56 protein-coding genes, 1 tRNA gene and 3 pseudogenes (1 of these 60 running past the window's edge) are annotated in these 54,255 nt (G+C 70.3%); 34 read left to right on the top strand and 26 right to left on the bottom strand.

The genetic code is table 11. The features are described from left to right. Positions 1 to 197: the final stretch of a MerR family transcriptional regulator gene (locus tag ACGFNH_RS25015; RefSeq protein ID WP_393657250.1), read on the top strand. 538 nt of this gene lie to the left of the window's left edge; the window shows 197 of its 735 coding nt (coding positions 539–735); the start codon falls outside the window, past its left edge; its stop codon occupies positions 195 to 197. A 285-nt stretch (positions 198 to 482) separates the two neighbouring features. Here the strand turns inward: ACGFNH_RS25015 and ACGFNH_RS25010 are convergent. Then, positions 483 to 608: pseudogene (locus ACGFNH_RS25010) on the bottom strand (SMP-30/gluconolactonase/LRE family protein); the annotation flags it as partial. Between ACGFNH_RS25010 and ACGFNH_RS25005 the strand changes: the two are divergent. Next, a pseudogene (locus tag ACGFNH_RS25005) lies at positions 607 to 714 on the top strand (Lrp/AsnC family transcriptional regulator); the annotation flags it as partial. The pseudogenes ACGFNH_RS25010 and ACGFNH_RS25005 sit on opposite strands and share 2 nt — an antisense overlap. Before the next feature lie 136 nt (positions 715 to 850). On the opposite strand, the gene ACGFNH_RS25000 reads toward ACGFNH_RS25005, so the two are convergent. From ACGFNH_RS25000 to ACGFNH_RS24980, 5 genes are all read right to left on the bottom strand, one after another. After that, on the bottom strand, positions 851 to 2,368 hold the full coding sequence (locus tag ACGFNH_RS25000; RefSeq protein ID WP_393657248.1) for an SDR family oxidoreductase: 1,518 nt from the start codon (positions 2,366 to 2,368) through the stop codon (positions 851 to 853). Between the two features lie 248 nt (positions 2,369 to 2,616). Next, positions 2,617 to 2,931 carry a hypothetical protein gene (locus ACGFNH_RS24995; RefSeq protein ID WP_393657246.1) on the bottom strand — a complete coding sequence of 105 codons (315 nt, stop codon included), beginning with the start codon at positions 2,929 to 2,931 and terminating at the stop codon, positions 2,617 to 2,619. 190 nt (positions 2,932 to 3,121) lie between these two features. Continuing rightward, on the bottom strand, positions 3,122 to 3,490 hold the full coding sequence (locus ACGFNH_RS24990) for a molybdenum ABC transporter substrate-binding protein (RefSeq protein ID WP_393657244.1): 369 nt from the start codon (positions 3,488 to 3,490) through the stop codon (positions 3,122 to 3,124). A gap of 136 nt (positions 3,491 to 3,626) precedes the next feature. Beyond that, positions 3,627 to 4,436: an adenylate/guanylate cyclase gene (locus tag ACGFNH_RS24985; RefSeq protein ID WP_393657242.1), complete on the bottom strand. Its 810-nt coding sequence runs from the start codon at positions 4,434 to 4,436 to the stop codon at positions 3,627 to 3,629. Positions 4,437 to 4,531: 95 nt separating this feature from the next. Beyond that, positions 4,532 to 5,212, bottom strand: coding sequence for a hypothetical protein (locus ACGFNH_RS24980; protein ID WP_393657240.1), 681 nt, complete (start codon positions 5,210 to 5,212; stop codon positions 4,532 to 4,534). Positions 5,213 to 5,325: 113 nt separating this feature from the next. On the opposite strand from ACGFNH_RS24980, the gene ACGFNH_RS24975 reads away from it, so the two are divergent. Then, on the top strand, positions 5,326 to 6,009 hold the full coding sequence (locus tag ACGFNH_RS24975; protein ID WP_393657239.1) for a Crp/Fnr family transcriptional regulator: 684 nt from the start codon (positions 5,326 to 5,328) through the stop codon (positions 6,007 to 6,009). 51 nt (positions 6,010 to 6,060) lie between these two features. Here ACGFNH_RS24975 and ACGFNH_RS24970 read toward each other — a convergent pair whose 3' ends face one another. Then, entirely contained in the window at positions 6,061 to 6,396 is a 336-nt protein-coding gene (locus ACGFNH_RS24970) for a hypothetical protein (RefSeq protein WP_393657237.1), read from the bottom strand. Next, a complete protein-coding gene (gene ctaD, locus ACGFNH_RS24965) occupies positions 6,393 to 8,075 on the bottom strand; it encodes a cytochrome c oxidase subunit I (protein WP_393657235.1) in 1,683 nt (560 codons plus the stop codon). Before ctaD ends, ACGFNH_RS24970 begins: the two co-directional genes overlap by 4 nt. A 96-nt stretch (positions 8,076 to 8,171) precedes the next feature. Here ctaD and ACGFNH_RS24960 point away from each other — a divergent pair, with 96 nt between their 5' ends. Both ACGFNH_RS24960 and ACGFNH_RS24955 read left to right on the top strand, forming a co-directional pair. Further along, positions 8,172 to 8,741, top strand: a complete 570-nt coding sequence (locus tag ACGFNH_RS24960) for an RNA polymerase sigma factor (protein WP_393657233.1) — start codon at positions 8,172 to 8,174, stop codon at positions 8,739 to 8,741. After that, complete coding sequence (locus tag ACGFNH_RS24955) at positions 8,738 to 9,706, top strand: CU044_5270 family protein (RefSeq protein ID WP_393657231.1); 969 nt, start codon at positions 8,738 to 8,740, stop codon at positions 9,704 to 9,706. Before ACGFNH_RS24960 ends, ACGFNH_RS24955 begins: the two co-directional genes overlap by 4 nt. A 40-nt stretch (positions 9,707 to 9,746) precedes the next feature. Here the strand turns inward: ACGFNH_RS24955 and ACGFNH_RS24950 are convergent, their stop codons facing one another. Continuing rightward, entirely contained in the window at positions 9,747 to 10,394 is a 648-nt protein-coding gene (locus ACGFNH_RS24950; RefSeq protein WP_393657229.1) for a dihydrofolate reductase family protein, read from the bottom strand. A 347-nt stretch (positions 10,395 to 10,741) separates the two neighbouring features. Here ACGFNH_RS24950 and ACGFNH_RS24945 point away from each other — a divergent pair, with 347 nt between their 5' ends. The 3 genes from ACGFNH_RS24945 (at position 10,742) to ACGFNH_RS24935 (ending at position 13,570) form a co-directional block, all read left to right on the top strand. Further along, positions 10,742 to 12,280, top strand: a complete 1,539-nt coding sequence (locus ACGFNH_RS24945) for a M28 family metallopeptidase (RefSeq protein WP_393657576.1) — start codon at positions 10,742 to 10,744, stop codon at positions 12,278 to 12,280. A 232-nt stretch (positions 12,281 to 12,512) separates the two neighbouring features. Beyond that, positions 12,513 to 12,809: a type II toxin-antitoxin system VapB family antitoxin gene (locus ACGFNH_RS24940; RefSeq protein WP_003986294.1), complete on the top strand. Its 297-nt coding sequence runs from the start codon at positions 12,513 to 12,515 to the stop codon at positions 12,807 to 12,809. Positions 12,810 to 12,937: 128 nt separating this feature from the next. Then, positions 12,938 to 13,570 carry a LytR C-terminal domain-containing protein gene (locus tag ACGFNH_RS24935; protein ID WP_393657227.1) on the top strand — a complete coding sequence of 211 codons (633 nt, stop codon included), beginning with the start codon at positions 12,938 to 12,940 and terminating at the stop codon, positions 13,568 to 13,570. 209 nt (positions 13,571 to 13,779) lie between these two features. On the opposite strand, the gene upp is transcribed toward ACGFNH_RS24935, so the two are convergent. Then, entirely contained in the window at positions 13,780 to 14,415 is a 636-nt protein-coding gene (upp, locus tag ACGFNH_RS24930) for a uracil phosphoribosyltransferase (protein WP_393657226.1), read from the bottom strand. Between the two features lie 173 nt (positions 14,416 to 14,588). Between upp and ACGFNH_RS24925 the strand changes: the two genes are divergently transcribed. From ACGFNH_RS24925 to ACGFNH_RS24885, 9 genes are all read left to right on the top strand, one after another. Beyond that, positions 14,589 to 14,786 (top strand): hypothetical protein, encoded by a 198-nt coding sequence (locus ACGFNH_RS24925; protein ID WP_393657224.1) that lies wholly within the window; start codon positions 14,589 to 14,591, stop codon positions 14,784 to 14,786. 173 nt (positions 14,787 to 14,959) lie between these two features. Then, complete coding sequence (locus tag ACGFNH_RS24920; RefSeq protein ID WP_393657574.1) at positions 14,960 to 15,481, top strand: hypothetical protein; 522 nt, start codon at positions 14,960 to 14,962, stop codon at positions 15,479 to 15,481. Between the two features lie 77 nt (positions 15,482 to 15,558). Next, complete coding sequence (gene tadA, locus ACGFNH_RS24915) at positions 15,559 to 16,086, top strand: tRNA adenosine(34) deaminase TadA (protein ID WP_393657222.1); 528 nt, start codon at positions 15,559 to 15,561, stop codon at positions 16,084 to 16,086. Positions 16,087 to 16,096: 10 nt separating this feature from the next. Then, a tRNA-Ser gene (locus tag ACGFNH_RS24910) sits at positions 16,097 to 16,183 on the top strand. Between the two features lie 257 nt (positions 16,184 to 16,440). After that, positions 16,441 to 16,605, top strand: coding sequence for a hypothetical protein (locus ACGFNH_RS24905; protein WP_393657220.1), 165 nt, complete (start codon positions 16,441 to 16,443; stop codon positions 16,603 to 16,605). Positions 16,606 to 16,636: 31 nt separating this feature from the next. Further along, entirely contained in the window at positions 16,637 to 16,930 is a 294-nt protein-coding gene (locus ACGFNH_RS24900) for a Dabb family protein (RefSeq protein WP_393657218.1), read from the top strand. A gap of 186 nt (positions 16,931 to 17,116) precedes the next feature. Next, the gene (locus ACGFNH_RS24895) at positions 17,117 to 17,953 is read left to right on the top strand and encodes an RNA polymerase sigma factor SigF (RefSeq protein ID WP_393657217.1); all 837 of its coding nucleotides are present in this window, start codon (positions 17,117 to 17,119) and stop codon (positions 17,951 to 17,953) included. Between the two features lie 177 nt (positions 17,954 to 18,130). Further along, positions 18,131 to 18,961: an RNA polymerase sigma factor SigF gene (locus ACGFNH_RS24890; RefSeq protein WP_393657215.1), complete on the top strand. Its 831-nt coding sequence runs from the start codon at positions 18,131 to 18,133 to the stop codon at positions 18,959 to 18,961. Between the two features lie 71 nt (positions 18,962 to 19,032). After that, positions 19,033 to 19,929, top strand: a complete 897-nt coding sequence (locus tag ACGFNH_RS24885) for a hypothetical protein (RefSeq protein WP_393657213.1) — start codon at positions 19,033 to 19,035, stop codon at positions 19,927 to 19,929. A 130-nt stretch (positions 19,930 to 20,059) separates the two neighbouring features. Here the strand turns inward: ACGFNH_RS24885 and ACGFNH_RS24880 are convergent, their stop codons facing one another. Next, the gene (locus tag ACGFNH_RS24880; RefSeq protein ID WP_393657211.1) at positions 20,060 to 20,251 is read right to left on the bottom strand and encodes a hypothetical protein; all 192 of its coding nucleotides are present in this window, start codon (positions 20,249 to 20,251) and stop codon (positions 20,060 to 20,062) included. Positions 20,252 to 20,398: 147 nt separating this feature from the next. Between ACGFNH_RS24880 and ACGFNH_RS24875 the strand changes: the two genes are divergently transcribed. From ACGFNH_RS24875 to ACGFNH_RS24860, 4 genes are all read left to right on the top strand, one after another. Beyond that, positions 20,399 to 20,848 (top strand): MarR family winged helix-turn-helix transcriptional regulator, encoded by a 450-nt coding sequence (locus ACGFNH_RS24875; RefSeq protein ID WP_393657210.1) that lies wholly within the window; start codon positions 20,399 to 20,401, stop codon positions 20,846 to 20,848. Between the two features lie 145 nt (positions 20,849 to 20,993). Continuing rightward, positions 20,994 to 23,621, top strand: a complete 2,628-nt coding sequence (locus ACGFNH_RS24870; protein ID WP_393657208.1) for an MFS transporter — start codon at positions 20,994 to 20,996, stop codon at positions 23,619 to 23,621. A 149-nt stretch (positions 23,622 to 23,770) separates the two neighbouring features. After that, positions 23,771 to 24,619, top strand: coding sequence for a YceI family protein (locus ACGFNH_RS24865; RefSeq protein WP_393657206.1), 849 nt, complete (start codon positions 23,771 to 23,773; stop codon positions 24,617 to 24,619). A gap of 41 nt (positions 24,620 to 24,660) precedes the next feature. After that, positions 24,661 to 25,131 (top strand): PPOX class F420-dependent oxidoreductase, encoded by a 471-nt coding sequence (locus ACGFNH_RS24860; RefSeq protein ID WP_393657205.1) that lies wholly within the window; start codon positions 24,661 to 24,663, stop codon positions 25,129 to 25,131. Positions 25,132 to 25,325: 194 nt separating this feature from the next. Here ACGFNH_RS24860 and ACGFNH_RS24855 read toward each other — a convergent pair whose 3' ends face one another. Beyond that, positions 25,326 to 26,111: a TetR/AcrR family transcriptional regulator gene (locus ACGFNH_RS24855; protein WP_393657203.1), complete on the bottom strand. Its 786-nt coding sequence runs from the start codon at positions 26,109 to 26,111 to the stop codon at positions 25,326 to 25,328. A 69-nt stretch (positions 26,112 to 26,180) separates the two neighbouring features. Continuing rightward, positions 26,181 to 27,695 (bottom strand): MFS transporter, encoded by a 1,515-nt coding sequence (locus tag ACGFNH_RS24850; RefSeq protein ID WP_393657201.1) that lies wholly within the window; start codon positions 27,693 to 27,695, stop codon positions 26,181 to 26,183. Positions 27,696 to 27,826: 131 nt separating this feature from the next. On the opposite strand from ACGFNH_RS24850, the gene ACGFNH_RS24845 reads away from it, so the two are divergent. Next, positions 27,827 to 28,702 carry an endonuclease/exonuclease/phosphatase family protein gene (locus ACGFNH_RS24845; RefSeq protein WP_393657199.1) on the top strand — a complete coding sequence of 292 codons (876 nt, stop codon included), beginning with the start codon at positions 27,827 to 27,829 and terminating at the stop codon, positions 28,700 to 28,702. 105 nt (positions 28,703 to 28,807) lie between these two features. Here ACGFNH_RS24845 and ACGFNH_RS24840 read toward each other — a convergent pair whose 3' ends face one another. The 6 genes and pseudogenes from ACGFNH_RS24840 to ACGFNH_RS24815 form a co-directional block, all read right to left on the bottom strand. Continuing rightward, positions 28,808 to 31,126 (bottom strand): ArnT family glycosyltransferase, encoded by a 2,319-nt coding sequence (locus ACGFNH_RS24840; RefSeq protein ID WP_393657197.1) that lies wholly within the window; start codon positions 31,124 to 31,126, stop codon positions 28,808 to 28,810. Next, positions 31,123 to 32,823 carry a glycosyltransferase gene (locus ACGFNH_RS24835; RefSeq protein ID WP_393657195.1) on the bottom strand — a complete coding sequence of 567 codons (1,701 nt, stop codon included), beginning with the start codon at positions 32,821 to 32,823 and terminating at the stop codon, positions 31,123 to 31,125. The genes ACGFNH_RS24840 and ACGFNH_RS24835 overlap by 4 nt, the downstream gene beginning before the upstream one ends. 123 nt (positions 32,824 to 32,946) lie before the next feature. After that, positions 32,947 to 34,452 carry a sensor histidine kinase gene (locus tag ACGFNH_RS24830; RefSeq protein ID WP_393657572.1) on the bottom strand — a complete coding sequence of 502 codons (1,506 nt, stop codon included), beginning with the start codon at positions 34,450 to 34,452 and terminating at the stop codon, positions 32,947 to 32,949. Between the two features lie 221 nt (positions 34,453 to 34,673). Continuing rightward, positions 34,674 to 35,411, bottom strand: a complete 738-nt coding sequence (locus tag ACGFNH_RS24825) for a response regulator transcription factor (RefSeq protein WP_393657193.1) — start codon at positions 35,409 to 35,411, stop codon at positions 34,674 to 34,676. A gap of 219 nt (positions 35,412 to 35,630) precedes the next feature. Next, positions 35,631 to 36,569 carry a DUF2797 domain-containing protein gene (locus tag ACGFNH_RS24820; RefSeq protein WP_393657191.1) on the bottom strand — a complete coding sequence of 313 codons (939 nt, stop codon included), beginning with the start codon at positions 36,567 to 36,569 and terminating at the stop codon, positions 35,631 to 35,633. A 240-nt stretch (positions 36,570 to 36,809) separates the two neighbouring features. Beyond that, positions 36,810 to 36,974, bottom strand: a pseudogene (locus ACGFNH_RS24815) (DUF4291 family protein); the annotation flags it as partial. 271 nt (positions 36,975 to 37,245) lie between these two features. Here ACGFNH_RS24815 and ACGFNH_RS24810 point away from each other — a divergent pair. Then, entirely contained in the window at positions 37,246 to 37,800 is a 555-nt protein-coding gene (locus ACGFNH_RS24810; RefSeq protein WP_393657189.1) for a GNAT family N-acetyltransferase, read from the top strand. Positions 37,801 to 37,899: 99 nt separating this feature from the next. Here the strand turns inward: ACGFNH_RS24810 and ACGFNH_RS24805 are convergent, their stop codons facing one another. The 4 genes from ACGFNH_RS24805 to ACGFNH_RS24790 form a co-directional block, all read right to left on the bottom strand. Continuing rightward, positions 37,900 to 38,313 carry an SSI family serine proteinase inhibitor gene (locus ACGFNH_RS24805; protein ID WP_393657187.1) on the bottom strand — a complete coding sequence of 138 codons (414 nt, stop codon included), beginning with the start codon at positions 38,311 to 38,313 and terminating at the stop codon, positions 37,900 to 37,902. Positions 38,314 to 38,530: 217 nt separating this feature from the next. Beyond that, on the bottom strand, positions 38,531 to 39,124 hold the full coding sequence (locus ACGFNH_RS24800) for an HAAS signaling domain-containing protein (RefSeq protein ID WP_393657185.1): 594 nt from the start codon (positions 39,122 to 39,124) through the stop codon (positions 38,531 to 38,533). Beyond that, complete coding sequence (locus ACGFNH_RS24795; protein WP_393657184.1) at positions 39,121 to 39,513, bottom strand: PadR family transcriptional regulator; 393 nt, start codon at positions 39,511 to 39,513, stop codon at positions 39,121 to 39,123. The genes ACGFNH_RS24800 and ACGFNH_RS24795 overlap by 4 nt, the downstream gene beginning before the upstream one ends. A 633-nt stretch (positions 39,514 to 40,146) precedes the next feature. After that, positions 40,147 to 40,617, bottom strand: coding sequence for an ArsI/CadI family heavy metal resistance metalloenzyme (locus ACGFNH_RS24790; protein ID WP_393657182.1), 471 nt, complete (start codon positions 40,615 to 40,617; stop codon positions 40,147 to 40,149). 79 nt (positions 40,618 to 40,696) lie between these two features. On the opposite strand from ACGFNH_RS24790, the gene ACGFNH_RS24785 reads away from it, so the two are divergent. The 3 genes from ACGFNH_RS24785 (at position 40,697) to ACGFNH_RS24775 (ending at position 43,963) form a co-directional block, all read left to right on the top strand. Next, entirely contained in the window at positions 40,697 to 41,143 is a 447-nt protein-coding gene (locus ACGFNH_RS24785; protein WP_393657180.1) for an ArsR/SmtB family transcription factor, read from the top strand. Then, a complete protein-coding gene (locus ACGFNH_RS24780) occupies positions 41,136 to 41,558 on the top strand; it encodes an arsenate reductase ArsC (protein ID WP_393657178.1) in 423 nt (140 codons plus the stop codon). Before ACGFNH_RS24785 ends, ACGFNH_RS24780 begins: the two co-directional genes overlap by 8 nt. Before the next feature lie 908 nt (positions 41,559 to 42,466). Beyond that, a complete protein-coding gene (locus ACGFNH_RS24775) occupies positions 42,467 to 43,963 on the top strand; it encodes an FAD-binding oxidoreductase (protein WP_393657176.1) in 1,497 nt (498 codons plus the stop codon). Positions 43,964 to 44,415: 452 nt separating this feature from the next. Here ACGFNH_RS24775 and ACGFNH_RS24770 read toward each other — a convergent pair whose 3' ends face one another. Then, positions 44,416 to 45,180 carry a class I SAM-dependent methyltransferase gene (locus ACGFNH_RS24770; protein ID WP_393657174.1) on the bottom strand — a complete coding sequence of 255 codons (765 nt, stop codon included), beginning with the start codon at positions 45,178 to 45,180 and terminating at the stop codon, positions 44,416 to 44,418. Then, positions 45,177 to 46,649, bottom strand: coding sequence for an asparagine synthase-related protein (locus ACGFNH_RS24765; protein ID WP_393657172.1), 1,473 nt, complete (start codon positions 46,647 to 46,649; stop codon positions 45,177 to 45,179). The genes ACGFNH_RS24770 and ACGFNH_RS24765 overlap by 4 nt, the downstream gene beginning before the upstream one ends. 856 nt (positions 46,650 to 47,505) lie before the next feature. Here ACGFNH_RS24765 and ACGFNH_RS24760 point away from each other — a divergent pair. Both ACGFNH_RS24760 and ACGFNH_RS24755 read left to right on the top strand, forming a co-directional pair. Continuing rightward, entirely contained in the window at positions 47,506 to 48,846 is a 1,341-nt protein-coding gene (locus tag ACGFNH_RS24760; RefSeq protein WP_393657170.1) for a tetratricopeptide repeat protein, read from the top strand. Between the two features lie 79 nt (positions 48,847 to 48,925). Then, a complete protein-coding gene (locus tag ACGFNH_RS24755; RefSeq protein WP_393657168.1) occupies positions 48,926 to 49,276 on the top strand; it encodes a tyrosine-type recombinase/integrase in 351 nt (116 codons plus the stop codon). A 736-nt stretch (positions 49,277 to 50,012) separates the two neighbouring features. Here ACGFNH_RS24755 and ACGFNH_RS24750 read toward each other — a convergent pair. Then, complete coding sequence (locus tag ACGFNH_RS24750; protein WP_393657166.1) at positions 50,013 to 50,750, bottom strand: GntR family transcriptional regulator; 738 nt, start codon at positions 50,748 to 50,750, stop codon at positions 50,013 to 50,015. A 208-nt stretch (positions 50,751 to 50,958) separates the two neighbouring features. Between ACGFNH_RS24750 and ACGFNH_RS24745 the strand changes: the two genes are divergently transcribed. From ACGFNH_RS24745 to ACGFNH_RS24720, 6 genes are all read left to right on the top strand, one after another. Beyond that, positions 50,959 to 51,288: a hypothetical protein gene (locus ACGFNH_RS24745; protein ID WP_393657164.1), complete on the top strand. Its 330-nt coding sequence runs from the start codon at positions 50,959 to 50,961 to the stop codon at positions 51,286 to 51,288. Positions 51,289 to 51,290: 2 nt separating this feature from the next. Further along, positions 51,291 to 52,637 (top strand): FtsK/SpoIIIE domain-containing protein, encoded by a 1,347-nt coding sequence (locus ACGFNH_RS24740; RefSeq protein WP_393657162.1) that lies wholly within the window; start codon positions 51,291 to 51,293, stop codon positions 52,635 to 52,637. A 120-nt stretch (positions 52,638 to 52,757) separates the two neighbouring features. After that, positions 52,758 to 52,940: a hypothetical protein gene (locus tag ACGFNH_RS24735; RefSeq protein WP_393657591.1), complete on the top strand. Its 183-nt coding sequence runs from the start codon at positions 52,758 to 52,760 to the stop codon at positions 52,938 to 52,940. A gap of 75 nt (positions 52,941 to 53,015) precedes the next feature. After that, positions 53,016 to 53,726 (top strand): DUF2637 domain-containing protein, encoded by a 711-nt coding sequence (locus tag ACGFNH_RS24730; RefSeq protein WP_393657161.1) that lies wholly within the window; start codon positions 53,016 to 53,018, stop codon positions 53,724 to 53,726. Between the two features lie 11 nt (positions 53,727 to 53,737). Beyond that, entirely contained in the window at positions 53,738 to 53,926 is a 189-nt protein-coding gene (locus tag ACGFNH_RS24725; RefSeq protein WP_393657159.1) for a mobile element transfer protein, read from the top strand. A gap of 21 nt (positions 53,927 to 53,947) precedes the next feature. Beyond that, positions 53,948 to 54,220, top strand: coding sequence for a hypothetical protein (locus tag ACGFNH_RS24720; protein ID WP_393657157.1), 273 nt, complete (start codon positions 53,948 to 53,950; stop codon positions 54,218 to 54,220). Positions 54,221 to 54,255: the final 35 nt, after the last annotated feature.

Here is a 54,255-nt window from a genome sequence, read left to right as displayed (position 1 = left end):
GGATCCCCGACGGCCTGCGGCTGACCCTTCCCGCTGAACGGGCCGGGGAGATCGCCGCGTTGGCCGCCGCGGAGCAGGAATGCTGCCCGTTCCTCGACATCCGCCTCCACCTGGACGGCCGGGCACTGCACCTTGAGGTACGCGCCCCTGCCGACGGCGCCGCCCTGCTCGGCGAGCTGTTCGGTCCAACTGCCTGACCGCGGGCGGTCCGTGAGGCTGGCGGCATGTGCCCCAGCCGCACGCCGCCCAGCCGCAGACGCGCGTCGCCCAGCCCCGGCCTCACGCCGCTCAGTCCTCGGCCCCCAGCCCCGGGCTCTCGGGCTCTCGGGCTCTCGGGCTCTCGCCCCCAGGGGACGCGGCCGACCGCACCCGTCGAGCGGGGAGCGAGGAAAGTAGCGGAGGCGCCGCGGACAGGGGCCGCACTGAGCCGCACGCGGTGAAGCGGCATGAACGGCGCCACACGCAACACAGCCGCGCAGGCGTCAGCCGGGTCGGCCCGGGGGGCGTACGCGAGGGGCTCCCGTCACCGACATCACCAGGGAGTAGAGCGTCGTCGTCGCCGTGATGAACAGGCGGTTGTTCTTCGGGCCGCCGAAAGCGATGTTGGTCCTGCGGCGCCTGTACGCCATCGACGGTGTCAGCGGTACGCAGGCGACGGTCGCGCTGGAGACGTTCTTCGAGCGGCCCGTCTCACCGCACGCCGAAGGCAGTTGAGCGGGTGGGCCCTGCACGGGCGATCCGGGTGAGCCGGGTGAGCCGGGTGAGCCGGTGAGCGGTAGATCCGGTAGATCCGGTGAGCAGGCAACCGGGTTGAGCCCGTGAGCCATTCGGCGGGTGTGCCGGTGAACGCTCAGTCCGCGGCACCCACCGTCGTCTCCGCTGCCGTCGTCTCCGCCGCCGTCGCGATGTTGCGGGCCATCCCGCCGAACACCGCCGCGTGGAAAGGGGATACACCCCACCAGTACGCATGTCCCGCCAGGCCGTGCGGGTGGAACAGGGCCCGCTGCCGGTAGACCGATCCGCCGTCGCCCCGCTCTTCGACGCTCATCTCCAGCCACGCCAGCCCCGGAAGCCGCATCTCCGCCCTCAGCCTCAGCAGCCGGCCGCGCTCGATCTCCTCCACCCGCCAGAAGTCGAGACAGTCCCCGACCCGCAACCGCATGGCGTCGCGGCGGCCGCGGCGCAGGCCGACGCCACCCACCATGGTGTCGAGCCAGCCCCGCACCGACCAGGCCAGCGGTGAGGAGTACCAGCCGTTCTCGCCGCCGATCCCCTCCACCACCCGCCACAGCGCCTCGGGCGGCGCGTCGACGGCGCGCTCGCGACGGTCCGCGTAGAGGGATCCGCCGGACCAGGCCGGGTCCGTCGACAGCGGGTCGCTCGGCGCACGGGGAGCGGTGGCGGACGACCAGCGCGTGGCCACATCCGCGTCGCGAACGCGCTGGAGGGCCAGTTCGATCGACCGGCTCAGACCCAGGTATCCCTCGGGCGGGGTCGGCGCGTACGTCTCGATGTCCCGCTCGGTGCGCACCACTTCGTGCCGCAGCGACTCGACCAGGGGACGGGCGGTGGAGTTGGGCACCGGGGTGACCAGGCCCACCCAGAGGCTGGACAGCCGCGGCGTGAGGACCTGGACGGGGAGGATGAGCCGCCGGGGCAGACCGGCGAGTGCGGCGTAGCGCTGCATCATCTCCCGGTAGGTGACGACGTCCGGGCCGCCGATGTCGAACGTGCGGTTCACCGTCCGCGGCAGGCGCGCGGACGCGACGAGCAGGCGCAGCACGTCGCGGATGGCGATCGGCTGCGTGCGGGTGCCCACCCAGCTCGGGGTGACCATGACCGGCAGCCGTTCGGTCAGATAGCGCAGCATCTCGAACGATGCCGAGCCGGAGCCGATGATCACCGCTGCTCTGAGCACGGCGGTCGGCACCCCGGAGTCCAGGAGGATGCGCCCCACCTCGGCACGGGACCTCAAGTGCGGGGACAGCTCCCGTTCGGGCACCCCGGACGGGGTCAGTCCGCCGAGGTAGACGATCCGCCGTACCCCCGCGGCCCGCGCCTGCTCGCCGAAGATCCGCGCCGCGCGCCGGTCGGTCTCCTCGAAGTCCGATCCGGTGCCGAGGGCGTGCACCAGGTAGTACGCGACATCGACGCCCTCCATCGCGGTGCGCACGGATTCCTCGTCCGTCACGTCGCCGCGTACGGCCTCCGCCTCGCCTGCCCAGGGGTGGTCGCGCAGCTTGACGGGCGAACGGGCCAGGCAGCGTACGGTGTGGCCCGCGGCCAGCAGTTCCGGCACCAGCCTGCCGCCGATGTAGCCGGTGGCGCCGGTGACCAGGCAGCGCAGCGGCCGGTCGTCGTCCGTCATGCCGGTCCCTTCCGACGCCGGTCGTCCCATGTCCATGGCTCCGCGTACCCCGCGCACCCCGCGCATCCCGCCCCGCGCACCTCGGCGTACCGCGGCCTTCCGCTACGGCCATGCTTGGACCTGTGCGGGGGCGGCGCAACCGCGGACATGCCGTACGCCAGGGGCACGGCCGTACGTGGACGGGGCACGGCATACGGCGGAGGGCCCCGCTCGCATGTGCCGGGGCCCTCCGCGCGGGTTCGGTCCGCTCAGTCGTCCCGCGACGCCAGATCCCGCTGACGGGACTCGGCGGTGCCCGGTCCGGAGACGGAGGGCTCGTCCCGGAGGAATCTGGAAACGATCAGATACAGCACCGCGCCGAACGGAATGAGGAAGATGACGACCGGGAACTCCCAGGTGCCGCTGGTCTGGTTGGCGACGTAGATGCCGTAGCCGACGAAGAGGATGCCGCCAAGGACCGACCAGGCGCGGTCCTTGAGCGAGAGGTCCGGGAAGGCGGTGCCGCAGAGGATGAGCACAATTCCCGAGATGACGGAGAAGACCTCGTAGACACTCCAGTTCATGGGATACCTCCAGTGGTGATGGCCGCGATGAGCGGTGCGGGTGAGTGGTACGGGTGGTGGTACGGGTGAGTGGTCCGGGTGAGTGGTGCCGACGGAATGCCTGCCGATGCCGGAACGGGCGGAAGCCGGAATGAACGGAAGCCGCAACGCCGGTTCCCGCGGTGCGCGGACGGTGGATGAGCCGGGTCGTCTACTGCCCGGCGCCGAAGCCGATGCCGAGGGGGTGACCGCAGAGGGCGGCCACCTGCTCGGTCGCGTCGGTGAGTTCGGCGTCGCTCGTGGAATCCGCTGCGGCGATGTCGTGCAGACGGCCCGCGTCCTGCGAGAGATCGGCCGTCCCCTCGTAGTGCTCGGCCAAGTCCCCCAGATCGTCGGCCTTGTGGAACAGCGGGTTGCCGATGACGCCGTTGCCCTGAAGGAGTTGCTGCCCGAGTTCCTCGAACCCCTGGCACACCTCCGCCTTGGACGAAGGACCGGCGACCTTCTCACAGCCGACCGCGGCGAACATCAGACCTCCGGCCGCTGCGGCCGCGATGAGTACCCCATGTCGTCGAGCCACGGAACGTGCTCCTTCCCCCTGAATCGATCATGAGAAGTGCGCTGCTGCGGTGCCCGGAACGCGACGGCGTCCGGGCCGGTACGCACCGCACTCGGCCCCCGGTGCGCGGGCCGCGCAGTCCGGGCCGCGCACCGTGTCAGGAGCGCCTCCACCGGGGCTTTCGCCGCCCCCGCCCCGTGTCCCCCACGGCGATGTCCCGCCCCGCGATCATGCTGTCGCGCTCGATCAGGAGATCGCCGCCCGCCCGGAGGGAGACACCACCGGCCGACGGATCGGCCGTACGGTCACGGTCGCCGTCCCCTTCACGCCCGCGCTCCCCTCCGCGCCCCCGCCCGCGCTCGCCGGAGCCGTCCTCCGCGGCCGTCTCCCGCGCGGCCGCCGCAGCCGTCTCCCGGGCGACCCGTACCGCCGCCTCGTCGTCCCCGGCCACATGCAGCCAGGCCCGGGTCCTGGTCTCCTTGACGCTCACGTCCACCGCGTGGAAGGAGGCCGCGGAGATGTTCTCGTAGCCGCCCCGTACGACGTTGTCGTGGATCGCGTCCGAGACCAGCAGCGCACTGTCGCTGCGGGCGGTGCGGATCGCGGCCCGCAGGGGCGCGCTGTCGCAGAGCCGAAACGTCTGGTTCACCGCGTGCCCGCCGAGCCCGTGCTCGTCGAAGTGCACGTCCCCCGCGTGCACGGCGATCCTGATGCGCAGGAGCGGGTCGCCGCGCCGACGGTCTGCCAGCACCCGTTCGAGACGTGGCAGGAAGGTGCCCAGAACCATCGCCTTGGGGATGCGCGGCGGAACGACGATCAGCAGTCCGTCGCCCCGGTCCTCGCACAGGCACATGGCCCAGTGGTTCTCGCCGAAGGCCGCCCGGAACTCCTCGTACAGGGCTTCGCGGGTCCGCATCTGCTCGGTGTCCGGGCGCGAGGAGAACGCCTCGACGTCCGCGACAAGCACGGTCACATGCTGCGGCACGCCAAGTCCCCGGAAGGTCGCCGGAGTCGCCTCCGGGAAGCGGAGAGGGTCCGGGGAGCGGAAAGGGTCCGGGCGGCTCATGACGGCACCGGAATTCCGCCGACCTTCAACTGCCCCGACCTGGAGTCGACCAGGGAGAGGAAGACACCGCCGGCCAATTTCACGAACGCGTAGTCCGTGGTGCTCATCTGCCAGCGTTCGCCGGACCAGACGAGGGGCACCGTGCCCTGCTTCACGCCCTCCCAGCTCAGGGTGACCGCCGTACCCGCGTCCGTCTTCCCGGCCTTGCCGATCTCGACCCGGTCGACGCGGTCCCGGTACGACGGGGACCTGCGCGCGAACTCGCCCTTCATCGACTCCGCGCAGTCGGCGGCGCTCGGGGCGACGAGGGCGCACCAGGCGGCGCCGTCACCGATCTTCTCGGCCTTGCGGATCTGTTCGACGGTGTGGATCGCGCCCGTGCTGCCGCTCTCCTCGACCACCGAGAGGTCGACCCCGTCGCCGTCCGGGAACACCGCGGTGCCGCCGCCGTAGAGGACGGCCGCCATGGCCGCCAGCACGGCGACGGACATCACGGGGTGCTTGCGGATGGTCTGCTTGATCTCCTTGATGTTGATGTCCCGGCCGGCGACCTGCGCGTGGTCGCCGAACGTCACGTCCCGGCCGCCCTGCACATGGACGCCGTAGTCCCCGTCGCCGGTCCCGAAGGCCGGTCTGTACGAGGGGTGTTCGGGCTGCTGTTCTGGTTGATCGGTCACGAGCGTCTCCTGGAACTGCAATCTTCAACAGTTCGCAGTATCAGAACAGCTCAAGTTCAGACGACAAGCGTCATTTGACGCATTAGCGGACTTCTCCCGGACAGACTTTCCCCATGCCACCCGTAAGGTTCTGGGACATCCTCAGCGAAGCCGAGCGTGCGGAACTGATGAAGTCCGGCCGCAGCCGCCGCTTCCACGCCGGCGAGAGGATCTTCTCCGAGACCGACGAGGACAGCGGCTGGGCCGGTGTCATCACGGACGGGAAGTGCCGGGTCGTGGCCAGCCACCAGGACGGCACGGACACCTACCTGGCACTGCGTCAGGCGGGCGACATCATCGGGGAGATGGCCGCGATCCGGCGCGGGCACCGCAGCGCGACCGTGACCGCCGTGACGACGCTCGGGCTGCACGTCGTCGCCCGTACGACATTCCAGACGCTGCTGGCCCTGCACCCCGGCCTGATGAAGCACCTGCTCGTCGTCATGATCGAGCGGTTGCGCGAGGCGGACCGCTGCCAGGCCGATCTCGCAGTCGCCGCCACGGAGTTACGGCTGAGCCGCCTGCTCCTCCGGCTGGCCAACGCCGAGGGGGTGGCGACGGAGGAGGGCATCGAGCTCCGGGGGTTCACTCAGCTCGAACTCGCGGGATGGTGCGGGATCAGCCGCGAGTCCGTGGTGCGGCACATGCGGAAGCTGGAGACGATGGGGATCCTCGCCTCCAGCCAGAAGCGTCAACGGCGCCTTCTCGTACGGGACATCGAGCGGCTCGGCGAGCACGCCCTGCAAGCGCCTTCCTGACCCGGCGTCCGCCCCCGGGGGCCCGTCACCGTGTGGACGACCGCCGGCGGCTCAGACCGCGGCGCCCGTCAGCACCGCCACCGTCGTCACCGCCGCCATCAGCGCCGCGCAGACCACGAACGCCGCGACCAGACGGCGCCGCAGCGCCTGGTACACCGCCTCGTACTCGGCGCGCAGTTCGGCGCTCCGCGCCCCCACCCGCTCCAGGTACGCCCTGGACGCGGTCAGTCGGTCTTCGGCGTAGTGGCGCTCGACCTCCTCGCGTTGGGAGTCGGTCAGCCAGGGCAGCCCCGCACAGAACGTCGCGGCGTGGGCGTGCGCCGCGCTCCGCTCCGCCTCCCACAGCAGAAAGCCCTCGATCTCGTTGATCGCCTCGGAGGTGTTCATACGAGCGCGCCCTTCTGCTGGCCGTGCTCGCCGCGCTCGCCGCGCTCGTCGCGCTCGCCCTGCCCGGCCACGATCTGACCGACCCCAGGGTGATGCAGGTCGAAGGCCGGCGATTCGGAGCGGATACGGGGCAGGGTGCGGAAGTTGTGCCGCGGCGGCGGGCAGGAGGTCGCCCATTCCAGGGAGCGGCCGTAACCCCACGGGTCGTCGGTTTCGACTTTCTCCCCGTACCTGGCCGTCTTCCAGACGTTGTAGAGGAACGGCAGGATCGACAGGCCGAGAAGAAACGAGAAGACCGTCGAGACGGTGTTGAGCGTGGTGAATCCGTCGGCCGCCAGATAGTCCGGAATCCTCCGGAGCATACCTTCCGCGCCCAGCCAGTGCTGCACCAGGAAGGTGCCGTGGAAGCCGATGAACAGCGTCCAGAACGTGATCTTCCCGAGCCGTTCGTCCAGCCTCTTCCCCGTGAACTTCGGCCACCAGAAGTGGAATCCGGCGAACATCGCGAAGACCACGGTCCCGAAGAGGACGTAGTGGAAGTGGGCGACGACGAAGTAGGTGTCGGAGACCTGGAAGTCCAGCGGCGGCGAGGCCAGGATCACCCCGGTCAGACCCCCGAAGAGAAAGGTGACCAGGAAGCCGACGGACCAGAGCATCGGCGTCTCGAAGCTGAGACTGCCCTTCCACATGGTGCCGATCCAGTTGAAGAACTTCACGCCGGTCGGAACCGCGATCAGAAAAGTCATGAACGAGAAGAAGGGCAGCAACACCCCGCCGGTGACGTACATATGGTGCGCCCACACCGTCACCGAAAGGCCCGCGATGGCGATCGTCGCCGCGATCAGACCGATGTAGCCGAAGATGGGCTTGCGGGAGAAGACGGGTATGACCTCGGAGATGATGCCGAAGAACGGCAGCGCGACGATATAGACCTCGGGATGGCCGAAGAACCAGAAGAGGTGCTGCCACAGCAATGCCCCGCCGTTGGCCGCGTCGAAGATGTGCGCCCCGAACTTCCGGTCCGCCTCCAGGGCGAACAGCGCGGCGGCGAGCACCGGAAAGGCCAGCAGGACGAGAACACCGGTGAGCAGGACGTTCCAGGTGAAGATCGGCATCCGGAACATCGTCATGCCCGGGGCGCGCATGCAGATGATGGTGGTGATGAAATTGACCGCGCCGAGGATCGTGCCGAAGCCGGAGAGAGCGATTCCCATGATCCACATATCGGCGCCCACGCCCGGCGACCGGACGGCGTCCGAGAGGGGGGCGTAGGCGAACCAGCCGAAGTCCGCGGCCCCTTGCGGGGTGAGGAATCCACCGACCGCGATGAGCGAGCCGAAGAGATAGAGCCAGTACGCGAACATGTTCAGCCGAGGGAAGGCGACGTCCGGGGCACCGATCTGCAGCGGCATGATCCAGTTCGCGAAACCGGCGAACAGCGGCGTCGCGAACATCAGCAGCATGACCGTGCCGTGCATCGTGAACGCCTGGTTGAACTGCTCGTTCGACATGATCTGCGTGCCGGGACGGGCCAGTTCGGCGCGCATGAAGAGCGCCAGGACCCCGCCGAAGCAGAAGAACGCGAACGACGTGACCAGATACAGCGTGCCGATCGTCTTGTGGTCCGTGGTCGTCAGCCACATCACCACACGTGTCGGGCGAGCGTCGTTGAGCCTCATGTCCCGTAGGTGTCCGGGGCCCCTGCCGACCGTCACAGGGGAAAGATCACAGCGATGCGGTGTGATGACCGGCGCCGTGCCGGACACCAAGCGGTCATGAGCACGGACGAGGCCTTCGCGGACGCCTACCGCGAGCACTACTGGGCGGTCAGCCGGTACGTCGCCCGGCGCCTCGACGGTCCGCCCCACGAGGTCGAGGAAGTGGTCTCCGAGATCTTCTCGGTCGCCTGGCGGCGCCGCGCCGACGTTCCGGAGTCCGTGCTGCCCTGGCTCTACGGCGTGGCGCGGAACTGCCTGTCCAACACCGTCCGCGGGCAGGGGCGTTACCGCCGGCTGCTCCGCAGGCTCGGCGACCACCAGGCCGCGCACGGCTCGCACATCGTGCGCAGTCCCGACACCGACCGCCCGGGCTCCTGGGTGCACGAGGCACTGGCCCGTCTCTCGCCCGCGGACCAGGAGGTCCTGCGGCTGACGAGCTGGGAGGAGCTGACCGTCCCCGAACTGGCCGTCGCCCTGAGATGCGGCCGGAGCGCGGCGGCCATGCGGCTGCACCGCGCCCGCACACGCCTGCGGGAACAGATCGACGCCATGCGGATGACCGTGACGACGAACCCCCCGCCGAGCGGGACCAACGGGACGAGCCCGAGCCAGAGGGAGCGGCGATGACCGACGAACTGGAGCTGCTGCGCCGGGCCAACCCCGTACCGGCGGACGAAGGCCCGTGGCGGGAGCGGCCGTTGGACGGCGCGGCGGAACGCCGCCTGAACCGGCTGCTGCACGGCGCGCGCACCCGGCGGCGCGTACTGCGGCTGGTTCTGCCCGCCGTCACTGCGGCGTTGACCGTCGCCGTCACCCTTGTCGTGACGTTCTCCGGGCCCGGCAGCCCGCCCCCTGCCGCGGCGCCCGCCGCGCTCCATCCGCGGCCCGGTTCCGCGGCCGTACCGCTGGACGACGTCGCGAGCAGGGCCCGGGCCTCGGCAGCGGACAGCACGGAGGGTCCCCGGCGGAGCAGCCACGTGCAGACGTGGGCCATGAGCCTGGAGGGGGGCCGCGGCGCCCGTCCGCCCGTCACGCTCCCCCAGGAGCACTTCACCCACTGGAGCCCGGACGGGAGCGGCTGGTCACTCGTCGTGGCCACCGATCCGCGCCACCCCGGCCGCCCCGTGATCGACGACTCCGGCGGCCGGGTGCGCACGGTCGAGGACGGCAAGGTGCTGGAATCGGAGACCTACCCGGCCGGGACCTCGATCGGCGGATTCCGGCCGCCGCACGATCCCGGCGCCCTGCGCGACCACCTCAAGCAGGTGTACGGCGCCCTCGAGACCACCCGCTCGCTGCTGGACACCCTCCCCTCGCTCCTGAACGAGTGGACGCCGGGCCCGCGGGAGAACGCCGCCATCGCGACGCTGCTGTCGGATGCGAAGGGCCTGCGCCCGGCCGGGGCCGTCACCGACCGCCTCGGACGCCAGGGCCAGGCATACGTGTACCGAGGGAAAGCGGTCCGGTTCATGCTCATCCTCGACCCGGACACGGGCCGCGTGCTGGGCATCGAGCAGACGGCCACCCGCGACCAGGACGACTACCGCCTGAAGGCGGGCGACGTCATGTCGTACGACGCGTGGATGGACTGAGGCGTGGATGCGCCGGGAGCCGCCCGCTGGCGTCGTACCGTCACCGGGCGGGACGCAGCAACAGGTGGGTGACGCCGGGCGAGTCCAGGACCCGTGCGGTCTCGAACTCGGTGGTCTCCTCGCCCATGTCGCGGAACAGCGGCACGCCGCCGCCCAGCAGCACCGGCACCAGGTGGAGCTGCAGCTCGTCGAGGAGCCCGGCCCTGACGCACTGCTGGATCATCTGTCCACCGCCCGCCACCGAAACGTCCTTCTCGCCGGCCGCCTCCCGCGCCTGTGCCACCGCGCCCTCGACGCCGTCGGTGACGAAGGTGAAGGTGGTGCCGCCCTTCTTCACCAGCGGCTCGCGCGGACTGCTGGTGAGGACGAGGACCGGGCCGTGGAAGGGAGGCTCGTCCCCCCACGGTTCCTCGCCGTTGTCGAACATCCGGCGGCCCATCACGAAGGCGCCGGCGCGGGCCATCGCGTCCTCCACGAGGTCGGAGTCCTGGTTGCGTTCGCCGCCTTCGAGGCCGTGGCTCTCGCGCCAGCCCGCCAGCCCGTACACCCATTGGTGCAATCGCTCGCCGCGATCCCCCAGGGGGTTGTCGGGCCCGTCGCCGGGTCCCGCGACGAAGCCGTCCAGTGAGACCGAGATGCTTGCGGTGACCTTGCCCATGGTGCCCTCCTGGGTGACGGCGCCCGGCACGGGCGCCCCTCATGGATGACGTCGAACGACGGCCCCGGTCATCGACATCCGGCACCCCATTCTTCCGGCCTTTTCCTCGCCCCGCCCGGCCGGGCCGCACGCGCCGCGCACCCCGCCCCGTACCGGCCCGGCCCGGCCCACCACCGCCGATGCCCCGGAAGACCCCTGGCGTGAAACGTCCGGGAGGCACAAGTCGGCCGCGCCGCATACGTTCCCCCTAGCCCCACCGCTCGCTACCTTCCCTTCCATCACGTCCGTTGCGCGGACGCTCACTCCCGCGACCCGGACACCTGTGCCGACCGCCTGCCCGAAGGACTCCTGTGGACATACGACACCCGCGCCGCGCGATAGCCGCCCTGGCCGCTGCCGCGCTCACCGCCCCGCTCCTCCTCGCCTCCGCCTCCCCGGCGACGGCCGCGCGCAGCGCCGGCGCCCCCGTCAAGAAGGCGGAGAAGGCCGCGGAGAAGCTCGCCCGCAAGCTGGTGGCGAGATCGTCGGCCAAGGACGCGCACAAACACCTGGAGAGATTCCAGGCCATCGCCGACTCGACCGGGGGCCACCGGGCCGCGGGGTCCCTGGGGCACGACGCCTCCGCCGCGTATGTGTACCGGCAGCTCCAGAAGGCCGGGTACGACGTCTCCTACGACGCCTTCGAGTTCACCTACACCGAGACGCTCGCCGAGAAGCTGGCCGTCGTCTCGCCCGCCCCGCAGGACATCGCGATCGAGGCGATGACGTACACCCGGAGCACCCCTGAGGGCGGCATCAAGGCGCCGGTCTCGGCCGTGCCGGTGGACGCCACGTCCGGGTGCGAGGCCGGGGACTACGCCTCGGGGTCCTTCACCGGGAAGATCGCACTCGTCCAGCGCGGCGGCTGCTCCTTCGCCGAGAAGCAGGCCGCGGCGGCGGGCGCGGGCGCGGTCGGCGCGATCATCTACAACAACACCGAGGGCGCGCTGTCCGGGACGATCGGCGACCCGGAGGCCGGGAAGATACCCACCGGCGGCATCACCCAGAAGGACGGGCAGGCCCTCGCCGCGGAGGTGGCCAAGGGCGAGGTCACGGTCTCCTTCGAGATCCGCGAAATGCAGGAGCAGCGGACCACCCGCAATGTCATCGCCGAGACGCCCGGCGGCAACCCCGACCGCACGGTGATGCTCGGCTCCCACCTCGACTCCGTCTCCGCGGGCCCCGGCATCAACGACAACGGTTCGGGTTCCGCGGGCCTGGTGGAGGTGGCGCTGGAGCTCGCCAAGACCCACCAGAAGCCCACCAACAAGATCCGCTTCGCATGGTGGTCGGCGGAGGAGCTGGGCCTCGTCGGCTCCGAGGACTACGTCGCGCGTCTGACCGAGCAGCAGCAGAAGCAGATCGCGCTCTACCTCAACTTCGACATGATCGCGTCGCCGAACTACGGCCAGTTCGTCTACGACGGCGACGACTCGGACGCCACGGGCGCGGGCCCCGGCCCGGAGGGCTCGGCGCAGATCGAGAAGCGGATCAACGACTTCCTCGACCGTACGGGCAAGCCGCACGAGGGCACGGACTTCACCGGCCGCTCGGACTACGGCCCGTTCATCGCCGTGGGCATCCCCTCGGGCGGCACGTTCACCGGCGCCGAGGGCATCAAGACCGAGGAGCAGGCGAAGAAGTTCGGCGGCGACGCGGGAGTCGCGTACGACGTCTGCTACCACTCGGCCTGCGACAACCTCTCCAACATCGACATGGCCGCCTTCGACACCAACATCGACGTGATCGCCGATGCCGTCGGCACGTACGCGCACGACCTCGGCTCGCTGACGGAGCCGGTGGCGTCCACGCCCACGACGGGCGACGCCGGCAGCGGCGGCGGGCTGCACGACGAGCACGAGCGCGTCAGCGCCTAGGAGTCACGGCGTTCCGGGCCGACACGCCCGGAACCACGCCGGCAGGTGCCGAGCGGCCCGGCCGCTCCGCGCCTGCCGGCGCATCGCCTCCCGCCTCGCGGTGATCAGCACGGAGGCGCATGCGGAGCGCTCACCTCCGGCCATGACCCGCTCCCGGTTTGATCGTTTTCGCGGCCTTTCCACTCCTGCGCCATGGCTGCGCCCGGAGCGCCGGGACCGGTAGGCTTTCCGTGTGATCTTCAAGCGCATCGGAAACGGGCGGCCGTACCCGGACCACGGCCGGGAGAGCACCCGCCAGTGGGCGGACGTCGCTCCACGCCCGGTACGCCTCGACCAACTCGTCACCACCAAGCAGCAGCTCGATCTCGAGACCCTGCTGGCCGAGGACTCGACGTTCTACGGGGACCTCTTCGCCCATGTCGTGAAATGGCAGGGCGACCTCTATCTGGAGGACGGGCTGCACCGGGCAGTGCGGGCGGCGCTCCAGCAGCGTCAGGTGCTGCACGCGCGGGTCCTGGAGCTGGGCTGACCCCACCCCGTCCCGACCTCGGGGCGCTTCACCCACATGTCGACATATTGCCCCTTTTGGGTTGGGCTCTGCGCCACGCGTTGATCATCTAGTAGGCAGAGAGGCCCGGCCGCACTACGCTGCGCTTCATGAGCATGCTCACTCCCCCCGGCATGGGCGGCAAGTACCGCATCACGGGGGACAGGTACCCGCGTATGCGCCGGCCGCGCAATCGTCGCCGGATGGTGGTCGCCATGATCGGAGCGGTCGTAGCCCTCGGGTTGTCCGGGTGGGGGACGCTGCAGCTCATCGACGTGTTCACCGGAGGCGGCGGCAAGGCGAGCGCGGCCGGCAAGGCGGACTGCGGTACGCCGGAGAGCCGCCCGAGCGCCCGGGCCGTGGCACTGCCGAAGCCGGGCGAGATCACGGTGAACGTCTACAACGCAACGAAGCGCTCCGGCCTGGCCAAACAGACCGCGGACGAGCTGAAGAAGCGCGGCTTCAAGATCGGCAAGGTGGGCAACGCCCCGGCCGCCTACGACAAGAAGGTCAAGGGCACGGGTGTGGTGCTCGGTGCGCAGAACGCCACGGACGGGCCGTTCAAGGTGCTGGGCACGCAGCTCGCCGGCGCCACGTCCGAGGCGGACAAGCGCACCGGCAAGGACGTCGACCTGATCATCGGCGACGCCTTCAAGTCCCTTGCCGAGCAGCATGCGGCGGACGACGCACTCGTCTCGCTGACCAGCCCCTCGCCCAAGCCCTCGGCCTCCGCGAAGTGCTGAACGGCGGCGCCCATGCCGGGAGCCACGGCTCCCGGGGTGCCGCCCGCCGGCCGTGTGACGGCCGCGCGGGTGACATCCGAGACACCTGACGAAAACCGCGGAACCGCCTCCGCGAGAGCCTCCTCACCCGACGGCCACCTCGGGCACGCGACGGCCGCCTCGGGCGGGATGCGCCGGAGGCGGCCGGGTACGTGACCGGGCGGGCGGGTCTAGTCGGCGGTGCCGTACATGCGGTCCCCGGCGTCGCCGAGGCCCGGCACGATGTACCCCTGCTCGTTGAGGCGTTCGTCCACCGCCGCCGTCACCACGGTGACCGGCGCGCCCTCAAGCTCCCGCTCCATGTACTCCACGCCCTCCGGCGCGGCCAGCAGGCACAGCGCGGTGACGTCGTCGGCGCCGCGGCCGATCAGCTCGTTGATCGCCGCGACCAGCGTGCCGCCGGTGGCCAGCATCGGGTCCAGGACGTACACCTGGCGGCCCGAGAGGTCCTCCGGCATCCGCGTCGCGTACGTGGACGCCTGCAGCGTCTCCTCGTCCCGGATCATCCCGAGGAACCCGACCTCGGCCGTCGGCAGCAGCCGCACCATGCCGTCGAGCATGCCGAGGCCTGCCCGGAGGATCGGCACGACCAGCGGACGGGGGCGTGCCAGCCGCACTCCCGTCGTCGGCGTCACCGGGGTGGTGACGTCGACCTGGTCGGTGCGCACGTCACGGGTCGCCTCGTAGGCCAGCAGCGTGACCAGCTCGTCGGCCAGCCGCCGGAAGGTCGGGGAGTCGGTGCGCTTGTCGCGCAGCGTGGTGAGTTTGTGGGCCACCAGCGGGTGGTCGACGACATGGATCCGCATGCCGACGACAGTAGCCGAGCCGCCGGGCGGCCCCCAGGGCGCCTTCGCCCCCGCACGGTGGGCGGCTCCGGTGGCATCAATCCACCTGTTCGGGGGAAGGTGGGCACATACGGCCGTACGGGCGCCAGCGCCCATGACGGACGCGCGGGACAACGGACTCAGCTTGGGGAGGTGTGGCAGCCGTGCCGGACCGGAACCAGCCCAGTGGCGAGCCCGCGCTGGCGGTGAGCGACGTGGAGAGGCGCAGGCGACGCGCCCAATTCCTTCGGGAACTCAACGAGGCGAAAGCACTGCGTGAGCGCGTGCAGCCGCGGCGTGCGCGCGTCGCCAGGATGCGCCAGCAGATGCGGATGCGGACCTTCCGCTGGTAGCCCGGGCAGCCCCCGGATCACCGTCCGGTTGCAGGACTGGTGCACGACGCACAGCGGAAGACCTCTCGCGATGGCCTTGTTTCTGCCACGATTCCGAGTGGGCGGGCCCAGAGGTGAGAGCTTCCTGATCCCGCCGGACCCGGCAAACGCCTATGACCAGTGGGAGAGTCACGGTGTACTTCGCCGCACTGCTCGCGCGCACCGAAGACGGGTGGGAAGCGAGCGACACAGAGCTCGACGATGTGGAAACCCTGGCCGACCTGACGGATCTGGCCCGTCAGGCATCGGTCGACGATGACACGGTGCTCGCCTTCATCGAGCAGGAGGACGCGTGGTTCGGCGTCGTTCGTTTGGACGGCGAGGAGGACCCCCGCATCTACGTATCGGATGCGGCCGCCGCGGCCCGCAGCTCGTACGGCGAGATTCTGCTCACGGACGAACTCCTCGGCCGCGAGCCCGAAGATGATCTCGACAGCCTGGTGGACCTCGACGGCACCGAGGACGGCGAGCCGGAGAGCGAGGGCGAGGAGTCGGCCACCGACGACGACGCCGTGCCGCCCGGCCCGATCGGCGACTCGGGGATCCTTGAGGACCTCGGGATGTCGAGCAAGGAACTGATGGCCCTCAACGGTGACGCGCTGAACGAGATCGCCGACGTGCTGGGCTGCGGGGAGGTCCTCGAGGCGGTCCGCTGAACCGGACCGCTCACCGCGGCGCTCTCCGGCCCCGGCCGGCGCGCGCCGCGCGCCCGGCTGTGGCCGACACTGTCCCCATGAACGCCTCCACCCCCGCGACCTCGGACCCCCTGCGCGACCCCTGGCACGCGCCGATGCGCCTTGCCCTGGCGGAGGCCGTACGGGCCCCGGAGGAGGGGGATGTGCCGGTGGGTGCCGTCGTCATCGGTCCGGACGGCGGGGTGCTCGGGCGGGGGCGCAACGAGCGCGAGGCGACCGCCGACCCGACGGCGCACGCCGAGGTCCTCGCGCTGCGCGAGGCGGCCCGGGCCGTCGGTCAGTGGCGGCTGTCGGGCTGCACGCTCGTCGTGACGCTGGAGCCGTGCACGATGTGCGCGGGTGCCGCTGTCCTCTCCCGGGTCGAGCGGGTGGTCTACGGCGCCGTCGACGAGAAGGCGGGCGCGGCGGGTTCCCTGTGGGACGTCGTACGGGACCGGCGGCTCAACCACCGGCCCGAGGTCATCCACGGGGTGCTGGCCGATGAGTGCGCCGAACTGCTCACGCAGTTCTTCCGCCGAACCGGACGGATCGATACCGATTTCGGGGCACGGCCACCCGTCCGCTAAGCTCTCTCTCGGTAGCGTGTCCGAGCGGCCTAAGGAGCACGCCTCGAAAGCGTGTGAGGGGGCAACTCCTCCGTGGGTTCAAATCCCACCGCTACCGCTGAACAGCCGGAGGGCCGTTCCCACTCCCCGGAGTGCGAGCGGCCCTCCGGCTTTTGTGCGCCGCCGCGCGCAAAGTGGCCGCCGCCACCGGGACGTTGATCCACCGGCCGGGACCGCGGCCGGACGGCACCGGGAGGCTGCCAGGAGCCGACCCCCTGGCTGATCGTCGTTTCGACCGTTTGTGTGGATAGACTCGCGCGATCCCCGACCAGGGGCGGACGGAGCGGACAGTGCGGCGAAGGAAGCGGGCACGGCATGGTGCAAACGAAGAAGATCGCGCTCTACATGGTCATCGTCTTCGTGCTGTACACGATCATCACGTCGCCGGACCGGGCCGCAGACCTCGTCCAGGTAGGGTTCGAGGGCATATCGAGCGCCGCCAAGGGTGTCGGCGAGTTCATGACCGCGCTGGTGAACTGACCGCACACGCGTCGCCCGAGGAGTCTTCGCAATGATCCGCCACCTGGTTCTGTTCAAGCTCAACGACGGCGTACGGCGCGACGAACCGCGCGTGGCCGCCGGCGCGAGGGCCTTCCGCGAGCTCGGTGGGCTGATTCCCGAGCTGGAGTTCTGGGAGTGCGGCTGGAACGTCTCGGACCGGCCGATCGCCTACGACTTCGCCATCAACTCGGCCGTCACCGACGCTGCGGCCCTTCAGCGGTACCTGGAGCACCCCGCCCATCAGGCGGGTGTCGCGCAGTGGCGGGAATTCGCCACCTGGGTGATCGCTGATTACGAGTTCTGACCCGTCCGTGTTCCGGGCCCCTCGCCTCCTTGGGCGGGGGGCTTTCGCATGGTGCACATGGCCCCAACTTGGCGCCAACACGGGGATATACGGTGCTTGCACACAGTGCACATGTCTTGTGATGCTATGACCGCTTTTGCCGGATGAGTGGACCGAGAACCTCAGCGAGAACCCAGAAGGGGTGGCATGACCGCGTCGGCCAGTACTGCGTCCGAAGCGCCGCCTCCCCAGGGCGAGGGCGCCGGAAAGTCCCGCGAGAGCCGAGGTGCGGACACGCGCGCCCTGACCCAGGTGCTCTTCAAGGAGCTGTCCTCCCTCGAGCAGGGAACTCCGGACCACGGGCGCGTGCGCGCCGCCCTCATCGAGGCGAACCTGCCGCTCGTGCGCTACGCCGCCGCCCGCTTCCGCAGCCGCAACGAGCCGATGGAGGACGTGATCCAGGTCGGCACCATCGGGCTGATCAACGCGATCGACCGGTTCGACCCGGAGCGCGGCGTGCAGTTCCCGACGTTCGCGATGCCGACCGTGGTGGGCGAGATCAAACGTTACTTCCGGGACAACGTACGGACCGTCCACGTGCCGCGCCGGCTGCACGAGCTGTGGGTCCAGGTGAACGGCGCCACCGAGGATCTGACGGTGCAGAACGGCCGTACACCCACCACCGCCGAGATCGCCGAGCGGCTGAAGATCGCCGAGGAGGACGTGCTCGCCTGCATCGAGGCCGGCCGCTCCTACCACGCGACCTCCCTCGAAGCGGCACAGGAAGGTGACGGCCTGCCAGGCCTGCTCGACCGGCTCGGGTACGAGGACCCGGCGCTGGCCGGAGTCGAGCACCGCGACCTCGTACGCCACCTGCTGGTGCAGCTTCCCGAGCGCGAACAGCGGATCCTTCTGCTGCGCTACTACAACAATCTGACGCAGTCACAGATCAGTGCCGAGCTGGGCGTATCGCAGATGCATGTGTCCCGGCTGCTGTCCCGGAGCTTCGCCCGCCTGAGATCCGCAAATCGGATCGAGTCGTAACCGGGACGAGGTACCTTTCCAGCGCCGATATGTCGACTTGGCACTACAGCGTGTTGCCGACATGTGACATTCTGCAGGAACCGCGTTTGCCGCAGCGCTGCCGCCGGTATTCACGTGAAGGCTGCGTCCTTCGCCGACGAGGGCGCCGCGACCCGTCCGCGACCTCAAGGGGGTGGCATGTCCGTAGAACTGGGCAGCTCGAAGGTGCTCGCCAATGAGGCACCGCCCGTGCCCGAAACCTGCGACGCCATCAACACCCGGACCCTCTCCCGCTCCCTGTTCCTGCGGCTGGCCACGCTCGAGGAGGACAGCGCCGAGCGCGTGTACGTCCGCGACACCCTCATCGAGCTCAACCTGCCTCTCGTGCGCTACGCGGCGGCCAGGTTCCGCAGCCGCAACGAGCCGATGGAGGACATCGTCCAGGTCGGGACGATCGGTCTCATCAAGGCGATCGACCGCTTCGACTGCGAACGGGGCGTGGAATTCCCCACGTTCGCGATGCCGACCGTGGTCGGGGAGATCAAGCGCTTCTTCCGGGACACGAGTTGGTCGGTGCGCGTGCCGCGCCGGCTTCAGGAGCTGCGGCTCGCCCTCACCAAGGCCAGCGACGAGCTCGCCCAGCGGCTCGACCGCTCGCCCACCGTCCCCGAACTCGCCACGGCGCTCGGGGTGTCGGAGGAGGACGTGGTCGACGGCCTGGCGGTCGGCAATGCCTACACCGCCAGCTCACTGGACTCCCCCTCGCCCGAGGACGACGGCGGCGAGGGCTCGCTGGCCGACCGCCTCGGCTATGAGGACTCGGCGCTCGAGGGCGTGGAGTACCGCGAGTCGCTGAAGCCCCTGCTGGCCAAACTCCCGCCCCGGGAGCGGCAGATCATCATGCTCCGGTTCTTCGCGAACATGACGCAGTCGCAGATCGGCGAGGAGGTCGGCATCTCCCAGATGCATGTCTCCCGGCTGCTCACCCGCACCCTCGCCCAGCTCCGTGAAGGGCTCATCGCCGACTGAGAGCCCCCTTCGGTCCGTCTGCTCGGCCCAGCGGTCTTCACACCTGACGAACCGTCAGCGACACTGGGCCGATGCGACGGACGACACGAGGCGCCGAGGCCCCCGTACGCCATCGGGTACGCCCGGAGGCGCGCCTCCGGGCGTGGCGTCACGGCCTGCCCCAGGGCGGCCGCGGCGCGGCGTTCGCCTCCTCGGCGGCCGTGCTGTGCCTGGGCGCGCTGCTCGCCGGATGCGGGAGCGGCGGGGACGACGGCTATGTGGCGGTCGGCGCGGTCGGGCCGGACGGCCGGAAGGGCGCGGCCAAGGCCGTACCGCCCGAGGGCGAGGTGTCGCTGAGCCCCCTGGACCGGGCAAATCCCAATACCCGCAAGCAGAGTGACGATGCGTCGGGTTCCGGAGAGGCGGACGCCGCAGGGTCCGAGAAGGGCGGAAGCGGTGACGCGGCGGGCCGGGCGGGGAAAACGCCGTCCGGCGGCGGAAGCGGCAGTGGGACCGGTGGCGGGCCGGGCAAGGGCGGCGATCCGTCCACCGGCGGCGGTTCCGGTGACGGCGGGGGTTCCGGTGACGGCGGCGGTTCCGGTGACGGCTCCGGCGGAGGTTCCGGCGACGGGACCACGGACCCGGGGTCGCCCTCCGAGGAGCCGAAGCCCGAGCCGCAGGACCCGGCCGAGCTCTCCGTCGGGCCCATCGAGCGCGCACCGACGGACAAGCGCTGGTGCGAGAAGGTCACGCTGGAGCTGCACAACACCGGTGACAAGCCGGTCACTTCGGGCACGGTCACCTTCGCGACCCACATCATCGGCTCACTCGGCATCGACTGGGCGACGATCGAGTCCGACCAGAAGCTGCCCGGGCCGGTCAAGGGCGGGGCGCGCACCGAGGAGACCTGGACGGTGTGCGTGGACGCGTGGCGGGTGCCGCTGGGCATGCACATCGAGACCCAGGACGTCGACGTCGACTGGAAGTGACCGGGCTCACGCCTCGGGGACGGACGTCACCGTGTCCGTACGGCGGCGTGTGAGCACACCCGCCTCCGGCGGGACGGGGCCGCCGGGAGGCGGTCCGTGAACGACCGGGGAGGACGGGGCGCCGCCGGGCTCAGCTCAGCGCGAGCCACACCACGGCGCCGATGACCGCGATCACGGCGATGACGCCGACGATCACGCCGGCGCGCGGGCCGGACGGGGCGGGAGCGGCCCGCTGCGGTCCCTCGTCCACGAAGGCGCGGAACATCTGGGTGGAGCCGGCGGTGTCGTTGCCGCCCTGGGGACCCTGGGGGTTGTTCGTCATGAGCCAGGACCCTAGCGAACCGCCGGTTGCCGCCCAACCCTCGGGCCTGTGCGGTATCGGTGCCGTAACTGTGAACATTCATTTGCCTTCAGCAACCAACAGTATTATGGTTGCTCAAAGCAACTTGACAGGTCACAGGAGTCCCCCATGGCCGCACAGCGTCAGTACGAGGAACTGACCCGCCAGCTCGGCGCGTTCGGCGTCGTCAAACGCGGCCTCGCACGCCATCTCCCGCACCAGTGCCAGCCCGGTTCGGCCGCCGTGCTGTCGCTGCTCCACCACCACGGAGAGATGCGGCTCAGCAAGCTGGCCGAGCTGCTCTCCATCGACGTGTCCGTGACCAGCAGGCATGTCGCCCACCTCGCCGAGCGCGGCTGGCTCGACCGGGAGCCGGACCCGCTCGACAAGCGGTCGCGGCTGCTCCGGCTCAACGCCGAGGGCGAGAGCGTCCTCCGCGACATCTCGGACCGCTATGTGGCAACGCTCGCCGATGCCCTGCACGACTGGTCCGACGAGGACGTCGGCCGGCTCGTCCAGTTGCTGGCCCGGCTGCGGGACAGCTTCGACGACTGCCGGCCGGCGCGGACGACCCCGTAGCGGGCCCGTCCCACAACCGCAGACCCCCGTCGGCGGATACCCCGCGTCGGCAGGACACCGGACCCGATCCGCACCCCGTCCCGACGCCCCGACCGCGTACGACGGCCCCGAGCGAACCGAACAGCAACGCAAGAAAAGGAAGAGCATGGCAACGACCACGCCGGCCGGTGTGCAAGGAGCCGCCGCCGCCAGCCCGCACCACGGGCACGCCGCGCCGATGACGCACCGGCAGATCATGGAGGCGCTGTCCGGGCTGCTGCTCGGCATGTTCGTCGCGATCCTGTCGTCGACGATCGTCTCCAACGCGCTGCCCGAGATCATTTCCGACCTGGGCGGTGGACAGAGCGCCTACACCTGGGTCGTCACCGCCGCGCTGCTCGCCATGACCGCCTCCACCCCGCTGTGGGGCAAGCTGGCCGACCTGATCAGCAAGAAGACCCTGGTCCAACTGGCCCTGGTCCTCTATGTGCTGGCCTCCGCGGGCGCCGGTCTCGCTCAGAATCCGGGCATGCTCATCACCTTCCGGGTGTTCCAGGGCATAGGCGTCGGTGGCCTGACCGCCCTCGCCCAGATCGTGATGGCCGCGATGATCTCCCCGCGCGAGCGAGGCAGGTACAGCGGCTACCTCGGTGCGACGTTCGCGGTCGCCACCGTCGGCGGGCCGCTGCTCGGCGGCGTCATCACGGACACCTCGTGGCTCGGCTGGCGCTGGTGCTTCTACGTCGGTGTGCCGTTCGCCGTCATCGCGCTGGTCGTGCTCCAGAAGACGCTGAAGCTCCCGGTGGTGAAGCGGAAGGTCAAGGTCGACTGGTCCGGCGCCTTCTTCGTGTCCGCCGCCGTCTCCCTGCTGCTGGTCTGGGTCACCCTGGCCGGGGACAAGTACGACTGGCTGTCCTGGCAGACCTACGCCATGGTCGGCGGCGCCGTCGCGCTCGGTCTGGTCTTCCTCCTCGTCGAGGTGAAGGCGAGTGAGCCGATCATCCCGCTGCGGCTGTTCCGCAACCGGACGATCACCCTCGCCTCGCTGGCGAGCCTCTTCGTCGGTGTCGCGATGTTCGCCTCGACGGTCTTCCTGAGCCAGTACTTCCAGCTCGCGCGCGACAAGTCGCCGACGATGTCCGGAGTCATGACCATCCCGCTGATCACCGGGCTCTTCATCTCCTCGACGCTCTCCGGGCAGATCATCACCAAGACGGGCCGCTGGAAGGTGTGGCTGGTCTCCGGCGGTGTGCTCGTGACGGCGGGCGTCGCTCTGCTCGGCACCATGCGCTACGACACCCCGTACTGGAAGATCGCGGTCTTCATGGGCGTCATGGGCCTGGGTCTCGGCATGATGATGCAGAACCTCGTTCTGGCCACCCAGAACCAGGTCGCCCCCGAGGACCTCGGCGCGGCCAGCTCGGTCGTCACCTTCTTCCGCTCGCTCGGTGGCGCCGTCGGTGTCTCCGCGCTCGGCGCGGTCCTCGCGCACCGCATCACCGACTACGTCGAAGACGGCATGGCCGAACTGGGGCCGAAGGCCGCCGCGGCGGGCGGTGGTGCGATGAGCGGGCCCGGCAGCGCCATCCCGGACATGAGCGAACTGCCCGCGCCCATCCGCACCGTCGTCGAGAGCGCGTACGGGCACGGCGTCGCCGACATCTACCTCTACGCGGCCCCGGCCGCGCTGATCGCCCTGCTGACGGTCCTCTTCATCAAGGAGGTCCCGCTGAAGACCGGGGTCGCCTCCGGGGCGGAGGCGGCCGCGGAGGCCGAGTCGACCGCCGCGGCGGTCTCCGGTGTGGAGGCCCTGCCCGAAACCGTGGACGGCCCGGCGCGGGTGGCCGGTCGGGACGCCGACCGCGAGCCGGAGCCCGCGCCTCTGGCGAGTGTCGCGGCGCCCACCGCCGACGCATCCGCATCCGCATTCGCGTCCGCATCCGCCGAGCCCCGCATACCGTCGTGGGCCGACGCCCAGCAGGCCGCCGCCGTGTCGGCGAGCGCGGGGGACGGCGCGGGCGGGACCCCGTCCGGCATCGCGGTACGGGGGTCCGTACGCAGCGGGGACGGAACTCCCGTTCCGCGCGCGGCAGTCACCCTGATCTCCCTGTCCGGGCGGCAGCTCGGCAGGTCGGTGGCGCACCCCGACGGCGGGTACGCCCTCGACGCGCCCGGCCCCGGCTCGTACGTCCTGATCGCCTCGGCCGACGGGCACCAGCCGCAGGCCGCGACGGTCGTCGTCGGCGACGAGCCGCTGGGCTACGACCTGGCGCTGTCCGGCACCAGCGGTCTCGCGGGTGTCGTGCGTGCCGCCGCAGGTGGCGGGCCGGTCGCGGGCGCCATGGTCGTGGTCACCGATGTGCGCGGTGAGGTGCTTGCGGCCGAACGCACCGGTGAGGAGGGCGAGTTCGGCTTCGCGGAGCTGGTGCCCGGGACCTTCACGGTGGCGGTCAACGCCGTGGGCTTCCGGCCGCTCGCCCTGCCCGTCGAGGTCGGTGGCCAGGGCGTCACCCGGATCGAGGCCGAGCTGCGGTCGGCCTCCGTGGTGCAGGGCACCGTACGGGCCGGCGCCGGACGGCCCTTGGCCGACGCGCGCGTGACCCTGCTCGACGCCGCGGGGAACGTGGTGGCGACGTCCACGACCGGGGCGGACGGGGCGTACGCCTTCACCGACCTGGACGAGGGCGACTACACGCTCATCGCGAGCGGATACCCGCCGGCCGCGTCGCCGGTCGCGGTGTCCGGTCCCGGCCTGGACGGCCACGACATCGAACTCGCCCACCCCGGCGAGTGACGGACCCCCGGTCGGCCGGGACGCGGTGCGAGCGGATCGCACGGCCCGGCCCCGGGGACAGGGGCCCCGGGCCGGGCGCCGCGCGGGCAGGGACGGCGCGCGCGGCACCGCGGCCCGGGGCCCGATACGTACGAGGAGCAGGAGCGTTGATGACCAGGGGTGGAACACCGGGCACGGGAACAGGGCTGCGGGCGCGGGTCCGTACGCGCGACGGCTGGGCCGTGCAGCACGCCGTGCTGACCCTCACCGACATGACGGGCGCGCAGGTGCTGCGGGCGACGGCGGACGACGAGGGGACGGTCAGGACCGACGCCCCCTTGCCCGGCGGTTCCTACACGGTGATCGTCACGGCCGTCGGCTACGCCCCGGCCGCCTCGACGCTGATCGTCACCGCGTCGGGGCGGGCGGACGCGGGCGGCGTCGTGCTGGCCCGGCAAGGCGGTGCGGAGCTGCCGCCGCCCGGCACCTGGACGCTGGACCCGGCGCATTCGTCGGTGAGCGCGGTCGCACAGCATCTGGGAATCTCCAGCGTGCACGGCCGGTTCACGGACGTCTCCGCCCGGATCGAGATCGCCGAGGACATCGCGAAGTCGCGCGTCGAGGCGGTGATCGGGGCCGCGAGCATCGATACGGGGAACGCCCTGCGCGACGGCCACCTGCGGTCATCCGACTTCCTGGACGTCGAGCGCTTCCCGGAGATCGGCTACCGCAGTACGGGCCTGAGCGAGGCCGGCACCGACCGCTGGACCGTGCGGGGCGAGCTGTCGATGCACGGTGTGGTGCGCGAAGTGGACCTGGATCTGGCGTACTTGGGCACGGGGCCTGATCCGTGGGGCGGGGTGCGGGCGGCGTTCCGCGCGACGGCGGAGCTGCGGCGCGAGGACTTCGCCATGACGTACAACCAGGTCGTCTCTGCCGGGATCGCCGCGATCGGCACCACACTCCGCGTCGGACTGGACATCCAGGCGGTGCAGGGGGACCGGCTGCCGGAGCTGTGACGGGGAGGCGCACGGTGGCGGGCGGTCGTAGGCTTTCGGCCATGGCTCCGAACATCGCGACCAACACGACGGTGGATCTCGAAGGGCTGCTGGAGTTCGTACGCCCCCGGCACCGCGCCATCCTGCTGACCACGCGTTCCGACGGCGCGCCGCAGGGCTCACCGCTGACCTGCGGTGTGGACGATGCGGGCCGCCTGGTGGTGTCCACCTATCCGGAGCGGGCCAAGACCCGCAATGCGCGGCGTGATCCGCGGGTCAGCCTGATCGTGCTCTCGGACGAGTGGAACGGGCCGTGGGTGCAGGTCGACGGCGCGGCCGAGGTGATCGACGCACCCGAGTCCGTCGAGCCGCTGGTGGAGTACTACCGGAACATCGCGGGCGAGCACCCGGACTGGAACGAGTACCGCGCCGCGATGACCGAGCAGGGCAAGTCGCTGATCCGCGTGACGCCGGAACGCTGGAGCCCGATCGCGACGGGCGGCTTCCCGGCCCGGTCGGCCCCGCGGGGCTGAGCGGAACCGCAGGACCGACGGGGACCGCAGGGACCGACGGGGACCGCAGGACCGGACGGCCCGCTCGACCGGCCGGCACCCGCTGACGGGCCCACTCGCCGCCGGCACCGAGCGGCACCGGGCAGGACCGAGCCAGGGGACCGAGCCGGACAATGCCGGGCGGGCGCGGCGGACTCCCGTGGGCGGACCGGCCGTCACCCCGTCGTGCTCTGCCGGCCCTCGTCGCGTACGGACGGGGCCCGGTCGCGCAAGGCCTCGATCCCGGCGAAGGCGCACTCCAGCGCGAACTCCCAGTCGCGCGCCCGCATTTCCTCGACGGATCCGCCGCCCCGCGCCTCCAGGATGCTCCGGGAGTCCTCGAACTCGGGGCGTCCCTTGACCGTGCCCATCACCTGCCGGAAGAACGCGTCCTGGCTGACGCCCGCCTCCCGGCAACGCTCGTTGAACCGGCCCTCGATCGTGCCGAAGCCGTACGCGAACTGGAAGACGAGGGAGAGGGCGCCGGGCAGCCGCTCCGGGGCCAGCCCGCTGCTGCCCAGCACGCGCTGTGCGGCGCTCGAGAAGGCCATGGCGTTGGGGCCGACGTTGAGGTACTCACCGGCGAGCCGGGACACCCAGGGGTGGGTGACCAGCAGGTTCCGGTACTGCAGGGCCAGTTGGGCGAGCTGTGCGCGCCAGTCGCCCTCGTCCTTACCAGGCAGCGCGATCTCGCCCGCGGCGGCGTCGAGGGCGAGTTCGAGCAGGTCGTCCTTGGTGTCCACGTACCAGTAGACGGACATGGCCGTGACGCCCAGCTCGGCGGCGAGCCTGCGCATCGAGAACTTGGCCGGCCCCTCGGAGTCGAGCAGCCGTACGGTCGCCGCCACGATTTTGTCGCGGTCCAGTCCCTCGGGCTGTTCGCTCCGGCGTTTGGGAGCCGGGCGGCCCTCGAGCCACACACTGGTCCGCGGGCGACCCGTTCCGCGGTCGGCACCTGCCATGGCGCTCCCTCCTCCGGCTCCTACGGGCATGCGGACCTACAGCCTCCGGTCCGCCCGCCCGCACCGATGCTATGCCGCCCCGACGGGTGCGTCTGCCCGGTCGGCCCGCCGGAGCAACACCGCCGCGAGCACCCCGCCCGCCAGCACCGCGGCCGCGCCCACGAGCTGACTCGTCTCCAGCCCGGCCGCGAACGCGTCCCGGATCGCCGCCCGGTCCTCACCGCTGGGGGCGGCCGCGAGCGCGGCCGGCAACGACCCGGTCGCCGCGGTGAGCGAAACGAGCGCGGCGAAACGGGAGTTCAGCACCGCGCCGAGAACGGCGACGCCGAGACCGTTGCCGACTTCGGTGAGCGTGCCGTTCACCGCCGCGCCCACACCCGCCTTCTCCACCGGGATGGCGCCCATGATGGCGGTGGCCATCGCGGGCATGGCGAACGCGATGCCCAGACCCATCAGGACGAGCCCGGCGAACGTCCCGCCGTACCCCGAGCCCCCGAGGACCGCGACGACCGCCAGCCCGGCCGCGAGCAGACCCATGCCGGTGAGGATGGTCAGCGGGGTGCCCAGACGGGGCAGCACGCGGGCGCCGACCCCGGCGAGGTTGAGGGCGACGATGGTGAGCGCCAGCGGCGCCGTCCGCAGACCCGCGTCCAGCGCCCCGTACCCGAGGACGAACTGCAGATGCTGAGTCAGCAGGAAGAGCGAACCGGCCAACCCGAAGGCGACGAGGATGCCGCCCGCGACCGCGCCGACGAAACGGCGGTCGCGGAAGAAGTGCATGTCCAGCATGGGATGGGGGGCCCGGCGCTCCCAGAGGGCGAAGCCGGCCAGCGTGGCCGCCCCGGCGAAGGCCGGGAAGAGGACCCGCCCCGAGGTCCAGCCGTACTCGGGTCCCGAGATGATCGCGAAGACCACGCCCGTCATCCCGACGGTGGAGAGCACCGCGCCGGGGACGTCGGGACGGTCTCCCGCCGGGTTCTTCGACTCCGGTACGAGGCGGAGGACGGCGACCGTGCCGAGCAGCGCCACGGGAATGTTGAGCAGGAAGATCGCGCCCCACCAGAAGTGGTCGAGCATCACGCCGCCGATCAGCGGTCCCGCGGCGAAGCCGAGCGAACTGACCCCGCCCCACACACCGATGGCTCTCGGCCGTTCCTCCTCGTCGAAGATCTGGACGACCACCGCGAGGGTCGTCGTCATCAGCAGGGCGCCGCCCACACCCATGCCCGCGCGGGCCGCGATGAGCTGTCCGGACGACTGGGCGAGTCCGGCGGCCAGCGAACCGGCACCGAAGAGCACGAGCCCGGTGGCGAGCATCCGCTTGCGGCCGTACCGGTCCGCCGCGCTGCCCGCCGTGAGGAGCAGACCCGACTGGACCAGGGAGTAGGAGCTGATCATCCACTGCACCTCGGCGGTGGAGGCGTGCAGTTCCCGGGTGAGGGAGGGGATGGCGACGTTGAGGACGGTGTTGTCGAGCAGGACGGTGAGCTGGGCCAGACAGATCACTCCGAGAACGGTCCAGCGCCGCGGATGGCGCCCCGGGGCTGTGCCGATGGCGTGATCCCCCGTGGTCGTGGTGGCCATACGACCTCCTTGTACGCCGTGGGTTGATGTCTTATACAGCGTACGACGAACTCTTTTACGCCGTACAACGAGATTTTCCCCGGACCCTCCGATACCGTCGAACGGCCACCGAAGCGATCAAGGAGGCCCGGATGCCAGTGCGCCGTCGTATCGCTCAACTACTCTTCGCCGCAGGTCTGTTGAGCCTGACGACCGCGCCACCCGCGCATTCCTCCGGACCACGCGACGACGGCAGGCACGTGCCGCTGCGGGTCGTCTCGTACAACATCCACTCGGGCATCGGGAGCGACCAGGTCTTCGACCTGCGGCGCACGGCCGAGACGATCCGCTCCCTCAAGGCCGACGTCGTCGGGCTGCAGGAGGTCGACTCCCACTGGGACGCACGCAGCGAATGGCGCGACGTGGGGCGCGAACTGGCCGACCTCCTGGGCATGCGGCTCTACTTCGCGCCCATCTACAGCCTGGATCCCCCCGCGGCGGGCAAGCCGCGTCGGGAGTTCGGCGTCGCGGTGCTCTCCCGCTTCCCCGTGGTGAGCACCACCAACCACGAGATCACCCGGCTCTCGACCCAGGACCCGAACCCCGAGCCCGCGCCGGCCCCCGGCTTCGGCGAGGCGGTCGTACGGGCGCGCGGCGTGGACGTCCACGTCTACAGCACGCACCTGGACTACCGGGGGGATCCGTCCGTACGGCGGGCGCAGGTCGCCGACACCCGGCGGATCATGGCCGAGGACTGCGACAGCCGAGGCCGCTGCCCGCGGCAGGTGCTGGTCGGGGACTTCAACGCGGAACCGGGGGCGCCGGAACTCGCCCCGCTGTGGAACGAACTCACCGACGCCGTACCGAATGTGGGCGGGCCGACGTTCCCGGCCGCAGACCCGGTGAAGCGCATCGACTACGTGACGGTGTCGGAGGGAGTCGCCGTGCGCTCGGCGGCGGTGCCCGAGACGCTGGCCTCCGACCACCGCCCGGTGAGAGCCGATGTGACGGTGCGTCGGGGGAACTGAGCCGGCCGACGCCACGCCTCCGCGCACGACGGGCGGGGCGGGCCCGGCATACCGCCCCCCGGCCCGCCCTCTGTGCGGTGTGCTGCGCCCCCGTCTACTCCCCGTCTACTTTCCGTCGGACACCGGATCGGTCAGGTCGTAGAGCGTGGTGCCGTCCACGGTCACCTTGGTGAAGTTCTCCTCCACCCATGAAGTGATCGTGGAGGAGGTGGAGTCGGAGGACTGACCACCGGGACTCGCGCCGCCGCCCTGACCGCCGGTGGTTCCCTGACCGCCGGTGCCCTGGCCGGTACCGACCTGGCCTCCTCCGGCGCCCGGGCCGCCGCCACCGCCCGGGCCCATGCCGCCGGTGGTCGCGATGAAGTAGTGGATCTTCCCCTGCTCGACGTACTCCTTGAACCGGTCGAGGGTCGGGGACGGGTCGCTGCCGTTGAAGCCGCCGAGGGGCATCACCGCTTCCTCGGTGGCGAGTTGGTAGCTCGCCGCGTTCTGCGCGCCGACGGCCGCGGCGATCCAGGTGTGGTCATCCGCGTCCTGCTTCAGCGCGGCGGCCAGCTCGTCGCTGACCTTCTGACCGTTGAGGAGACCGTTCATGCCGCCGGCTGCGCCACCGCCCTGTGCGCCGTTCTGCCCCGTTCGGCCCTGCGCACCCTGCTGACTTCCACCGCCACCCGGTTGGCCCTGACCGCCCGTTCGGCCCTGCCCGCCGGGCTGGCCCGGCAGTCCCTGCTGGTTGTTCTGGCCCTGCCCGCCGGGCTGCTGCATCCCGCCGCCCTGCCCGCCGCCGGGGCCCTGTCCGGGTCCTCCCTGTCCCGGGCCGCCCTGTCCGCCCGCCCGGCCCATGCCGCCGGACACCTGCGGCCCGGCCGTCACGATGCCGCCGGAGTGCGCGCTGCCGACGGTGCTCAGCGTGTACGCGAACGGGCCCGCCAGTGACGCCGCCAGCCCCAATCCGGCTGCCCCCAGGGCGAGTCGGCGCCCCACGCGCCGCCCGCCGAGCGCCAGCCCGGCCGCCGCTACGAGCCCCGCCACCAGCACGACCCAGCGGAGCCACGGCAGCCAGTCGGCGCTGCGCCCCAGCAGGACGCAGGACCAGATCGCCGTCACCGCGACCGTGCCGCCGAGCACCGCGGACACCGCGGGGCTCTCCCGTCGCTCCCACAGGACCACGGCTCCCATCCCCGCGAGCGCGGCGATGTACGGGGCGAGGGCGACGGTGTAGTACTCGTGGAAGATCCCGGCCATGAAGCTGAAGACCGCGACCGTCATCAGCAGCGCCCCGCCCCAGGCGAGGAACGCCGCACGGCGCACGTCCGTACGCCCGGAACGCCGCAGCAGCACCAGGCAGGCGACGAGCAGGATCAGCGCGGCGGGCAGCAGCCAGGAGATCTGGCCGCCGACCGAGTCGTTGAACATCCGCCCGATGCCCGACTCGCCCCACCGGCCGCCGCCCCCGCCCGGGCCGCCACCACCGACGCTGCCGGTCTCCTCGCCGTTGATCCTGCCGAGGCCGTTGTAGCCGAAGGTCAGCTCCAGGAAGCTGTTGTTCTGCGAACCGCCGATGTAAGGGCGGGAGTCCGCGGGCCACAGCTCGACGATGGCGACCCACCAACCGGCGGAGAGAACCATCGCGAGCCCGGCGAGGGCGAGTTGGCCGATCCGCTTGCGTACGGTCGTAGGCGCGCACAGCGCGTACAGCAGGACGAGCGGCGGCAGGATCACGAACGCCTGCAACGTCTTGACGAGGAAAGCGAATCCCAGCGCGACACCCGCCAGGGCCAGCCACTTCGTCCGCGCGCCCTCCAGTGCGCGCAGTACGCAGGCCACGGTGGCGGTCATGAGCAGGGCGAGCAGCGCGTCCGGGTTGTTGAACCGGAACATCAGCGCCGCGACCGGCGTCAGGGCCAGCGCACCGCCCGCGATCAGTCCGGCGGCCGGACCGAAGCGGCGTTTCACCGCCGCGTAGAGGACACCGACGCATCCGACACCCATCAGCGCCTCGGGGACGAGGATCGCCCACGCATTGAGCCCGAAGATCTTCACGGACAGGGCCATGGGCCACAGCGCGGCCGGCGGCTTGTCGACCGTGATGGAACTCGCGGCGTCGGACGCGCCGAAGAAGAAGGCCTTCCAGCTCTCACTGCCCGCCTGGGCGGCCGCCGAGTAGAAGGAATTGGCGTAGCCGGAAACGCTGAGGTTCCACAGGTAGAGCAGCGCGGTCGCGAGGAGCAGCGCGGCGAGGGCAGGCCGCGCCCATCGGGGGTCCGCCGCCCGGGCCGGACGGCTCGGCCGCGCCGGGCCCGCCGCTCCGGGCGGAGGCGGATGCCCCGCCCCTCCGGAACCCTGTGGCCGGGCATCGGCGGCCGGCGGGCTGCCTGGCCCCGGGTGGGTGTCGTGGCGGGTGTTGTGGCGGGGCAGTGTCATCGGGTGCTCCTGGAGTCATGGCCGTAGTCATGGCCGTGGCCGTGGTCGTTGGGGTCCGCCGCCGGGTCCATGGCGCGGGCGTGGACCGCGTGGGGCACGGGACCGGGCTCGTACGGGCCGTTGGCGTAGGGGCCGTTGACGTACGGGCCGTCGTCGTACGGGCCGTCGTCGTACGGGCCGTCGTCGTACGGGCCGTCGTCGTACGGGCTGTCGTCGTACGGGCCGGTGGCGTTCGGGGCACTGCCGTATCGGTCGTTGGCGTACGGGGCGTTGGCGTACAGGTCGCCGGCGTATGGGGTGTCGGCGTACAGGTCACCGGCGTACCGGCCGTCCGCTTGCGGGCCGTACCCGTGAGGGTCAGGGGTCCCGAAGCCCGCGTACACGCGCTGCTGCGCGGAGTCGTCTGCACCGACGTACGGAGGCGCGCCCTCCGTCCCGCCCGGGTGCCGCCCGGCCGGGAAGACCCAGGCGCGCAGCAGGAGGAAGCGCAGGACCGTCGCGGCCAGGTTGGCGGCGATCAGGACCGAGAGTTCCGCCCCGCGCGAGGGGCTGCCGCCGGCCAGGTGGAGGGCGGCGAGCGAACCGCTGGTCAGCGCCAGGCCGATGGCGAACACCAGGAGTCCCTGGGCCTGGTGGCGCACGGCGCGCTCACGCCCCCGTACGCCGAAGGTGAACCTCCGGTTGGCGGCGGTGTTGCCGACGGCGGACAGCAGCAGGGCCAGCGCGTTGGCGAGCTGCGCGCCGGTGCCGAGCCGCAGCGCGGAGTACAGCGCGAGATAGACGAGCGTGCTCAGCGCGCCGACCGCGCAGAAGCCCAGCATCTGCCGCGCCAACCCCTGGGGGACACCGGACAGTTCACGGTCGCGCGGATCGTCGCCGAAGGGGCGGCGCAGCCGCGCGAGCGGCAGCGCACCCGTACCGAGTGCACGCCCCACCCGCCAGACGCCCTTGAGGTCCTCGACCGCCGTACGGACGATGTCCACCCGGCTGTCCGGGTCGTCCACCCAGTCGACCGGCACCTCGTGAATCCGCAGGCCCGCACGCTCGGCGAGCACCAGCATCTCGGTGTCGAAGAACCACCCCGTGTCCTCGACCATCGGCAGCAGCCGCCGCGCCACGTCCTGCCGTATGGCCTTGAACCCGCACTGCGCATCGCTGAACCGCGCCGCCAGGCTGCCCTTCAGGAGGAGGTTGTAGGCGCGTGAGACGAACTCCCGCTTGGGGCCGCGGACCACACGCGAACTCCGGGCGAGGCGCGAGCCGATCGCCAGGTCTGAGTGGCCGGAGATCAGCGGGGCGACCAGCGGGAGGAGGGCGTTGAGGTCGGTGGACAGATCGACGTCCATGTAGGCGAGCACGGGCGCCGGTGACATGGACCAGACCGTGCGCAGCGCGCGCCCGCGACCCTTCTCCTCCAGCCGCACGGCCGTCACTTCGTCGATGTGGTCGTCGAGCCGCGCGGACACCTCGGGCGTGCGGTCGGTGCTCGCGTTGTCGGCGATGGTGATCCGGAAGGGGTACGGGAAGGTGCGGCTGAGGTGGCCGTGGAGGCGGCGGACGCACGGCTCGAGATCCGTCTCCTCGTTGAACACGGGGATGACGACGTCGAGGACGAGTGCGTCGCCGCGTTCCCGGCGCTGCACGGTCGGCAGAGGTTCGCGTGCGGGCAGTGCGCCCGGTGAGGTTGGAGTTCGCATGCTCCGACACTCGGCGGCCGCGCTGTCACGGCTGTGTGATCCACCTGTGCCCCGGCTGTGAGTCGTACGGGACCCCGTACGACCCGCTCCTTCCGTACGGCCCGTCCACCCCCGACGCCCCGCTCATTCCGTGCGGCCCGCTCTCCCGCCCGCCGCGTTCTCTCCGGCCTCTCCGGCCGCTCCGCTCCCCCCGTTGCCCGGGGCCCGCGGCAGATGGACGGCGAAGACCGTGCGTCCGGGCACGCTCGCCACCTCGGCCCACCCGCCGTGCGCACTCACCACTGCCTGCACGATCGCCAGGCCCAGCCCCGTACTTCCGGCTGCGCGTGTGCGGGAGGCGTCGCCGCGCGCGAAGCGCTCGAAGACGTGCGGCAGCAGCGCGGGCGGGATGCCCGGACCGTCGTCGGCGACCTCGATCCGGATGGCGCCGGTGCCCGCGCGGCCCCCCGGTGCCCGCGCCACGCGCGCCGTGACCGTGGTGCCCGCGGGCGTGTGCGTACGGGCGTTGGCGAGCAGATTGACCATCACCTGGTGCAGCCGCTCCGGGTCACCCCGTACGAGCGCGGGCTCGTCGGGGAGTTCGAGCCGCCAGTCGTGGCCGGCACCCGCCGCCCGGGCGTCGCTCACCGCGTCCACCACCAGCGGGGACAGATCGGTCTCGACGAGGCCGATCGGCCTGCCCGCGTCGAGCCGGGCGAGCAGCAGCAGATCCTCGACGAGCGTGGTCATCCGGCCCGCCTCCGACTCGATGCGGCCGAGGGCGTAGCGCGTGTCGGGGCCGGTCTCCTCGCGGCCCCGGCGCGTCAGTTCGGCGTAGCCGCGGATCGAGGCCAGGGGGGTGCGCAGTTCGTGGCTGGCGTCGGCGACGAACTGCCGTACCTGCGTCTCGCTCGCCTGGCGTGACGCGAGCGCCGAACCCACGTGCCCCAGCAGCCGGTTGAGCGCCGCGCCCACCTGCCCCACTTCCGTATGCGGGTCGGTGTCACGGTCCGGTACGCGCTCATGGAGCGCCACCTCGCCCCGGTCCAGAGGGAGTTCGGACACGCGGGCGGCGGTCGCGGCGACCCGGCGCAGCGGGCGCAGGGCGATACGGATCATCGCCGTACCTGCCAGGCCCGCGGCGACCAGCCCTGCCGCCGCCACGCACAGCTCGGCCACCACGAGGGTGTCGACGGTGTCCTCCACGTTCTGCAGCGGCAGCCCGATGACGATGCTGCCGCCCTGAGCCTCGCGGTCGGGAACGGCCTGGAGCCGGTAGCTGCCCAGGTCCGGGATGTCGACCGTGTGCGGGCGGCCGTCGAGCTCCAACGAGGCGACGGCGTCGGCCTGTTGAGGGGTCAGGTCCTCGGTCTCGCCGCGGTCGGTGCTGCGTTCGGCCGAGGTCGCGTCCCCGCCGGTCAGTACGGCGCCCAGGGTGCCGGGCGGCTGTCCGGGGCCGACGATGAAGCCGAGGACGTTGCCGTCGGCTTCCTTGGGCGGCGGGCGCATGACGCGCTGGGCGATCCCCTGGAGCTGATCGTCCGACTGGCCGACCAGGTACTCGTGCAGGGTGACGGTGGTGACGCTGCCGATGATCGCGGAGACGACCGCGATCAGCGCCACGCATGAGACGACGAGCCGGGTGCGCAGCGACCAGCGGCGCCTGCCGGTGCGACGCGGGCGCGGCCGCGTCGGGGCGGGGGAGGGGGTGTGCCGCCTCGGGGCGGGGGCGGAGGTGTACGGGGGCGACGGGGTGGCGGGGGCGTACGGCGGCGAGGTCGAAGTGGCGTACGGCGGGTGATCGTCGCCGGGACCGGGATGCACGTGGCCGCCGCCCGGAGCAAGGGGCGGCCGGGGCGGGATGCGCACGGCTACTCCCCCGGCTTGATCAGATACCCGGCCCCCCGCCGGGTGTGGATCATCGGCGCCCGCCCCGCGTCGATCTTCCGCCGCAGATACGAGATGTAGAGCTCGACGACATTGGCCTGCCCTCCGAAGTCGTAGTTCCAGACCCGGTCCAGGATCTGCGCCTTGCTGAGCACCCGCCGCGGATTGCGCATGAGATAGCGGAGCAGCTCGAACTCTGTCGCGGTGAGGTGGATCGGCGCCCCGCCCCGCCGCACCTCGTGGCTGTCCTCGTCGAGGACCAGATCGCCCACCACCAGCAGCGGCTCCGCCCGGGCCGCGGAGGCGCCCGCGCGCCGGAGCAGTCCGCGCAGCCGGGCCACGACCTCCTCCAGGCTGAAGGGCTTGGTGACGTAGTCGTCGCCGCCCGCCGTCAGCCCGGCGATACGGTCCTCCACCGCGTCGCGCGCGGTCAGGAACAGCACGGGCACGTCCGGGATCTCCTGGCGCAGCCTCCGCAGTACGGCGAGCCCGTCGAGGTCCGGCAGCATGATGTCGAGCACGACGGCGTCCGGCCTGAACTGCCGTGCCGTACGGAGGGCTTCGGCACCGTCCCCGGCGCTGCGCACCTCCCACCCCTCGTAGCGCAGAGCCATGGACAGCAGATCGGCGAGGGCGGTCTCGTCGTCCACGACGAGTACGCGGACGGGGGTGCCGTCCGGGCGCAGCAAGAGGGAGCGCTCGTGAGGCGCGGTACTGGTCATGCTCCCGACCATCGGGCCGATGCCTGAGAACGGGCTTTCGCCTTCCTGTGAATTCCCTGAGAAAGCGGGACCGCTCCCGTCAGAGATCCCGAGCGCAGGTCCCGCTCCCGTCGGGGCAAAGCTCCCCGCGCCCTCCGAGCACAGGGCCGGCTCCATCGAAGCGAGAGTCCCCGCCCCTCCGAGCACGGGCCGCCCCCGTCGAAGCGAAGTCCCCCCCCGTCAGAAGAGTCCGTCCTGGACCGCGGAGTCCCGCGCCCGGCCGCCCGCGCCGCATTCCCGTACGGCCACCGAGGTCGCCGCCCCCGGGGCCGCGGCACGCAGCCGCCACCCCGCCATGAGCCGCCCGTCGAGCACCAGGACGCCGCCGCTCTCCGTGGCGATATGGAGGTCCGGACCGGCGGCGCCGAGCAGTTCGCCCACGACCACGGTGCCGTCGCCGAGCTCCGTGACCTCCTCCACCAGCCCCTCCGCCGCCCGCGCGGCCAGCACGTCGAGACCGAACGCGGCCGTGTGATCGACCGGGACGAACGGCTCCCGCTCCAGCGACTCGGGCCATTCCGCGAGCGCCGCCACGCGCGCCTGCAGCGCGGCCAGTTCGGCGAACCTCTCCTCGACGGGCGGCAGACCCGTGCGCGCCGCGCGCTTCACCCCGTACGGGACGCGGTCCTTCACGCCGAGGGCAGCCCCGAGCAGTTCCTCCGCCCGCCGCGCGGCCATGAGCGGGCCGAGGCCCAGCCAGCCGTACGCCACGGCGCCCTGCTCCAGTAGGCGTGCCGGACCGCGGGCCGCCGCCGTGATCCCGACCTTGAGCAGTCCGGGCCCGAACCAGGCGAGATAGACCCGGTAGGGCCGCGGGTCGTCCGCCCGGGTGTCGGCCGCGACCGACTGCGACCGGTCGAGCCGCGCGCAGTCCGGACACTGCCCGCCCGTGCTCCGTACGGGCACGGCCTCCGCGCCCGGGCAGAGCGTCCGGCGCCCGCCGCGCAGCACACCCGTACAAACGCGACCGCCGTCGACGACGAATGCCAGTGGCTCGCCGGGGGACGGGCCGCTGACGCGCTCGCCGCCCCGGGCGCCTGCCCGGTACCAGCCGAGCCGGGCCTCTTCCTGACGCCAGACGACCCCGGCGCACCGCCAGCCGTCCTCCGCTGCTGCCACTGGTCCCCTCGAAGCGCATGCCGTACGGCGAACACCCCGTGCATCCGCCGGTCGTCACCATCCTGGAGCACGGGTCCGACAACGGGCCGGCGGTGACGTCCGTGCCGCGCCGGCGCCCTCAACGCGCGCGACCGCGACCGCGCGGCGACCGGCGCTACACCCGTACGCGGGTGAGGAGTTCGTCCCCGCGGCCGGATAGGCCTGCGGCAGCGGTGCTGCCGCGGAGTCCAGGTCCCCGCGCCACAGGAACGACGGCTTGATCCACGTCATCCGGTCCCGCTTCCACACCTCCGGGAAGCGGGCGTCCCGCGCCGCCCGGAGCCCGATGGCGGGCGCGTACGCCTGGTGGACGGTGACCGTGGACTCCGTGTGCAGCGCCCGGATCCGGCCTCCCGGCTCTGCCATGATCTCCAGGCGGGGCGGAGGGCCGAGGCGCGCCCAGGACTTTCGGGGCTGACGGAGCTGACCGGGCCGCGAGAGGAACCCCCCGTTCCGGCCGACCGACCCGCCTCACCCCCTCCCGTTCCCCGGCTTTCCGTCCATTTCCGCGCCAGGTCGGCGAGACTGGACAGCGGTTTCCGTCTCCACGGACCGCACCGACCGCACCGACCGCACCGACCGCACCGACCACACCGAACTGCCGCTCCGGCCAAGGGCGCACGACCGCGGAGGACCTATGCACGTCACGTCGTTACCCGTCACCACCGACCGCCTCGTCCTGAGGCTGTTCACGCCGGACGACGTCGACGACATGTATGCGTACCAGGGCCTGGAGAGCGTGGCCCGCTACCTCTACCGGCCGCCGCGCACCCGCGAGGGCTGCGAGGAGGCCGTCGCCCGGAACGCGGCGGCGACCCGGTGGGAGGAGGACGGCGACGCGCTGACCCTGGCGATGTGCCGCCGCACGGAGCCGGGCGTCATCGGCGAGGTGGTCCTCAAGTGCGCCAGCGCGTACGCCCGCCAGGCGGAGATCGGCTGGATTCTGAGCCCCGGGCACGAGGGCCGGGGTTACGCGACCGAGGCGGCCCGCGCCCTGGCGGCGATGGCCTACGACCAGCTCGGCGTACACCGCCTGTTCGCCCGCATCGACGTCGAGAACACGGGCTCGACGCGGCTGTGCGAACGCCTGGGGATGCGCCGCGAGGCCCACCTCATCGAGAACGACCTCGACGGCACGCGGTGGGGCAGCGAGTACATCTACGCCTCGCTTCCCCACGAACTCAAGCGCTAGCCGAGCCCCTCACCGGCTCCGCACGCCACCCGACCGACCCCGGCAAGTCCGTACGCCTACGTCCCGAACAATCGGCGTACGGACACTGCCGAGTACCCGTCAGAAGCGGAAGACGTGCCCGGTGGCGGCGGACAACTCGCAGGCATTCGCAAAGGTCTTGCGCCAAGCAACCGACTTGCCCATGTACGTCCCCTTGGCCGAGGCCGTAACGGGGTCGAACCGGCGCGAGCAGAGGGCCGGTTCCCCGGTCAGCGCGCCCGGATCACCCTGCGCCCGCTCCAACTCGGCGCATGCCTCCGCGGCGTGGGGGTGCGGACCACCCGGCTCGGGAGAGCACTGCAGGCGCACACCGCGGATCCAGGTGTCACTGCTCCCGCTCACCGTCAGGAGCACTCCTTCGGACGGTTCGGGGTCCTGCGGACCGTGAAGCGCCGCAGCCGGCCCGGCGTGGGCGGCTCCGGCAAGGCCGATGCTCAGGAGTACGGCCGCGACGGCGGCGCCGGTCTTCCTCATGCCTCCCCCAACGAGCCCCGCCCGACGACGTCACCGCGGTGAGGCGCATTCCGCCGGAACCGGCGTGCTGTTGGTGCCAGCCGGTGATGTCGGAAGCGGCAAGCCGTCAGGCGCCGCTACCGACCGGACGGCGTCGAAGCTCGTTGCGTACGTGTCGAACTTCTTGCTTCCGGCATGGCGACGCCTGTGCCCGAGGGGTCCGGTGAAAGCGGCGTGCTCAGGGGCGCTTGGTACGCCACAGCCACCCGGCGCCGACCACCGTCATGACGGACACCAGGGCGACGACCGTCCAGCGCGCGGCGTCGCTATCCCCGAAGTCGGGGAAGAAGAGGAGGTTCCACGCGGCCCTGGTGAACGCCGGAAGGAGGGAAGCCAGTGCGAGGCCGATCCACTTCTCGCCCACCGTCCAGTGGCGGGAGCGCCACACCATCACGATGGCGGTGATCTCCATGAAGAGTCCCGTCCAGAGCCGGAAGTCTTCATTGCCTCCCGCAAAGGTCAGGGCCTCGCTGGTCAGCAGGAGAACGATCGGCAGCCATGCCGGGGAGCGGGGCCTGCGCGGCTTGCGGGGCTCATGGGCGCGTGGGTCGGGGGTGTTGCCGAGTTCCTGGAGTGCTGTGGCGGCGATCGTGCGGGGGTCGCCCACTTCGTGGAGGATCTCGCGGATGCTGCCGGGACGTTCGGCGAGCGCGACCTGGATGTGCTCGCTCAGGTCGGCTATGAGTTCTTGGCGGGAGGCCGGGGGCAGTGCTGCGCTCTCGCGTTCGACGGCCGCCAGGTACTCCTGGACGAGAGTGTCCTTGGTCTTCATGAGTGTTCCTTTTCGGAATCGCGCCGATGCCCGGTGGTCGGCGTGAGGAGCCGGTCGACAGCGTCGCGGAAGCCTGGCCAGATCCCGGCGAACTCCTTGAGTGCCGCGTGCCCGGTCTCCGTCAGTTCGTAGTACCGCCGCGGCGGACCGGATGCGGACTCCTGCCAGGTGGTGACGACGAGTTCGTCCCGTCGCAACCGTGACAGCAGTGGGTAGACCGTGCCCTGGCTGGTCGCCAGGGTGCCGGTGTCCTGCAACTCGTTCAGCAGTTCAACCCCGTACTTGCGCCCGTCACGCATGAGGGCGAGGACGCAGTACTCCAGAACCCCTTTGCGGAGCTGGCTCTCGGCCTTTCCCGGCGTCTGGTTACCTGCCTTACCGTGTTCCATGCAAAGCAATGTACCAGGCGAGTCGACCTAGCTCCAGTCGGCGACTGCAAGGCCCCCAAGGACTGGGAGACATCCCCCAGCACCGTGCAGGGCCCCGGATCCCGACCGCGCCACTGGCCGCTGCCGCTGCCACTGCCACTGCCGCTGGCCGCTGGCCGCTGGCCGCTGGCCGCTGCTCAACGAAGGACGGCCCCCGCATGCGGGCCTTACTCGCAGATCAACAAGCACACATAGCCGCCCGGACGGGCGACCGAACGAGCGCACTGCCGTACATGCGGGAAGCCGAAGCCGCCACGGGCCGCGCCGAGTCCCACCGCAAGGCGCATGGCGCGTACGATCCCTCGACGCCCAACTACCGCATCAGCCAGGTCCGCCACGAACTCGGCGACACTCCCAGCCAGGCAGGAGTCGGACATGGCGCGCTACAGCGTCTACCGCCGGGCCCGCGTACGGCACCGGGCCACCCTGGCTGAGCGTCAGCTGGAAATCGGCCACCTGGAAGCGGCCTGCGCCACCTGGCACCAGGCGCCCTAGGACTACCCGCCGAGTCCGGCCGTGCCGACGACGGGATCGAGGCCAGCTTCTCCGCCCACGCCCGAAGAACCCCACCGCCACGCGCCCGCGTACTGCTGGTCAGCCGCAGCTACAACCTGCGGACGCTGATGCCGGTTCGGCGCCCTGGGTGGTGCAGCAACCGTCGCCGGTGGCGTCGGGGTCGGCGCTCTCGCCGAGCGTGTCGGCATCGGCCTTGACGACGTAGACCTCCCAGGGCTCCCGGCCGGGGCCGTGCACCCAGACCTTGTCCTGGAGGGCGTAGCAGCAAGAGGTGTCGTTCTCCTCGAAGGTGGCCAGGCCGGCGTCCTTGAGTCGGGTGGTGGCTGCGTTGACCTGGCCGGTGGACTCGACCTCGACGCCGAGGTGGTCGAGGCGGGTGTCCTGTCCGGGCTCGCCCTCGATCAGGACGAGCTTGAGCGGGGGCTCAGTGATCGCGAAGTTGGCGTAGCCCTCGCGCCGCTTGGCGGGTTCGGTGCCGAACAGCTTCGCGTAGAAGGTGATCGACGCCTCAAGGTCACTGACACGCAGGGCGAGCTGAGCACGAGACATGACACGGCTCCCATCTCATTGAATTGAAGTCTTTCGATTCAAGATTGCGCGCTGGATCGAAGGATGTCAACATAGAACCATGTCGAATCACGAGCTTGTCGTGCTCGGTCCGAGCGGCGAGACAGGCGCCTGCTGCCCGGGGCTGCTGACAGCCCCATTGGACGAGGACCAGGCCTTCGAGCTGGCGAAGGTGTTCAAAGCGCTCGGCGATCCTGTGCGCCTGCGCCTGTTGTCGATGGTCGCCTCCAGAGCGGGCGGCGAGGTCTGCGTCTGCGATCTGACCCCGGCCTTCGACCTGTCCCAGCCGACGATCTCGCATCACCTCAAGCTGCTGCGGCAAGCCGGTCTCATCGACTGCGAGCGACGCGGAACGTGGGTCTACTACTGGCTGGTCCCGGAGACGACCGACCTTCTCGCAAGCCTCCTGACCCGGCCCGCCGGCGAGCCGCCGACCGAGCGGAACGCCACGCGCCACCTCGCCACTCCCGGCCTTCCCGCACCCCAGGAGGATGCCGCTCATGCCTGATGTTGCCGCAGCCCCATCCGTGTTGTTCGTGTGCGTCCACAACGCCGGACGCTCACAGATGGCCGCCGCCTTCCTGACTCACCTGGCGGGCGACCGCGTCGAGGTCCGCTCCGCCGGCTCCACCCCCGCCGACTCCGTCAACCCGGCCGTGGTCGAAGCCATGTCGGAGGCGGGCATCGACATCTCGGCCAAGGTCCCCCAGGTGCTCACCGCCGAAGCCGTCCAGGCCTCGGACATCGTCATCACCATGGGATGCGGCGACACTTGCCCCGTCTTTTCCGGCAAGCGATATCTCGATTGGCAGCTCCCCGACCCCGCCGGACAGGGAGTCGACGCCGTCCGTCCCATCCGCGACGAGATCGAAAAGCGCATCCGGGGCCTCATCGAGGAGATCGCCCCCGATTCACAACCATGAGCACACCACCGGGAGTTCACACCGTGTCTCCGGTTCCCGGCATGCCGACGAGGTCCTGACCACCCACCAACGCGGGCTGGGCCGCCGCGGTGTCGATGCCGCGGCCGTAGGCTCGACTCAATCCTTCTCCGCGCCCTCATCGAGTCGACTGAGCCGGCGGGGCGTCCCGATTTCCGGTCCGGCGTTCCCGGCGAATCGCGACAGCCTCGCCCCTCATCGCATGGCCGGCTTCCGCGCAATCGTTACCTCGTGAGCGCATCGTCGGCACAATGGACTCCGGAGAGACGTGGTCCTGATCGAGTGAGGCATCCCGCCCATTACGCGGCCCCTCCAGCGATATCACCTTGGAAGCCGTAGTCGATTTTGACCTGTACGAGCGCCAACGCCGCTGCCAGCAACTTCCCTGGACCAACGGGACCTTGAAACATCGTTGAGCAGAGACCGCTGCCACGCGGGCGGGAATCCCGCATCTCGGGAGCCTTGACGATCTGCGCACCGGAAGGCTCAAGAACCCCCGTCAACGCAGGCCACAACCGCTCTCTCACCTCCGGAAGCCTAATCCACCGGAATCAAGTCGGTGGATTGGAACCAAAGATGGAACCTTCCCGATGATCTACGCAGGAGCGTCACAGGGGAACAAGGGCATCAGGTTGACCACCCACGCCGACAACACGAACACCGGGCCCCGTCGAATTCACCTGGCCGGGCTCATTCACGCCCCACCAACAAACGCCATCCTTCAACATTCTGCCATCGCCCTCAATTGGCGTGTCGAGCAACACCCCCATTGCGACCCTTGTTAGTCTGCGGGCTCCCGAGAATTGTCCAAGAATATTGAACGCGCCAGCTGGCGGACAAGGTTTTCCCGTGCCGAATACTGGCGTATCCCGGTCGAGAGGATACGGACCATGAATGATTTTCCTCGTCGCGGACTGCTCAAGGCGACGGCGGCTGCCGGCGTCGGCGCGGTCGTTCTCCCAGGCATTACAGCCGCAGAAGCCCCGAGCGCGAGCGCTGCGACCAAAGGGACGGAAAGCGCCGCGCGCTGTGCGCCGGCGCGGCTGACCGGCCGCATCGTCCGCCCCAACGACCCCGGGTACGCGGATGCGAGCCTCGGGTGGGACGAGCTGTTCGTTCGCTATCCGCTGGTCATCGTCTACGCCCAGAACACCCAGGACGTGGTCAACGCCCTCACCTGGGCGCGCCAGCACGACGTCGCCCTGCGGGTGCGCAGCGGCGGCCACAGCCTCGAGGGCTGGTCGAACGTGGACAACGGCATCGTGATCGACGTCAGCGAATTGAAGGGCGCCGAGATCGACACCGAGGCGCGCATCGCCAGAGTCGGCGCCGGGCTCAGCCAGTTGGAAGCGGTGACCACGCTCGCGGAGAAGGATTTCGCGGTGACGACCGGAACCGAGGGCACCGTCGGTCTCTCCGGTGCGACGCTCGGCGGCGGCTTCGGCTTCCTCACCCGCTACCTCGGCATGGCCTGCGACAGCCTGATCGGGGCTGAGATCGTCGTAGCGTCCGGTGACGAATGCGCCAAGGTGATCAACGCAGACCTGAAGAACAACTCGGACCTGCTCTGGGCGCTCCGCGGGGCCGGAAACGGCAACTTCGGGATCGTCACCTCGCTCACCTACAAGGTGTCTCCGCTGAAGAGCGTCGCTTATGTGCAGGCGACGTGGGACGGCATCGGGGACCTGCCCGGGGTCTTCGACGCATGGCAGCGCACGGCGCCGGTCGCCGACAACCGCCTCGGAACCCAGATCGAGATCCACCGGAACCAGATCCTGCTGTTCGGTGTTCTGGCGGAAGGGACGGAGGCAGAGGCGAGGGAACTGTTGGCCCCGATCCTGTCGATCGGCACGCCCGAGGTCACCGTGGAGATCGGCAACTGGGGCGACGTCTATGCCGGGTTCCAGATCCCGACCGAGGACGAGCCCGCCAACTGGAAGTTCTTCTCGCAGTTCACCACCGAGCCGTTCCCCAAGAAGGCGATCAGCGTGATCGCCTCATTCATGCGAGACGCCCCCACGGACGACAGCAACTTCTTCACCCAGGCCTTCGGCGGGGCGGTGCGCAGACCGCCGCGTGGCGGCACGGCGTTCCCGCATCGCGAGGCCCTGTTCTACTCCGAGCCCGGCGCCGGCTGGGGAACTCGTGGGGAACCGGGCAGTGGCGACGAACTCACCCCGGTCGCCCAGGCCTGGATCGCCGAGTTCAGCCAGGCACTGCGGCCCTACGTGAACGGCGCCTACGTCAACGTGCCGAACATCGGAATGGATCAATGGGAAACCGCCTACTGGGGATCCAACTTCGACCGGCTGCGCAAGATCAAGGCGAAGTACGACCCTCAGAACGTCTTCCAGTACGAGCAGAGCGTCCCGCCCGCGTTCTGCTGACCGACACTCGGCTCCGGCACCCCGATCAGGGCACGGCCGGGAGTGCCCCGCGTCAGCCCGGAGGCACTCGTTGGCTCCGCCTGGAATGCGGGCGCCGCTCCAACACCGGCTCGGCGCCCGGCTCGGCCGATGTCCCGGCAACCCTCTGATCAGCAACTCCCCCGCACTCCGAAGCGGTTGCCGTCACACACTGCCGTCAAGGCAAAGCCAGAGGCCCTGTGGATTGATCCACAGGGCCTCTGGCTCGATGCGCGCTCGGCAGGATTCGAACCTGCAACCTCTTGATCCGTAGGATCGGGCAGCTCGTTGGGGCGGGCCTCCACCCTGGCCCTGATGGAGCGCTGGTGGCGGTGATCATGGGCTGATGTGTGCCGTCGTTGCCGTCAGGGTTGCCGTCAACGGACCGGTGCCTCAGACAGCTTCACGTCGCAGCCATGGCTCGGTCTGCCGTGCTACGCGCGGGCACCGGATCGCCTTCGGGTGTAGCGCGCCACCGCGTACGCGAATGGGCCGGAAGGCTTGTCTCCTGCCTCATCGATCATGTCCAGGACCTCGAAGCCTGCCTCCTCCGCGTACCGCTCCAGTTCGCGAGGGAATAGAACGCGCCTGCGGATGGTGTCTTGGGCCTCGTCTCCCGTGGGGAGTATCCATCGCCGGTGCATGGTGTTGATCTGGCTTCGCAGGTCCCACTCGTGCCGGATGGTGACCGTGGCAGGTCCGCCCGGCGTACTGACCGTGGCGGTCGTCGGCTCGGACCTGGTGATCGGGGCGATTGGAGAACACAGCACCAGCAGCGTGCCCGGTCGGGCGTGAACCGCAAACGTGGTGAAGACCTGGTTGATCTCCTTGTTGCCGTGGACGTACGCGAGGCTGTTGCCCACGCAGGTCACCACGTCCATGCGCGCCCCAAGTCGGACGGTGCACATGTCTCCAGTGCGGATGTCCAGCTCCGGCCGGATCCGGCGGGCGTAGTCGACCATGCCGGGCTGGAGGTCTACGCCGATGCACTCGAAGCGCTTGGCCAGGATCTCCAGATCCCGGCCGGTGCCACAGCCGAAGTCCACCAACGTCCTGGCGTCCGGGCTGTACTGCTCGATCAGGGCCTGGCACAGATCTGCGCTCATGCTGTCGGACTGAACCAGGTCGTACAGGGCGGGGTACCGGTAGAGAAGGTTGGTGGCTTCCACGCTTTCCGCATCCGTATCGAGGCTCGTCACATGAGGCTCCGTAACCCGACCTCCAGGGCAAGGACATCGCACAATAGGTCAGGGACCAATGCCGAGCCGCGGGCGTCCGAACCGGCCTGGGCGAGTGCCTTACCGTCAACGTATCCGAGGTCGACCAGTACGGAGTCCCGCACCATGTCGTCAAGTACAGGCAGTCCGTAGGCACGCAGACCCTTCTCCAGTACCTCCAAGAAATTCTCCGGGTCGGCCGGCGCTGCCACCCATTCGGGCAGGCCTGCTCGTCTGAGCCGTTCGCGGAACAGCTTCTTGTGGCGTTTGTGCTCGTGGGGAAGCTGCTCCATGAACCGAACGACCTGTGGATGCGCGAGCGGGCTCACCGGCCAGACTCCGGCCCGGAGGAATCCTGGGTTGTGCATCCCGAACGCCATCAGAGTCGGCACGGGGAGAACGGGGATCGGGGCAAGCTGCTCATTCACCTCGGCCAGTGCTCGCACCGCCTTCAACCCGAGCCACGGCACGGGCTCCGGTGCAGGTAGTTCGGCATCGGTCCTGGAGTGGTGCGCGTTGACTTCGTCACCGCCGCTTCCGGTGAAGATCACCTCGCATCGCCGCCCGGATGCCTGCTCGCGTACGACGTCGAACGCTTCTTGGTAGAAGGCACCTGCCGGATCGTGCGGCTTACGCACAGCGCGCACCCCTCCGGGGCAGAAGGGCGGATGCTGCATAGCGGGGATGGCCATGTCCCGGAAGCCACAGTGCTCCACGAACACTTGGCGCCGCTCCCGCTGCGACGCGCCGATATCTCCTCCGACCAACAGACCGAAACTGTGCACATCGGAGAAACGGACTGCCTTCACAGCCAAGGCGATGTTCCCGGAGTCCGCACCGCCGGACAGCTCGACGCCTACGCATCTGGTTGCCGTCGGTGCATCGCTGACCACGTCGGTCAGCAGCTCGTCCAGAACGGCGAGTGGGTCAACGCCGTGCCGCAGGCTGCGTGGTTCGAGGACGTGCTCAGCGGGCTCCGGGTAGTGGATGGTCAGTCCTGAAGCGCTGAACGTCGCCGATGCCCGCTCGGTGAGGCGGTAAACGCCGTCGAACAGCGTCTCTGACGTGTAGCGGTGCTGCCTCGTGAGTGTTCGGGCGACGACTCGCGGCACAAGACAGTCGGCCCGCAGGTGTGGCCGCAGTTCGGTGAGGTCCCATGAGGCGTTCAGCTCGGCGGCTCCTTCGACCAGGTAGAGCGGAGCTGTGCCGAAGACCCCTGCCGACAGACGGGCCTCTCCGGGGGCCATGGTGAGGGAGATGAAATCCGCTTCGCCCCGCTTCCACTCCTTCACACGGACGCTTACGCGCGGTGCATGGTCATCGTTGATCTCCAGGACCAACGTCGACACATCCGCGGGTTCGATCCAGCTTCGACCATTGACCCACCGGGCGCCCTGCGGCTTCCACTCGGGCTTCTGAAGATCAGCTAGGCGCAGGCACATCGACAGCATGTCGTCCCTTCACGGTATGCGGCGGGGCGGGGCCGCAAACGACCCCGCCCCGCCTGGCGTCAGCCCTGCGTCACTTCTTGCAGTGGTCGCCGTTGTTGTCGCCGCCGCCCGGCATCTTGTCGAGCAGCGCTGCCTCGACCGCCGGGACGCCAGTGATCAGCTCTCCGGTGAACAGCTCGTCCACGTTCATGGCCTTCTCCTTTACGGTTGAACTGAACTCCGCAGCGAATGCTGCGAAGTTGGTCCCGTTCGGCTGCCGGACCCTTGCGAAGAAGGCAGCCGGACGGGGTCGCCTCCCGCATTCAGCGGCAGGCCCTCCCTCATCGCACGCGGGCACTGTGATCGCGTGATGGGGAGGAGTCAGGTGGATGGGGAGGCAGCAGCCACCCCCAGAACGAATCCGACCGACGCTGAGACCACCACGACCAGGAGCGGCCCGGCATAGGCGTTCACGACTTCGGCTAATCGCCTCACAAGCGCTCACCTCGACTGCGCTCATTAGCCTCGCGTACCGCGCAGCTCAGGCCATCGGCCCCGTCCTCAGAGTCACTACGGCGGTGCCGAGGGCAGTGGCACGGCGAGAAGCCATTCGATCCCGGCGCCAGATCTGCGCCCTGAATGGTGTCGATCTTTAACACGCCATCCGTGCCCATCGCCTCGGTCATCAGGGCCAGGCGGGCCCGCGCTTCGCTTCTCATCCCTCAGTCCCTCTGCCCCTCGGACGACGGTTGCGGCGAGGTCTCGCCGTTCCCTTCCTGTCTCTACGCAACCGCGTGACCACGCTCAGCGGTACCGTTACAACGGCGCCAGGACTTGAATGCCTTGAAAGTTCGCAAGGGCACGGGGAGTTGAGGACATGGCAGAGCGTGAACCGAACGTCTCCCTCGCCGGTCTGCTCACAGAGAGCCGGTGGACACACCGTCAGTTCGCGCGGGAGGTCAACCGCATCGGCACCGAGACCGGCACCCCTCTGCGCTACGACGAATCAGCCGTAAGCCACTGGCTCAGCGGCACGACCCCGCGCAGGGCCGTGCGTGCCTGCATCCTCGAAGCGTTCTCGCGTCGCCTCGCGCGCCCCATCACCCACACCGAGGCGGGCCTGCCAGTTCCCCGCGACCAGTCCCCCACGGCCACAGATACCGTGGAAGGTCTGATCGACCTGGGGAGGCAAGACATGGACCCGTCACGCCGCCGCATCCTGGGCGCCGGCCTGTTTTCCGTGGCCCTCACCATCCCCGGCTGGCCCGACGTGATCGGACGGGCCGAAGCCGTGCAGTCCGGTCGCGCATCCAGGATCGGCATGAACGAAGTCGACATGGTCATAGCCATGACTGAGCGCGTCTCAGAGCTGGACGACCAATTCGGCGGGCGCCACGCGCGTCCCATGGCAGCCTCGTTCATGGTCAACACGGTGTCCTCCTACTTGCGCGCCGACGCCCCCAGCGAAGTGCGCAAGGCGATGCTGTCCGCAGCTTCGGACCTGCTGTACCTGACCGGCTACATGGCGGTGGACGAAGGACTGCATGGCCTGGCACAGCGCTACTACGTCAAAGCCCTGGAACTGGCCGGAGCAGCCGAGGACCACCTGACCTACTGCACAACTCTGCGCGGCATGAGCGTGCAGGCAGTCGACCTTCACCACGGGGCCAAAGCTGTGGAACTTGCCGACGCTGCTTCCGCCGCCTCACCAAAGGCCGGCCCGCGCATGCGGGCGTTCCTCGCAGGCCAACAAGCACACGCCGCCGCACAGACAGGCGAGCGTGCGAACGCACTGCGGTACATCCGCGAAGCTGAAGCGGCCATGGACCGGGCGGAGTCCCGCGGCAAGGCGTTCGGATCATATGACCCCGCGGCGCTCAACTACCACATCAGCCAGGTCCGTTATGAACTCGGCGACATCTCCGGCGCTGTCGAAGCCATGCAGGAGTCGAACAAGGTGCGCTACAGCGTCTACCGCCGTACCCGCGTACGGCACTGCGCCACCCTGGCTGAACGCCAACTGGAAGTCGGCCACCTGGAAGCGGCATGCGCCACCTGGCACCAGGCGCTCGACGACTACCCCATGGTCCAGTCCGGCCGTGCCGACGACCGGATCAAGACCATGTTCAGTCTCCTACGCCCTCACCGGAAGAACGCCACCGCGCGCGACCTCTACGACCGTGGACGAACTCTCGCGCCACACTCCCTGATCACCTGACCGGTACGGCGAATTCCTCACCCACGAGAATCAGCACGGAGGCTGCCCCCGCGGGTCACACGCGTCGGACAACGGACAAATGACCTCGATATGCACACGCCGACAAGTCGTCTTCACCACGAGGTACGGCACCCCGATCGAGCCGCGAAATCTGAATCGGTCCTTCGAGGCGCTGTGTGCCCGTGCCGGAGTCCGTAGGGTCCGCTTTCATGACCTGCGCCACACATGCGCGTCGCTGCTCCACGAACAGGGCGCCGACGCTCGCACGATCATGGAAGTCCTGGGCCACAGCTCCATCCGCGTGACCATGGACATCTACACCTTCGTTCGGCTCGACTCCCAGCGCTCCGCCTTCGACCGCGTCGGGGATGCACTGAGGGGTGACGGCAACGGGGCGGACCATGACGGCCGCTCGGGCGGTCGCCCATAGCCGCTTGAAGACAACTCCTCCACCCTCGGAGACGGTTGCCGTCAAACACTGCCGTCAAGGCAAACGCAAGAAGCCCTGTGGAGTGATCCACAGGGCTTCTGAGCTGGTGCGCGCTCGGCAGGATTCGAACCTGCAACCTCTTGATCCGTAGGCAACTCGATTAGGGGGTTGTGCCTCGGTCGGCGTGTTGCTGACCAGCGGGGGTGCGTCCGTGAACGTTCGCGGTTGTTCGCGGCTATGCGCCGTCGTTGTCACGCAGTTGGACACTCACTTCCCGTGGCCTCCCACCATCCTCAACCACCACCCACCCCTAGCTCCCATCCCGTCTGCCGTCGACCCACACACCGTGGAGCGGGCGTGGTTCCTGGCGTCCAGGTGGAGCGCGCCACTGTACGAACGACCTGGACGCCAGGGGCCGCGTCTGCTCGGCTCTGCCTGGGTCGATGGCAGACGGGATGGGAGCTCCCCGCGCGCCACTACCGGGCCGGTACTCGCGAACGGCGGCCCGTCCATCCCGGAGTCTGAGCGCCCCCGCCGGAGGCTTGTTCTGACCGTGCCGCGCTCTGCGGTGCTCGCCTCATGGCCTCCGGTCCATTCCACGCGTGGGCGCGCGTCGGCGCAGCGCGCGCGGAGCGGGCCGAAGGCAGGAGCGTCGCGCGGAGCGGAGCCGGGAAGCGCGCCCGGCGGAGCGAAGCGCAGCCGGGTGCCTTGATGAGGTAGAGAAACCTGTAACAGCTCAGGTCAGGTCGTACTCAGCGGACAGTTCGCGGCCCGCTCCGAGGAAGTCCGTGGCGTACTCCGTCTTCGAGCCGTTCTGGTCCCAGTAGTGGTTCGCCATGGTCAGAACCGCGGTCCCTGCCTCGACTTCGAGCAGCGGCGCTGCATCCTCGGGCACTGAGCGCAGCGATACGACATCGCGCCTTCGGACGGCCCGGCGCCCCGTACGGTCTTCGACCAGGCCAAAGGTCATCTTCGGCAGCGGTTCCGCCGCGATCAGCTCTGGCGCGCTCTCCGCGAACTCCCCGGGCAGCCACGACGTCGAGAGGGCAACGACACCTTCGTCATCGAGGTACCTGCGCTGACGCCGGATCACAGACGCGCCCTCCTCCACTTCGAGTGCTTGTGCAACCTCGATGGGCGCTGGCATCAACTCTGCGCTGAGGATCTCCACGCGTTCGCCGGGGCGGAACCCGTCCCCTCCCACACGAAGCATCTGCAGGCGATCCGGTCCGGTCGTCTGCTTCCGCCCCAGGTCCACGAAGGTGCCCTGCGACGTCGATCGCACGTACCCCTCTGCCTGGAGCTGCTTGATGGCCTTCGCCGCCGTAGCTGACGCGACGCCCCACTCACTGGCGATCGCCGCAATGGACGGGAGCTGCGAGCCCTTAGGAAGGGACCCGTCCGTGATCTTCTCCCTGAAGTGATCCGTGATCTGAATGAACGGCGGCGCGGACCGCTGGATCTTCGGTGTCATCTCCTCTTCCTCTCTAGTCGGCGTACTAGTCCTCGCGGGCACCCGCGCTCTAGCTCGCGTACCCCACATTACGCCGCCTACCTGCCGACGCTAAGGCGCAAGTAGGCCGTCCTCGCAAACTCACTCGTCGGCAGCGCTTGACGATCGTGTACTAGTACGCGCATACTCGACGCAAGCTAGTACGCGAACTCCGATGGGAGAACAGCACATGCCGTCCTTCAAGATCGACACTTCGACCGCTGTGGTGTTCGTCGCGACCGCGCCGACGCCGAAGGTCGCCAACCGCAAGACGGGCGAGATCGCTAAGGACCGTGAGAGCGGCGCCGACCTGATGACGGTGGGCCTGGTGATCTCGGACGAGGGCGAGGGGAACCTCTACCAGGTGTCTGTGCCCGAGACCGGCATCCCCGAGGACCTGGTTCCGGGCAAGCCGGTCACGGTCGTCGGCCTCCGAGCCCGGGACTGGGAGAACGAGTTCAACGGCGAGAAGCGGCATGGGATTGCCTTCCGCGCGGCCGCGATTGTCGAGGCGGGCTGACCATGGCCGACCTGACCACGGTGCTGGAGGCGACTGCCGCTCTCGCGGGCGTCGTTGGCCTCCGCTACGCCAAGACTCACGCTCCGCGCGTGTACTGGTCGCTGGTCGGCCTGCCGGTCACCCTGGGCCGGTTCACCTGGACCTTCGGCACCACGATGGACGTCTGTGGACTGACCGTGCAGCCGTCCCGGCTGCGGGCGTTCATGGTCCGTAACGTCGCCCGACGCGAGGTGCGGCCGGTCCCTCCCAAGGTCCGCCGGGTGCGGGGCACTTCCACCGGTCTGGTCGCCACTCTGCGGCTGCCCGCCGGGCTGGAGCCCTCGGACGTGGCGACCGCATCTGAACGGCTCCGGCACGCCTGGGGCGTCCAGTCCGTCACCGTGGCGGAGACCAAGCCGGGCGTGGTGCAGCTGCGGATGACCGGATACGACGTGCTACGGCGGGTGAGCCTGCCTCGTCGGCACAAACCCTCCGGGTCGTTGATGGTCCCGGTGGCCTTGCGTGAGGACGGGTCGGTGTTCGTCCGTGACTACCGCAAGGTCCCCCATGCCCTGACTCTGGGAGCCAACCAGTCGGGCAAGTCCATGTATCAGCGGAACCTGATCGCCGGTCTGGCCAAGCTGCCGGTGGGCCTGATCGGGATCGACTGCAAGCGCGGCGTGGAGCACAGTGCCTATGCCCCGCGTCTGTCGGCCCTGGCCACCACGCCCGAAGACGCCTCACAGGTGCTCGATGTGCTGATCGAGGAGATGGAATCGCGCTTCGACCTTCTCAGCGAGCATCAAGTCTCAGACCTGTGGGACCTGCCCGAGGACGTCCGGCCGGTGCCTCTGGTGGTGCTCGTCGATGAGGTGGCTGAGCTGTTCCTGACCGCCGCCAAGAAGGACGAGGAACGCCGGGACCGGATGGTCATGCAGATGGTGCGGCTCGGACAGATGGCCCGTGCGATCGGCATCTACCTGGAGGTCTGCGGCCAGCGTTTCGGCTCGGAGCTGGGCAAGGGCGCCACCATGCTCCGCGCCCAGCTCACCGGTCGGGTCGTCCACCGTGTCAACGACAAGCAGACCGCTGAGATGGGCCTGAACGACATCTCATCGGAGGCGGTGTTCGCCGCTACCTCGATCCCGCCGGACCGGCCCGGTGTGGCGGTGGCCGGTGACGCCTCCGGAGGGTGGTCCCGAATCCGCACCCCCGAGACCACCCCCACCGAAGCGGCGGAGATCTGCCGCGAGTTTGCCGACCTGGCCCCTCACATCCCGGCTCTGGCGCCGTACCGGCCCGTTGTGGCCATCGAGCCCGAACCGGCTGACGCATCACCGCTCGTCAAGCCTCGGCCGGTCACCGAGTAACCCCCTGCACTCCACGGTCGGCGCGACCGCTTCGCGCCAGGTCCCTACCCCGCCACGCCCGGAACCCGGACCGACTCAAGGAGACAGGCACATGTTCCAGATCGAGACCAGGAAGCGGCGGTGACGGTCATGGCTACCTCGCGCAAGCCCCGTCCGGCCTCCAAGGCGAAGAAGTGCCCCGACTGCCAGGGCAAGGGCGAGACCAGCAGTGCCGTCCGCGTCGGCCCGCGGGGCAAGAAGCTGACCGACCACCAGCAGGCGGCCCTTTGCATGTCCTGCTGGGGCACCGGCGAAACCCCCTGACCCAGCCCGGCGCCGGGCGGCTCGTCTCTCACGCACCGCCCGGCCCCGGCCCAACCTCCAAGGAAGGAGGACGCGATGACCAAGCCACAGGCCGAGCGCACCGCGATCCTCGTCGCCGGTGCCGTGATCATGGTTCTGACGATCGCCGCGTTCTGGCTCTCCTACGCCCATCTCGCCTCCGTCGCACAAGCCCATGGGCTGGCTACCTCGCCGGAACGCCAATGGGCCTGGCCGGGCACGATCGACCTGTTCATCCTGGCCGGTGAGGTACTGATGTTCCGCGCCGCTCTCCGGGGCGTCACGGACTGGTGGGCGATCGCCCTGACCGTCGCTGGGTCGCTCGGCAGCATCGGCCTCAACGTCGCCGGGGTCGGCGACAGCGCCCCGTTCCTCGACTACGTAGTCGCGGCCGTGCCCCCCTCCGCCGCGCTGTTGGCCTTCGGCGCCCTGATGCGGCAGGTCCACACTCTCGTGACCGACCCGGCCCACGAGTCAGCACCCGCTTCGAAGCAGGTAGCCGTCCAGAGCCCGGAGCCAGTTCCCGCGGAACTGCCCGCACCTGCGCCTGAGATCCAGGAACCCCATGCCGTCGAGGAACCCGAACCGGCACCGCCGCACCGCGCCCCGGAGGCTCCCGCCGTGCCCCCGGCGCTGCTCGACCACGCCCGGAAGGTCGCTGACAAGCACCGCACCGCCACCGGTACCGCCATCGATGCCGACACCCTCCGTGCTCGGCTCGGTGTCCCCCCGGGCCTCGCCGACGCCATCACTGCCCAACTCGCCTGAGAGGAGGCGCCATGCCGCGCCCGAACCGCTTCTACAACGTGACCCGGTTAGGTCCAGTCCAGGTCGGCAGCTACTACGACGGTCGTGGCCGCACCAAGCACAGCGCCGCCTGTACTGCCCCCGGCTGCGGCTTCTCCGCCGAGTACGTGGAGCGGTCCGCCGCCGAACTCGCCGCCCGTACACACCGCTGCAAGCCCTGACCGCCCGAGAGGAGGTTCCGCATGCGCCAGCCCGACGCCCAGTTGCGAGCCAACCACCGCCCCGCCGCGCTGATCCCGCCCGGCACACACCCCGGGCACGTGGTCGTCGTGCAGGCACCGCCCCGCTCGTACGGCGGACTGATCCTGCTGACGGTCACCATCAGCGCCGGCGCTTCCGCCGTACTGATCGCCGCCGCCTTCGCCTTCCAGACGATCGCCGCCGCTGCGGCCGCAGTCGTCCCGACCCTGGGCGGTATCGGCGTGACAGTCCGCCTCGCCAAGAACAAGCACTGACCGGCCCCCGGGACGGCACAAGCCGCCAAGCATCC

The organism is Streptomyces sp. NPDC048639 (assembly GCF_043199075.1).
In the GTDB taxonomy this organism is placed as follows: Bacteria; Actinomycetota; Actinomycetes; order Streptomycetales; family Streptomycetaceae; genus Streptomyces.
Note: the sequence above shows the minus strand (reverse complement) of the source record. Positions and strands in the feature narration are given on the sequence as shown.

Bases quoted from the DNA above. Each gene is read 5' to 3' on its own strand.
- ACGFNH_RS25000 (WP_393657248.1), bottom strand. From the start codon at position 2,368: ATGACGGACGACGACCGGCCGCTGCGCTGCCTGGTCACCGGCGCCACC.
- ACGFNH_RS24995 (WP_393657246.1), bottom strand. From the start codon at position 2,931: ATGAACTGGAGTGTCTACGAGGTCTTCTCCGTCATCTCGGGAATTGTG.
- ACGFNH_RS24975 (WP_393657239.1), top strand. From the start codon at position 5,326: ATGCCACCCGTAAGGTTCTGGGACATCCTCAGCGAAGCCGAGCGTGCG.
- ACGFNH_RS24970 (WP_393657237.1), bottom strand. From the start codon at position 6,396: ATGAACACCTCCGAGGCGATCAACGAGATCGAGGGCTTTCTGCTGTGG.
- ctaD (WP_393657235.1), bottom strand. From the start codon at position 8,075: ATGAGGCTCAACGACGCTCGCCCGACACGTGTGGTGATGTGGCTGACG.
- ACGFNH_RS24960 (WP_393657233.1), top strand. From the start codon at position 8,172: ATGAGCACGGACGAGGCCTTCGCGGACGCCTACCGCGAGCACTACTGG.
- ACGFNH_RS24955 (WP_393657231.1), top strand. From the start codon at position 8,738: ATGACCGACGAACTGGAGCTGCTGCGCCGGGCCAACCCCGTACCGGCG.
- ACGFNH_RS24935 (WP_393657227.1), top strand. From the start codon at position 12,938: ATGAGCATGCTCACTCCCCCCGGCATGGGCGGCAAGTACCGCATCACG.
- upp (WP_393657226.1), bottom strand. From the start codon at position 14,415: ATGCGGATCCATGTCGTCGACCACCCGCTGGTGGCCCACAAACTCACC.
- tadA (WP_393657222.1), top strand. From the start codon at position 15,559: ATGAACGCCTCCACCCCCGCGACCTCGGACCCCCTGCGCGACCCCTGG.
- ACGFNH_RS24905 (WP_393657220.1), top strand. From the start codon at position 16,441: ATGGTGCAAACGAAGAAGATCGCGCTCTACATGGTCATCGTCTTCGTG.
- ACGFNH_RS24900 (WP_393657218.1), top strand. From the start codon at position 16,637: ATGATCCGCCACCTGGTTCTGTTCAAGCTCAACGACGGCGTACGGCGC.
- ACGFNH_RS24895 (WP_393657217.1), top strand. From the start codon at position 17,117: ATGACCGCGTCGGCCAGTACTGCGTCCGAAGCGCCGCCTCCCCAGGGC.
- ACGFNH_RS24890 (WP_393657215.1), top strand. From the start codon at position 18,131: ATGTCCGTAGAACTGGGCAGCTCGAAGGTGCTCGCCAATGAGGCACCG.
- ACGFNH_RS24885 (WP_393657213.1), top strand. From the start codon at position 19,033: ATGCGACGGACGACACGAGGCGCCGAGGCCCCCGTACGCCATCGGGTA.
- ACGFNH_RS24880 (WP_393657211.1), bottom strand. From the start codon at position 20,251: ATGACGAACAACCCCCAGGGTCCCCAGGGCGGCAACGACACCGCCGGC.
- ACGFNH_RS24875 (WP_393657210.1), top strand. From the start codon at position 20,399: ATGGCCGCACAGCGTCAGTACGAGGAACTGACCCGCCAGCTCGGCGCG.
- ACGFNH_RS24870 (WP_393657208.1), top strand. From the start codon at position 20,994: ATGGCAACGACCACGCCGGCCGGTGTGCAAGGAGCCGCCGCCGCCAGC.
- ACGFNH_RS24865 (WP_393657206.1), top strand. From the start codon at position 23,771: ATGACCAGGGGTGGAACACCGGGCACGGGAACAGGGCTGCGGGCGCGG.
- ACGFNH_RS24860 (WP_393657205.1), top strand. From the start codon at position 24,661: ATGGCTCCGAACATCGCGACCAACACGACGGTGGATCTCGAAGGGCTG.
- ACGFNH_RS24855 (WP_393657203.1), bottom strand. From the start codon at position 26,111: ATGGCAGGTGCCGACCGCGGAACGGGTCGCCCGCGGACCAGTGTGTGG.
- ACGFNH_RS24850 (WP_393657201.1), bottom strand. From the start codon at position 27,695: ATGGCCACCACGACCACGGGGGATCACGCCATCGGCACAGCCCCGGGG.
- ACGFNH_RS24845 (WP_393657199.1), top strand. From the start codon at position 27,827: ATGCCAGTGCGCCGTCGTATCGCTCAACTACTCTTCGCCGCAGGTCTG.
- ACGFNH_RS24840 (WP_393657197.1), bottom strand. From the start codon at position 31,126: ATGACACTGCCCCGCCACAACACCCGCCACGACACCCACCCGGGGCCA.
- ACGFNH_RS24835 (WP_393657195.1), bottom strand. From the start codon at position 32,823: ATGCGAACTCCAACCTCACCGGGCGCACTGCCCGCACGCGAACCTCTG.
- ACGFNH_RS24825 (WP_393657193.1), bottom strand. From the start codon at position 35,411: ATGACCAGTACCGCGCCTCACGAGCGCTCCCTCTTGCTGCGCCCGGAC.
- ACGFNH_RS24810 (WP_393657189.1), top strand. From the start codon at position 37,246: ATGCACGTCACGTCGTTACCCGTCACCACCGACCGCCTCGTCCTGAGG.
- ACGFNH_RS24805 (WP_393657187.1), bottom strand. From the start codon at position 38,313: ATGAGGAAGACCGGCGCCGCCGTCGCGGCCGTACTCCTGAGCATCGGC.
- ACGFNH_RS24800 (WP_393657185.1), bottom strand. From the start codon at position 39,124: ATGAAGACCAAGGACACTCTCGTCCAGGAGTACCTGGCGGCCGTCGAA.
- ACGFNH_RS24795 (WP_393657184.1), bottom strand. From the start codon at position 39,513: ATGGAACACGGTAAGGCAGGTAACCAGACGCCGGGAAAGGCCGAGAGC.
- ACGFNH_RS24790 (WP_393657182.1), bottom strand. From the start codon at position 40,617: ATGTCTCGTGCTCAGCTCGCCCTGCGTGTCAGTGACCTTGAGGCGTCG.
- ACGFNH_RS24785 (WP_393657180.1), top strand. From the start codon at position 40,697: ATGTCGAATCACGAGCTTGTCGTGCTCGGTCCGAGCGGCGAGACAGGC.
- ACGFNH_RS24780 (WP_393657178.1), top strand. From the start codon at position 41,136: ATGCCTGATGTTGCCGCAGCCCCATCCGTGTTGTTCGTGTGCGTCCAC.
- ACGFNH_RS24775 (WP_393657176.1), top strand. From the start codon at position 42,467: ATGAATGATTTTCCTCGTCGCGGACTGCTCAAGGCGACGGCGGCTGCC.
- ACGFNH_RS24765 (WP_393657172.1), bottom strand. From the start codon at position 46,649: ATGCTGTCGATGTGCCTGCGCCTAGCTGATCTTCAGAAGCCCGAGTGG.
- ACGFNH_RS24760 (WP_393657170.1), top strand. From the start codon at position 47,506: ATGGCAGAGCGTGAACCGAACGTCTCCCTCGCCGGTCTGCTCACAGAG.
- ACGFNH_RS24755 (WP_393657168.1), top strand. From the start codon at position 48,926: ATGACCTCGATATGCACACGCCGACAAGTCGTCTTCACCACGAGGTAC.
- ACGFNH_RS24750 (WP_393657166.1), bottom strand. From the start codon at position 50,750: ATGACACCGAAGATCCAGCGGTCCGCGCCGCCGTTCATTCAGATCACG.
- ACGFNH_RS24745 (WP_393657164.1), top strand. From the start codon at position 50,959: ATGCCGTCCTTCAAGATCGACACTTCGACCGCTGTGGTGTTCGTCGCG.
- ACGFNH_RS24740 (WP_393657162.1), top strand. From the start codon at position 51,291: ATGGCCGACCTGACCACGGTGCTGGAGGCGACTGCCGCTCTCGCGGGC.
- ACGFNH_RS24730 (WP_393657161.1), top strand. From the start codon at position 53,016: ATGACCAAGCCACAGGCCGAGCGCACCGCGATCCTCGTCGCCGGTGCC.
- ACGFNH_RS24725 (WP_393657159.1), top strand. From the start codon at position 53,738: ATGCCGCGCCCGAACCGCTTCTACAACGTGACCCGGTTAGGTCCAGTC.
- ACGFNH_RS24720 (WP_393657157.1), top strand. From the start codon at position 53,948: ATGCGCCAGCCCGACGCCCAGTTGCGAGCCAACCACCGCCCCGCCGCG.